This is a genomic window from Rhodococcus sp. USK13, assembly GCF_018343855.1.
Taxonomy (GTDB): Bacteria; Actinomycetota; Actinomycetes; order Mycobacteriales; family Mycobacteriaceae; genus Rhodococcus_F; species Rhodococcus_F oxybenzonivorans.
The window spans coordinates 3219769-3277439 of record NZ_CP069242.1 but is presented as its reverse complement, the minus strand read 5'-3'; the positions used below and the strand labels follow the sequence as shown (position 1 = coordinate 3277439).

General features: G+C 66.4%; 39 protein-coding genes (2 of these 39 only partly in view). 4 read left to right on the top strand and 35 right to left on the bottom strand.

The features are described from left to right. The 8 genes from JQT59_RS17480 to JQT59_RS17445 form a co-directional block, all read right to left on the bottom strand. Positions 1 to 13991, bottom strand: partial view of a non-ribosomal peptide synthase/polyketide synthase gene (locus JQT59_RS17480; protein WP_249354508.1) — the beginning only. 19786 nt of this gene lie to the left of the window's left edge; 13991 of the gene's 33777 nt are visible here — the first part of the coding sequence; its start codon is at positions 13989 to 13991; its stop codon lies beyond the left edge, outside the window. Positions 13992 to 15200: 1209 nt separating this feature from the next. Next, positions 15201 to 17162 carry an acetoacetate--CoA ligase gene (locus JQT59_RS17475; protein ID WP_213577144.1) on the bottom strand — a complete coding sequence of 654 codons (1962 nt, stop codon included), beginning with the start codon at positions 17160 to 17162 and terminating at the stop codon, positions 15201 to 15203. A 47-nt stretch (positions 17163 to 17209) separates the two neighbouring features. Then, positions 17210 to 18364 (bottom strand): acetyl-CoA C-acetyltransferase, encoded by a 1155-nt coding sequence (locus tag JQT59_RS17470; RefSeq protein WP_213577820.1) that lies wholly within the window; start codon positions 18362 to 18364, stop codon positions 17210 to 17212. A gap of 112 nt (positions 18365 to 18476) precedes the next feature. Then, on the bottom strand, positions 18477 to 19292 hold the full coding sequence (locus JQT59_RS17465) for an HpcH/HpaI aldolase/citrate lyase family protein (protein ID WP_213577143.1): 816 nt from the start codon (positions 19290 to 19292) through the stop codon (positions 18477 to 18479). After that, entirely contained in the window at positions 19289 to 19780 is a 492-nt protein-coding gene (locus JQT59_RS17460; RefSeq protein ID WP_109331659.1) for a MaoC family dehydratase, read from the bottom strand. Before JQT59_RS17460 ends, JQT59_RS17465 begins: the two co-directional genes overlap by 4 nt. After that, positions 19777 to 20940: an acyl-CoA dehydrogenase family protein gene (locus JQT59_RS17455; RefSeq protein ID WP_213577142.1), complete on the bottom strand. Its 1164-nt coding sequence runs from the start codon at positions 20938 to 20940 to the stop codon at positions 19777 to 19779. Before JQT59_RS17455 ends, JQT59_RS17460 begins: the two co-directional genes overlap by 4 nt. Beyond that, entirely contained in the window at positions 20937 to 22937 is a 2001-nt protein-coding gene (locus JQT59_RS17450; protein WP_213577818.1) for an acetyl/propionyl/methylcrotonyl-CoA carboxylase subunit alpha, read from the bottom strand. Before JQT59_RS17450 ends, JQT59_RS17455 begins: the two co-directional genes overlap by 4 nt. A 15-nt stretch (positions 22938 to 22952) precedes the next feature. Then, the gene (locus tag JQT59_RS17445; RefSeq protein WP_213577141.1) at positions 22953 to 24542 is read right to left on the bottom strand and encodes a carboxyl transferase domain-containing protein; all 1590 of its coding nucleotides are present in this window, start codon (positions 24540 to 24542) and stop codon (positions 22953 to 22955) included. A gap of 115 nt (positions 24543 to 24657) precedes the next feature. On the opposite strand from JQT59_RS17445, the gene JQT59_RS17440 reads away from it, so the two are divergent. After that, positions 24658 to 25272, top strand: coding sequence for an SACE_7040 family transcriptional regulator (locus JQT59_RS17440; protein ID WP_213577140.1), 615 nt, complete (start codon positions 24658 to 24660; stop codon positions 25270 to 25272). A 69-nt stretch (positions 25273 to 25341) separates the two neighbouring features. On the opposite strand, the gene JQT59_RS17435 is transcribed toward JQT59_RS17440, so the two are convergent. From JQT59_RS17435 to mftA, 20 genes are all read right to left on the bottom strand, one after another. Next, a complete protein-coding gene (locus JQT59_RS17435) occupies positions 25342 to 25611 on the bottom strand; it encodes a GlsB/YeaQ/YmgE family stress response membrane protein (protein WP_159925581.1) in 270 nt (89 codons plus the stop codon). Between the two features lie 132 nt (positions 25612 to 25743). Then, complete coding sequence (locus JQT59_RS17430) at positions 25744 to 27381, bottom strand: AMP-binding protein (RefSeq protein ID WP_213577139.1); 1638 nt, start codon at positions 27379 to 27381, stop codon at positions 25744 to 25746. A gap of 99 nt (positions 27382 to 27480) precedes the next feature. Continuing rightward, positions 27481 to 28821, bottom strand: a complete 1341-nt coding sequence (locus JQT59_RS17425) for an MFS transporter (RefSeq protein ID WP_213577138.1) — start codon at positions 28819 to 28821, stop codon at positions 27481 to 27483. A 123-nt stretch (positions 28822 to 28944) separates the two neighbouring features. Beyond that, positions 28945 to 29490, bottom strand: coding sequence for a hypothetical protein (locus JQT59_RS17420; protein WP_213577137.1), 546 nt, complete (start codon positions 29488 to 29490; stop codon positions 28945 to 28947). Between the two features lie 78 nt (positions 29491 to 29568). Continuing rightward, positions 29569 to 30348 carry an ethanolamine ammonia-lyase subunit EutC gene (gene eutC / locus JQT59_RS17415; RefSeq protein WP_213577136.1) on the bottom strand — a complete coding sequence of 260 codons (780 nt, stop codon included), beginning with the start codon at positions 30346 to 30348 and terminating at the stop codon, positions 29569 to 29571. Then, a complete protein-coding gene (locus JQT59_RS17410; protein ID WP_109331683.1) occupies positions 30345 to 31757 on the bottom strand; it encodes an ethanolamine ammonia-lyase subunit EutB in 1413 nt (470 codons plus the stop codon). The genes eutC and JQT59_RS17410 overlap by 4 nt, the downstream gene beginning before the upstream one ends. Further along, a complete protein-coding gene (gene eat / locus JQT59_RS17405) occupies positions 31754 to 33208 on the bottom strand; it encodes an ethanolamine permease (protein WP_213577135.1) in 1455 nt (484 codons plus the stop codon). Before eat ends, JQT59_RS17410 begins: the two co-directional genes overlap by 4 nt. A gap of 118 nt (positions 33209 to 33326) precedes the next feature. Next, positions 33327 to 33869: a DUF779 domain-containing protein gene (locus JQT59_RS17400; protein ID WP_109331685.1), complete on the bottom strand. Its 543-nt coding sequence runs from the start codon at positions 33867 to 33869 to the stop codon at positions 33327 to 33329. Continuing rightward, positions 33869 to 35392 carry an aldehyde dehydrogenase gene (adh, locus tag JQT59_RS17395; protein WP_213577134.1) on the bottom strand — a complete coding sequence of 508 codons (1524 nt, stop codon included), beginning with the start codon at positions 35390 to 35392 and terminating at the stop codon, positions 33869 to 33871. The genes JQT59_RS17400 and adh overlap by 1 nt, the downstream gene beginning before the upstream one ends. 76 nt (positions 35393 to 35468) lie before the next feature. Beyond that, positions 35469 to 36770, bottom strand: a complete 1302-nt coding sequence (locus tag JQT59_RS17390) for a sigma-54-dependent transcriptional regulator family protein (RefSeq protein WP_213577133.1) — start codon at positions 36768 to 36770, stop codon at positions 35469 to 35471. A 62-nt stretch (positions 36771 to 36832) separates the two neighbouring features. After that, on the bottom strand, positions 36833 to 38308 hold the full coding sequence (mftG, locus tag JQT59_RS17385) for a mycofactocin dehydrogenase MftG (RefSeq protein ID WP_213577132.1): 1476 nt from the start codon (positions 38306 to 38308) through the stop codon (positions 36833 to 36835). After that, a complete protein-coding gene (gene mftF / locus JQT59_RS17380; RefSeq protein WP_213577131.1) occupies positions 38308 to 39705 on the bottom strand; it encodes a mycofactocin biosynthesis glycosyltransferase MftF in 1398 nt (465 codons plus the stop codon). The genes mftG and mftF overlap by 1 nt, the downstream gene beginning before the upstream one ends. A 106-nt stretch (positions 39706 to 39811) precedes the next feature. Next, a complete protein-coding gene (mftE, locus tag JQT59_RS17375; protein ID WP_109331689.1) occupies positions 39812 to 40504 on the bottom strand; it encodes a mycofactocin biosynthesis peptidyl-dipeptidase MftE in 693 nt (230 codons plus the stop codon). A gap of 37 nt (positions 40505 to 40541) precedes the next feature. Further along, complete coding sequence (locus tag JQT59_RS17370) at positions 40542 to 42500, bottom strand: mycofactocin system FadH/OYE family oxidoreductase 2 (RefSeq protein ID WP_213577130.1); 1959 nt, start codon at positions 42498 to 42500, stop codon at positions 40542 to 40544. Then, on the bottom strand, positions 42497 to 43309 hold the full coding sequence (locus JQT59_RS17365) for a mycofactocin-coupled SDR family oxidoreductase (protein WP_213577129.1): 813 nt from the start codon (positions 43307 to 43309) through the stop codon (positions 42497 to 42499). The genes JQT59_RS17370 and JQT59_RS17365 overlap by 4 nt, the downstream gene beginning before the upstream one ends. Continuing rightward, complete coding sequence (locus JQT59_RS17360; protein WP_213577128.1) at positions 43285 to 45255, bottom strand: mycofactocin system FadH/OYE family oxidoreductase 1; 1971 nt, start codon at positions 45253 to 45255, stop codon at positions 43285 to 43287. Before JQT59_RS17360 ends, JQT59_RS17365 begins: the two co-directional genes overlap by 25 nt. Before the next feature lie 14 nt (positions 45256 to 45269). Beyond that, a complete protein-coding gene (gene mftD / locus JQT59_RS17355; protein WP_109335232.1) occupies positions 45270 to 46451 on the bottom strand; it encodes a pre-mycofactocin synthase MftD in 1182 nt (393 codons plus the stop codon). Positions 46452 to 46481: 30 nt separating this feature from the next. Next, positions 46482 to 47702, bottom strand: a complete 1221-nt coding sequence (gene mftC, locus JQT59_RS17350) for a mycofactocin radical SAM maturase (protein ID WP_213577127.1) — start codon at positions 47700 to 47702, stop codon at positions 46482 to 46484. A gap of 36 nt (positions 47703 to 47738) precedes the next feature. Next, on the bottom strand, positions 47739 to 48035 hold the full coding sequence (mftB, locus tag JQT59_RS17345; protein ID WP_109331694.1) for a mycofactocin biosynthesis chaperone MftB: 297 nt from the start codon (positions 48033 to 48035) through the stop codon (positions 47739 to 47741). 1 nt (position 48036) lies between these two features. Further along, a complete protein-coding gene (mftA, locus tag JQT59_RS17340) occupies positions 48037 to 48132 on the bottom strand; it encodes a mycofactocin precursor MftA (RefSeq protein ID WP_005573048.1) in 96 nt (31 codons plus the stop codon). A 133-nt stretch (positions 48133 to 48265) separates the two neighbouring features. Between mftA and mftR the strand changes: the two genes are divergently transcribed. Together mftR and mftM are read left to right on the top strand one after the other, a co-directional pair. Beyond that, the gene (mftR, locus tag JQT59_RS17335; RefSeq protein ID WP_109331699.1) at positions 48266 to 48889 is read left to right on the top strand and encodes a mycofactocin system transcriptional regulator MftR; all 624 of its coding nucleotides are present in this window, start codon (positions 48266 to 48268) and stop codon (positions 48887 to 48889) included. A 38-nt stretch (positions 48890 to 48927) separates the two neighbouring features. Then, positions 48928 to 49752: a mycofactocin oligosaccharide methyltransferase MftM gene (mftM, locus tag JQT59_RS17330; RefSeq protein ID WP_213577126.1), complete on the top strand. Its 825-nt coding sequence runs from the start codon at positions 48928 to 48930 to the stop codon at positions 49750 to 49752. 5 nt (positions 49753 to 49757) lie between these two features. Here the strand turns inward: mftM and JQT59_RS17325 are convergent, their stop codons facing one another. Both JQT59_RS17325 and map read right to left on the bottom strand, forming a co-directional pair. Further along, positions 49758 to 51047, bottom strand: a complete 1290-nt coding sequence (locus tag JQT59_RS17325; protein WP_213577125.1) for a DUF222 domain-containing protein — start codon at positions 51045 to 51047, stop codon at positions 49758 to 49760. A gap of 117 nt (positions 51048 to 51164) precedes the next feature. Next, positions 51165 to 51950 (bottom strand): type I methionyl aminopeptidase, encoded by a 786-nt coding sequence (gene map / locus JQT59_RS17320; RefSeq protein WP_213577124.1) that lies wholly within the window; start codon positions 51948 to 51950, stop codon positions 51165 to 51167. A 96-nt stretch (positions 51951 to 52046) separates the two neighbouring features. Here map and JQT59_RS17315 point away from each other — a divergent pair, with 96 nt between their 5' ends. Further along, entirely contained in the window at positions 52047 to 52289 is a 243-nt protein-coding gene (locus tag JQT59_RS17315; RefSeq protein ID WP_213577123.1) for a helix-turn-helix domain-containing protein, read from the top strand. Here the strand turns inward: JQT59_RS17315 and JQT59_RS17310 are convergent. The 5 genes in view from JQT59_RS17310 to JQT59_RS17290 are tightly spaced (at most 41 nt apart) and all read right to left on the bottom strand, a layout consistent with a single transcriptional unit that may run on beyond the window. Beyond that, positions 52276 to 53940 (bottom strand): ABC transporter permease, encoded by a 1665-nt coding sequence (locus JQT59_RS17310; protein WP_213577122.1) that lies wholly within the window; start codon positions 53938 to 53940, stop codon positions 52276 to 52278. The two genes, JQT59_RS17315 and JQT59_RS17310, sit on opposite strands and share 14 nt — an antisense overlap. Next, complete coding sequence (locus JQT59_RS17305; protein WP_213577121.1) at positions 53937 to 54875, bottom strand: ABC transporter ATP-binding protein; 939 nt, start codon at positions 54873 to 54875, stop codon at positions 53937 to 53939. The genes JQT59_RS17310 and JQT59_RS17305 overlap by 4 nt, the downstream gene beginning before the upstream one ends. Before the next feature lie 41 nt (positions 54876 to 54916). Next, on the bottom strand, positions 54917 to 55603 hold the full coding sequence (locus JQT59_RS17300) for a MadR family response regulator transcription factor (protein WP_213577120.1): 687 nt from the start codon (positions 55601 to 55603) through the stop codon (positions 54917 to 54919). Then, on the bottom strand, positions 55600 to 56961 hold the full coding sequence (locus JQT59_RS17295; protein ID WP_283254078.1) for a MadS family sensor histidine kinase: 1362 nt from the start codon (positions 56959 to 56961) through the stop codon (positions 55600 to 55602). The genes JQT59_RS17300 and JQT59_RS17295 overlap by 4 nt, the downstream gene beginning before the upstream one ends. 5 nt (positions 56962 to 56966) lie before the next feature. Then, positions 56967 to 57671, bottom strand: the 3' portion of a protein-coding gene (locus JQT59_RS17290) for an iron-containing alcohol dehydrogenase (RefSeq protein WP_213577119.1). It continues 483 nt past the right edge of the window; only the last 705 of its 1188 coding nucleotides appear in the window; the start codon falls outside the window, past its right edge; it ends in the stop codon at positions 56967 to 56969.

Sequence of the window (57671 nt, the reverse complement as noted above, 5' to 3'; positions counted from 1 at the left end):
TGCTGGTCCGACCTGCCGACGTAGTCGGCCGTCAGCGCACCGTGTTCGTCCCGCTTCCATCGGACGACGTCGCCGGTGCGGTACATCCGGTCGCCGGGTGCGCCGTAGGGGTTGGCGACGAAACGTTCGGCGGTCAGCGGCGTACGCCGGTGGTATCCACGAGCCAGCCCAAGCCCCGACAGATAGAGCTCACCTGCGATACCCACTGGAACAGGGCGCAGACGATCATCGAGTACGAGCGCACTGGTTCCCCGGATCGGGCCACCGATCGTCACCGGACCGTCAGCGGACATCGGGTCGCTGATGTTGGTCATGATCGTGGTCTCGGTGGGTCCGTAGCCGTTGAACAGCGAACGCCCGGGAGCCCAGCGCGCGGCGAGTTCTGCCGGAACCGCTTCGCCGCCGGCCACCACGAACTGGAAGTCGTCGAGACCCGCCGGGTCGACGGACGCGAGGGCGGAGGGCGTGACGAAACCGTGCGTGATCCGGTTCTCGCGCAGGAACTTCGCGAGCTCGGGACCGCCGTACACGTCCGTCGGGGCGATCACCATAGTGGCACCGGCGCCGACCGCGAGCAGCAGTTCGAGCACCGACGCGTCGAAGCTCGGTGAGGCGAAATGCAAGGTCCGCGACGCGGTGGTCACCTGGTAACGCTCACGCTGTTCGGCAGCGAAGTTCGCCAGACCGCGGTGGCTGACGACGACACCCTTGGGCTGCCCGGTGGTGCCGGAGGTGTAGATGACGTACGCGCTGTTCGCCGGTGTCACCGACGAACGACGGTCCGCGTCGGTGACCGGCGCCGCCGAGTACTGCGCCCAAGCGGTGTCGGCGTCGTCACCGTCGAGGAGCAGCCAGTCGACGCCGGCCGGCAGCCGGTCGAGCTCGGATGCGACGGAAAGCCCCAGCGTCACACCGGAATCGGTGACCATGTGGGCGATACGCTCGTCTGGGTACTTCGGGTCGATCGGCACGTAGGCGCCGCCACTCTTGGCAACGGCCCAGATGCCCACCACGGAAGCGATCGAGCGGGTGATGCCCAGGGCGACGAACGACTCGGCGCCCACCCCTCGCTCGATCAGTGCCCGCGCGATGCGGTTCGAGCGCGCGTCGAGCTCCCGGTAGGTGATCGATTCGCTGCCCGCGACGACGGCGACACCGTCCGGGTTCGCGGCCACGGCACCCGCGAGCAACTCCACGAGCGTCTGCGGCGCCGCTCCCTCGACGCCCCGGACCGGAGCCAGCTCAGCGGCCTCCCGCGGATCGAGGATGGGGATGTCTCCCACGGCAATGTCGGTGTCGGTCGCGACGGACGCGAGGATTCGCAGGAAGCGATCCACGAATCCGCGAACCGTACTCGAGTCGAAAATTTCCGTCGCATACCCGAGCGACCCGGTGATGCCGGTGGCCACTCCCGCGTCGGACCACTGCTCCTGCAGGTCGACGGTGAGGTCGAATTTGCTGAACTCGACGTCGACCGCACCGGGAACGGCTTCCAGTCCCTCGAACTCGAGCGACGGAATTCCGTTGACCTGATGTGTCAGAACCACCTGGAACAGCGGCGTGTAGGCCGTGGATCGGGTCGGCTTCAGGGCGTCGACCAGCTGCTCGAACGGAACGTCCTGGTGGCTGAAAGCTGCAAGATCCTGCTCCCGAACGTGTTCGAGGAGAGCCGTGAACGACGCACCGGGCTCGACCTGCGTGCGCAACACCAGCGTGTTGACGAACATGCCGACGAGGTTGTCGAGCGCCTCCTCGCCGCGGCCGGCAATCGCCGCGCCGATGGCAATGTCGGTGCCCGCACTCACGCGCGCCAGCAGCACGGACAGCGCCGCATGCAACACCATGAACGAGGAGACATTGTGCTCGCGCGCAAGATCACTCAGCCGGCGGTGCAGGTCGGCATCGATGGTGAAATCGACGGCGGCACCCGTCATCGACCGCACTGCCGGCCTCGGCCGATCGGTCGGCAACTCGAGAACGTCGGGCAGACCCGCCAGAGTCTTCGCCCAGAATTCGATCTGCTGCGCCGCAAGCGAGTGCGGGTCGTCTTCGGATCCGAGCAGAGCGCGCTGCCAGATCGCGTAGTCGGCGTACTGGATCGGGAGCTCGGGCCACTGCAGCTCCCCTCCCGACACACGCGCGGCGTAGGCCGCCATCACGTCGCGTGCCAACGGCAGTGTCGACGCGCCGTCGGAGGCGATGTGGTGCATCACCACGACCAGGACGTGATCGTCCGCGGCGATGCGGAAGAGGCGAGCGCGGATCGGGAGTGTGTCGGTGACGTCGAACCCCTGCGAGCCGAACTCGAACAGGCGAGCCGTCAGATCCGACTCGACGACCTCGACCGGATCGAGGCCCAGGTCGACGTCCGATGCGGGAAGTATGACCTGGTGTGCGCCGGCATCGGAGTCGGGGAACACGGTTCGCAGGACCTCGTGGCGCGCCACGACGTCGGACAGAGCCGACGCCATCGCGGTGACGTCGAGATCACCGCGGAACCGTACCGTCAACGGCACGTTGTATGCGGGCGAGGTCGGGTCGAAGCGGTTGAGGAACCACATGCGCTGCTGTGCCAGCGACAACGGAAGTTGCTCGGGCCGCTGCTGCGCGACCAGGGCCGGTCGGGGCGCCCGATCACCGTCCTGCCGCTCGATGAAGTCGGCGAGTTCGGCGACAGTGGGGACTTCGAAGAGATCTCGCATGCCCACGGTGGCGCCGGTCGCCGCCGACAGACGGGACGCGACGCGTGTGGCGCTCAGCGAATTACCGCCGAGATCGAAGAACGACGCGTCGACGCTCACGCGATCGACACCGATCACGTCACCGAAGACCGCGGCGACGACCTCCTCCAGCGGGGTGCGGGGTGCGACGAACTCGGCATTATCGGTGGCGAATTCCGGTTCGGGAAGCGCCTTGCGGTCGATCTTGCCGCTCGCGTTGAGCGGCATCTCATCCACGACGACGAGCGCATCGGGAACCAGGTGCGACGGCAGAAGCGTACGCAGACGCGCGGTCACGTCGTGAGCCGTCACGGAGGCGCCCGCCGCGGCGGTGACATAGCCGACGAGTCGCTGCACTCCGTGACGCTCGGAGACCACGACGATCGACTGCTTGATGTCGTCCATCGCCGTCAGAGCCGACTCGATCTCGCCGAGTTCGACCCGGAGGCCACGAATCTTGATCTGGAAGTCACTGCGCCCGAGGAAGATCAACTCTCCGTCGGCGCGCTCGCGCACGAGGTCGCCGGTGCGGTACAGGCGAGAGCCCGCATCACCGAGGGGATTCGCGACGAAGCGCGAGGCGGTGACATCGGCCATTCCGCCGTAACCGCGCCCGACCACGACACCGCCGATGTACAGCTCGCCGGTCACGCCGGCCGGAACGGGACGCAGACGCTTGTCCAGGACGTAGTACTCGGCACCGGGCAGCGGCGACCCGATGGGGATCGGGGTTTCCTCGGCGTCCGGAGCCGTCAGGTCGAGCTCGTAGGACGCGGTGACGTCCGACGCTTCCGTCGGGCCGTAGGAGTTGACGAGGCGGACGCCTCGTCCGACCAGCTTGGCGTACGCGGCCGGTCGAATCTGCTCACCGCCGAGGACCACGCAGTCCAGCGACGCCATCGTGTCGTCTGCGTCGAGTTCGGCCAGCAATTCGAAGGCGCTGGGCGCCATGTTCACGATGCGGACGTCCGCCATCGCGAGGTGCCGCAGAATGTCGGCAGGGTCGAAGCCCTCGGCCGCCAGATGGACGACGCCGCCGGACATCAACGGAACCCACACGTTCTTCTGTGTCAGGTCGAACAACGGCGAGCTCGCCACGAGAACACCGGTGCCCTCGGCGATGCGCATCTCGTCGCGGTACCAACGGTAAGTGTTGAGCACACCTGCCATCGGCACCATCGTCGGCTTCGGCCGTCCCGTCGAACCCGATGTCGAGATGACGTAGGCGAGACGGGCTCCCGCCTCGTCGCCCGCCCACGGGTCGAACGCGAGATCGCTTCCGTCGCGGGAGTCCAGTGCTCGAACGGTGTCCGGGTCGTCGAGGACCACGGCCGTGTCGAGGACGCGATCGCCCAGCGGCTTCCGTGCGAGTTCGCGCCACGACGACGTGGTGATCGCCGCGCGAGCTCCGCTGGTGTCGACGAGACCCGCGATGCGTTCGAGAGGCCATGCCTGGTCGAGTGGTGAGTAGGCGGCGCCGACCTTCCACACCGCGAGCATGCCGACGACCCAGTCGAGTGAACGAGGCAGGATCAGGGCGACGACGTCGTCGTCGCCGATACCCCGCTCGGCGAGCTCGCGGGCCACCTGGTTGGCGCGTCTGTTCAGCTCGGCGCGCGTGGTCGACACTCCCCCGGCGACCACCACGATCGCCTCGGGGTCGCGTTCGACGCTGTCCTGCCACGCCGTGAGGGGGGACTCCAGCCGGGCCGTCGCCGCGTCCGCCGGGGCCGGCTCCACGACGGCAGGTGCGGCCGCGAACTTTTCGAGGTCCACGTCGCCGACAAGCCGGTACGCGTCGGCGATCACCTTGTCCAGGATCGCTCCGAAACCGTCCTGCCCGTCCTCCGACGGCGGAGCCATCATGATGGTCGGAACCAGACCGGACAGAACGACGGACACGATCGCGTCCGGAGCCATTCCCCGCTCGGCCAACGGCGCAGACATCAACCGGAGGCGTTCATCGAACTCCCGGTACGTCACCTGCATGCCGTCGTGTGCGACGGCTACGGCGTCGGGCGCGACGTCCACCGCGGCTGCCAGCAGCTGCGGTAGTTCGCGGACCGTCATCGTGCGGGCAGGTCGTGCTTGGGTCAACTTTGCTCTCTCGTGTTCGGTGAGAATGTCGATATCGCCTACGGCGACGAGTGGGTTCTCGACGACGGCCTCGAGGATCCGCACGAACCGCTGAGTGATGCGCTCCACACTCTCCCGTTCGAAGAGGTCGGTGGCGAAAGTGAAGCGGCCGCCGAGGCCGGACGGCCGGCCCGCGTCATCAGCCTTCTCGGACATGGTCAGGGTGAGGTCGTATTTGGCGCCCTCGGCCATGTCCTCGATGACCCGTACGGTGAGTCCGGGCAGTTCGAGCGATTCCAGACGATTGTTCTGGAACGCCAACATCACTTGGAAGAGCGGCGAATACGAGGCGGAGCGGCGAATCTGCAGCGCTTCCACCAGTTTCTCGAACGGCACGTCGGAATGCCCGAACGCCGCGAGGTCGTTGTCGCGGATCCGTTCGATCAGCGCTGCGAACGAATCACCCGCGTCGACCCGGGCGCGCAAGACGAGCGTGTTGACGAACATGCCCACCAGATCGTCGAGCATCTGGTCGGTTCGCGCCGCATGGGGAGTGCCGACCGTGATGTCGTCGCTGTTACTCAACCGTGCCAGCAAGGTGGTCAACGCCGCGTGGGTCACCATGAACAGTGACGCTCCGTGGTCTCTGCCGAGCTTCTCGAGCCCGCTGCGCAGTTCGGGCGAGATCACGAAGTCTACGGAATCACCGATCATCGACTGACGGGCAGGCCGCGCGTGATCACGAGGGAGGTCGATCAGCTCCGGTACCCCGGCCAGTGCGTTCTCCCAGTAGGAAATCTGCTCGGCCGCGAGGGACTTGCTGTCGGCAGGATCGCCGAGCACTTCGCGCTGCCACAGGGCGAAGTCGGCGTACTGCACCGGCAGCGGCTGCCAGAGCGGAGCCGCACCTGCTGTCCGGGCGCTGTAGGCGACCATCACGTCCCGCGCCAACGGAGCCAACGAGGCACCGTCTGCGCAGATGTGGTGGACCACCAGGACGAGGAGGAACTCCGTCTCGCCGGTCGCGAACAGGCGAATACGCAGCGGCGGGGCCGCCGTGACGTCGAACCCTTCGGTGGCGAATGCGGTGAGTACCGAGTGAAGCTCGGACTCGGGCACCGGCACGGGCGTCAGATCGACCGGCACCTGGTCTACGTCGACGACCTGCTGGTACGGCCCGTCGGCGGAGTCGGGGAACACGGTCCGCAGTGACTCGTGTCGCGCGAGGACATCCGACACGGCGCTCGACATCGCCTCGATGTCGAGGCTGCCGGACAACCGGACCGCGAGCGGGATGTTGTACGCCGACGACGTCGTGTCGTACCGGTTCATCAGCCACATGCTCTGCTGGGCCATCGACATCGGAACCCGCTCGGGACGCGGCTGTGCGACCAGTGCCGGCCGGTCGGACCCCGAACCCGCGCTGTCGGTGACCAAGACAGCCAGGCGCTCGACCGTCGGCGCCTCAAAGAGCTCGCGCACACCCAGTCGTGTTCCCGCTGCCGCGTTCACTCGCGCGACCGCCTTGGTGGCGAGGAGTGAGTTACCGCCGAGGTCGAAGAACGACTCGGCCACACTGATTTTCGACAGTCCGAGCACCTCGGCGAAAACCCCGGTGACCAATTCTTCTGCCGCCGTGCGGGGTTCGACGACCTCACCCTGCAGCGCGTCGAAATCGGGCTCGGGCAGTGCCCGGCGGTCGAGCTTGCCCGCGGTGGTGAGCGGAATCTCGTCGAGCACCAGAACAGCACTGGGCACCATGTGTGCAGGCAGCGTGCCGGAGACGAATCGGGTGACCTCGGCGGCGTCCACCGCGCTCCCGGCCGACGGCAGCACATAGGACACGAGCGCTGTCGCGCCCGATGGCATGGTGCTGCCCACCGTGGTCGCGAACTCGAGAGCGGGATGCTGAACCAGGGCAGCGTCGATCTCACCGAGTTCGATCCGGAATCCGCGGACCTTCACCTGGAAGTCACTGCGGCCCACATACTCGACGCCGTACCCGGCGCGATGTTCGGGGTCGACGACGAACCGGACCACATCACCGGTTCGGTACATCCGAGAGCCGTTCTCGCCGAACGGGTTCGCGACGAATCGCTCGGCCGTGAGGCTGAAGCGGTCGTGGTAGCCGCGAGCGAGCCCAGGTCCGGCGATGTACAGCTCGCCGTCCACACCGACCGGGACGGGACGCAACTGCCCGTCGAGGACGTACACCGTGACGCCGCAGACCGGCCCACCGATCTCGATCCGCTTGCCGGGCTCGAGTACGTTACTGACGTTGCTCATCACGGTGGCCTCGGTCGGACCGTAACCGTTGTACATCCGGCGGCCGGGAGCCCAGCGCTCCACCAGTTCCGGGGGGCAGGCCTCTCCGCCCACCACTACGACACCGAGTCGGTCCAGCCCAGACGGTTCGACCGACGCCAATGCTGCCGGCGTGACGAACGCGTGCGTCACCTCGTGTTCAGCCAGGAAGCTGCGGAGTTCTTCACCGCCGTACAGGTCTGCCGGCGCCACCACCATCGTGGCCCCGCACCCGAAGGCGAGCAGGAGTTCGAGGACGGACGCGTCGAAACTCGGAGACGCGAAGTGCAGCGTGCGTGCTTCCGGGGTGACCCCGTAATGGGTGCGCTGTTCGGCGGAGAAGTTGGCCAGCCCTGAATGGGTCACGGTGACACCCTTGGGCAGACCGGTGGTGCCGGAGGTGTAGATCACGTAGGCAACATGGAGGGCCCGTAGCGGCGCGGTACGCTCCGAATCTGCCAGCGGTGCCGAAGATTCCCGCGAGGAGAGTGCATCGCACTCGGCGGAGTCGAGGACCAGCCAGTCGAGGTCCTGGGGAAGTCCCTCACGCTGCGCCGCGACGGTCAGGCCCAGCATCGATCCGGAGTCGGCGATCATGTGCTCGACCCGCTCGGCCGGATAGCGCGGATCGACGGGCACGAACGCTGCCCCCGTCTTCGCGACCGCCCAGGTGGCGACCACGGAGTACAGAGAACGCGTCATACCTAGCGCCACAGCAGTTTCGGGACCGACACCGCGCCCGATCAGGACGCGCGCGAGCCGGTTCGACCGCTCGTCGAGTTCGGCGTACGTCAGCGTCGCGCCGTCGGCGATGACTGCGAGATGCTCGGGATCGAGTGCCACCGACGCGGACAGGATGTCGGGCAACAGAAGCTGTTCGGCGTCCTCGGTGCCGGACACCGCGAGGAGCGACGCACGTTCGGTGTCCTCGAGGATGTCGATGCGCGCGACCAGTGTGTCGACGTCGCCGGACACCGCCTCGAGAACACGGACCACCCGCGCCATGATCTCCCGCACCTGGGCGGATTCGAAGACCTCGGGCAGGAACTTCGCGGTCAGATGAAGGCGCGGGTCCGTCATCGCGACGATGGCGAGCGGGTAGTGGGTGGCGTCGTTGGACGTCACGTCGAGAACGCGGAGCCCTTCGATGTCACTGCTCTGCGTGAGTGCCTCACGGTCGAGTGGGTAGGACTCGTAGACCATCAACGTGTCGAACAGCGCGCTCAGACCCAGGCCCTGCTGAATATCGGTCAGTCCGATGTGGTGGTGGTCGAGGAGCTCGGTCTGCTCGTGCTGGATCCGGTCGAGCAGGGTTCGCACGGAGTCGCCGGGGCGCACCCGCACCCGCACGGGAAGGGTGTTGATGAAAAGGCCCAGCATCGATTCGATTCCGGGAACCTGCGGTGGGCGGCCGGAAACGGTGGTGCCGAACAGCACGTCGTCCCGTCCGGTCAGCCTACCCAGCACGATGCCCCAGGCCGCCTGGACCAGGGTGTTCATGGTGACCCCGAGCTCACGCGAGCGTTCGGTCATCGCCGCGAGCAGCTCGTCGGGCAGGTCCACGACGAGTTCGCCCGGGGTGAGCGTCGCAGCGGTGTCCTCGTGCGCCGGCGCGAGAAGGGTGGGTTCTTCGACGCCGGCCAGTGCCTGTGCCCACGCGGCCACGGACTGCTGCGGATCCTGGGTGGCGAGCCACTCGAGGTAGTTCCGGTACGGGCGCGGCTGTGGCAGCGCCAGAGCCTCACCGTCCACTGCGTACAAGGTCAGCAGGTCCTGGATGAGGACCGGCAACGACCAGCCGTCGAGCAGGATGTGATGGTTGGTGACGGCGAAGCGGTACCGATCCGGCGCGGTCTCCACGAGCAGGAAACGCACGAGAGGCGGCGCCGTCATGTCGAACCGGTCCGTCCGGTTCGCGAGCATCAGCGCGTCGACTCGAGCTTCGCGGTCTGCCTCCGGCAGCGATCGCAGATCGACGTGCATCCACGGGACGTCCACATGGTCGACGACGACCTGCATACCGGTGCCGTCCTCGTCCAGGACGAAGGCGGTGCGCAGATTGGGGTGCCGTGCGACGAGGGCTTCCGCGGCCCGGCGCAGGCGATCGACGTCGACCGTTCCACCGAGGTCCATGGCGAGCTGGGTGGTGTAGACGTCGGTGGTGCTACTCGCCAACGCTGCGTGGAACAGCAGGCCCACCTGCAGAGGAGCGAGTGACCACACGTCGGCGAGCGCAGGATAGCTGCTCTCGAGCGCATCGATCCGGGGCTGGTCCAGTGGTACGAGATCGAGATCGGAGGGAGTCCGTCCGCCGGCGTCCGGCCGCCGAGCGTGCTCGACGAGAGCCTCGAGCGCGCGTTTCCACAGCCCGGTGAACTCCTCCACCTCGGCGGTGGTGAGCACACCCTCCGGAAAATCGACTGTGGCGGAAAGCCGTTGCTCCCCTTCGACATCGACGATCATCGCATTGATGTCGAGCGCGAAGTGCACCGGCATCTCGCTGTTGCGGGTGCCGGTGAGTTCCATGGTGTCGGTGTCGGGCATCCAGCCCGCCGCACGCAGGGCCGCCGGGATGTCACCCACCGACACGCGACCGAGGTAGTTGAAGCTGATCTGCGGGCTGGGCAGATCGGCGAGTACCGACCTCGTCTCGGTGTTCAGGTAGCGCAGCAGGCCGAAGCCGATACCGTGCTCGGGCACCTGCGCCAGCTGCTCCTTGACGGTCTTGAGCGCCGTGCCCGCGGCCTTCCCACCGGCGAGCGCGTCCCCCAGATCATCCACTGGTGCCGCCAGGCGAACGGGATACATACTGGTGAACCAGCCCACTGTGCGGGACAGATCTGCTCCCGGCAGGACCGTTTCCTCACGGCCGTGACCCTCGAGGTGCACCAGAGTCGACGACTCGGAGATTCCGCGCTCCGCACGCCACGCAGCAACCGCCAGTGCGAGCGCCGTGAGCAGCCCGTCGTTGACACCACCGTGGAATGCACGCGGCACGTGGGTCAGCAGACCGTCGGTGACGTCGGCGGAGACCTCGAGCCGAACCCGACCGGTGGTGGAGACCACGTCGCGGCCGTCGAGAGCCCGCGAGCCGATCAACGGATCGGAGCCGTCGAGCGTGTTGCGCCAGAAGTCCAGTTCCGCAACTCGCCGTGCACTTTTGGCGTTGTCGGACAGTCCGTGCGCCCAGCGGCGCACAGACGTGCCCACCGCCGGGAGCAGCGGATCGGCCCCTGCCGAAATCTGCGACCACGCGGCCGCGAAGTCGGGCACCAGCACTCGCCACGACACACCGTCCACCGCGAGGTGATGGATGACGACGAGCAGCCGACCGGACTGCGGCTCCGTGTCGGCGCCCTCCCCTTCGGCGCTTGCGGCCTCGGTCCCCTCGGGGGCGTCGCCGCCCGCTGTGAACTCCGCGGGCGCGAACCAGACGAACCGCACCACGCGGCCTGCGGTGGGATCCAGGGTGTCGACGGTTCGTTCGAGGGCGTGTGCCGCCAGCGCCTCGAACGAGTCGCTGCCCGGTCCCTCCGTGAACTCGACCCGGTCGACGAGCTCGTCGACGTCGACGGAGCCGATCGGCGAGATCTGCAGAGTCCAACTATCCGCAGCGTCGTTGCGCCGCAACACGGAACGAAGAGCGTCGTGGCGATCGACGACCGCCGACAGGGTGCGAAGAAGCCTCTGCCTCTCGACCTTCGGCGGGAGCGTGAGGAGAATGGACTGGGAGAAGCTGTGGAAGTCGCCGCCCAGTTCCGTCATCCAGTGCACCACCGGGGTCAGCGGCATCGTGCCGATACCGGCACCCGGCAGTTCCTCGAGAACGTGGACCGTTGCGGAATCGGAGGCCGAGGTGGCCACCTCGGCGAGAGAGGCCACGGTCTTGCGCTCGAAGACGTCGCGGGCCGTGAAGAGGACGCCGGCTTCCTTGGCCCGGGACACCAGCTGGATCGAGACGATGCTGTCGCCGCCGAGCGCGAAGAACGAGTCGCCGACGCTGACGCGCGGAACGCCCAGAACCTCGGCGAAGAGGCCTGCGATCGACTCCTCCATGGCACTGCGGGGAGCGATGTATTCACTGGTTTCCGCCGCGAAGACAGGTTCGGGCAGTGCCTTGCGGTCGAGTTTTCCACTGGCGCCGACCGGCATCTCGGCGATCACCATGACGGAATCGGGAACCATGTAGGACGGTACGGCGCGGCCGACGTGATCGATCAGCGCTGCGACATCCACGTCCGAGCCGGATTCGGGGACGACATACCCGACCAGCCGCTGCCCGAGGGAGCTGTCGTGCACCACCGCAACCGATTGCGCGACATGGGGATACGAGGACATCGCGGCCTCGATCTCGCCCAGCTCGATCCGCAGGCCCCGAACCTTGACCTGGAAGTCGGTGCGGCCGAGGTACTCGATACTGCCGTCCACCCGCCACCTGACCAGGTCACCGGTACGGTACAGCCGGGACCCGGAAACCCCGAAGGGGTTGGCTACGAAGCGTTCTGCCGTGAGGTCGGGCCTGCCCTCGTATCCGCGAGCGGTTTGCGCCCCCGCCAGATAGAGCTCTCCTGCGGATCCGACGGGCGTGGGTCGCAGGTGACCGTCGAGCACGTACGCCTCGGTATTCCACACGGGAGTTCCGATGGATACCGTGTGGACGGCCTCGCGGTCGACTTCTCCTGCGGTGGCGTGCACGGCGAATTCGGTGGGGCCGTACAAGTTGTGCAGCGCCGCGTCGGATCGTGCCCGGAACGCAGCCGCCACTGACGGCGGAAAAGCTTCTCCTGCAACGAGAACCAGCCGAAGAGAGGCCAGTTGGTCCCGGCCGGCCTCGGAGGTGAACACCGAGAGCATCGACGGAACGAACGAGGTGGCCGTGACCTTCTCGCGGGCGATCAGATCGGCGAGGTATGCCGGATCGCGGTGTCCCTCGGGCGCCGCGATCACGACGCGTGAGCCCGAGACGAGTGGTGCGAACAGCTCCCACACCGAGACGTCGAAGGTCGTGGGGGTTTTCTGCAGCACGACATCGTTCGCGTCGAGTTGGTAGCGCTCGGCGATCCAGGCGACCTGGTTCAGCACGGACCCGTGGCCGACCGCCACGCCCTTCGGACGTCCGGTGGACCCGGAGGTGTAGATGACGTAGGCGGGATTGGCGGGCCGAAGGTCCGCCAATCGCTCGGCATCGCGGATCGGGCCGGCATCGATGCTCTCGAGGTCGAGTGCGTCGATCTCGACCACGTCGTGGCCGGGCGGAAGCGCCAACCGGTCCCGGGTCGCCGTCAGGATGCACTGCGGTCGGGCGCTGTCGAGGACGTAGGCGGTGCGCTCGGCTGGATGATCAGGGTCGAGCGGGACGTAGGCAGCACCCGCCTTGATCACCGCGTACATCGCCACCATCGAGTCGAGGGAGCGGCGGATCGCGAGGGCAACCTTCGTCTCCGGTCCCACTCCACGCCCGATCAGCAGCCGGGCCAGACGGTTGACGCGCGCGTCGAACTCCCGATACGTCCACTCCTGCCCCTCGAACACCAGCGCCGTCGCGTCGGGGGTTCGGGCGACCTGGGCGTCGAAGAGGTCGACGATCGTTCCGGCCGGCGGTGTGACGACCTCACCGTTCCAGCCCGACACCACCTGCTCACGTTCCTCGGAACTCATCGGGGCCAGATCCGACACGGGCGCGTCGTCGCCGGCCCCGAGGAACCGCTCGAAGAAGTCGAAGAATCGGCTGTGGTGCCGGTTCAACTCGTCCGCGGAATACAGATTGGGGTTCGCCTCGAAGTCGATGTGGATCTTGTGGCCCGCGACGCCCTGGTAGATATTCAGGGAAAGATCTTCGACCGGGCCCGTCGTGAGCACATTCTGATGTCCGGTGACGGTGCCCAGCTTGATCTCGCTGTGGAACATCATGATGTTGATGGACGGGCCGAAGAAACCACGCTGCCCCTGGGGCGCGCCGGCGTCGCGGCGGATGTCCTCGTGCCGATAACGCTGACGGCGCAGAGCGCCCGTCAGCTCGATCTGCACACTCTTGACCAGCTCCGGAACCGTCATCTCCGGAGTGATCTGAAGGCGGAGCGGCACGATGTTCGACACCATTCCGCCGGAGCGGCGCAACGTGGCGGTGGTGCGTGCCGAGACGGGGAGACTGAGCACGACGTCCGTGCGGTCGGTCATGTGGGCGAGGTAGGCGGCGAATGCGGCCACCACGACGGGAGCGGAGCTTGCGTTCGTCCCGTCCAGTGCCTCGTCCAGCAAGGTAGCGGTCGATTCGGGCAGCGCCTCGGAGGAGAGCCGCGCGAACTTGCCCACCTTCGCGGCGCGACCGGCGAGGCTCGGCGCTTCCGGCAGGTGCGCGGTGCGTTCGGCCCAGTATTCCCTGTCTTTCGCGAACCGTTCGGAGCTGCGGTAACGCTGCTCGTCTTCGACGATCCGGACGAGGTCTTCCGCGCGCGGTGCAGGCGGCTCGGTGGACTCGACCAGCGCCGTGTAGATCTCTGCAATCCGGGCGATGAGCGCCATCGCCCCGAACCCGTCGAGCGCGATGTGGTGAATGCGGCAGAACCAGAAGTAGTGATTCTCACCGACGTGCAGAAGGTAGACCACGACCAGACGGTCTTCGAGAAGGTCGACGGGGGCGCTGTAATTGGCGCGCATCCACTTCTGGGCAGCGTCGACGGAGTCGTCCTCGCCGCGGAGGTCGACATACGTGATGGCGTCATCCAGCGTCTTGTCGACGTACTGGTGCGGCACACCGTCGATCTCGACGAGGCGGAGGAAGCCCGAGCCGAATTCCCGGCCGGAACGGATGGTGGCTTCGGTCAGAAGGTCGAGGTCGATGTCTCCGCGGAGTTCGATGTACTGAGCGATGGTGAGGGGAATGTCGCCCATCGCATGTTGCGCGAACCAGATCCCTCGCTGCGCAGCTGACAGCGGAAAGGCTCCGATGGGAGCACCGTTACTACCCGCTGCATGTCCCGACCCCAAGGGTTACTCCGTTCTCGAACGCGTGGCTTGCCGCCGCCTGTGTGACTGGTGATTGGTAGCTCTGAACGCCACTACATGCACGTGCCTCGGTCCGAGGCCACTCGCGAATCGGGAACGGGACGGCCCACCTTGGGCTGATCGACGAGTTCCACCACAGTGGAGATCGATGCAGTGCGCCCTGGGGCGCTCTGGCATCCCGGATCATTCGCGGTGAGCGGGTTCATTCCTGGCTCCGTTCCTTCATCGATCCAACAAGCGGCCACCCAATCGGTGCTCGTCACCCTCGGAGTCGACAGACGAGTCTACGGCGGAAATGGACGTCCGATCTTTCGCCACACTCATGCCTGCACCCTCCTCTCACTCGGTGACCATCTCGGTTCGTCCTGTGTCGAAATAACGCCGGGGTATACATCGGTCACATACCCACCACTGTTACCTGCCGAGCTGTGACGTTCCCGACCGTCGATACTTCCAGAATCAGTCGAAATTCGGATCGGCGACGCGCACATGTTCAACAGCGAGAACCACATTCCGGGCGTCGCGTACACATGCGAGGCGAAAAACGTACCGCGGGTCGGAATTCCGCCGGATGGACAAATGTCGCGTCCACATTCATCGCCCCCTTCTCGAACAATTCCACTTCGCGCGGTACCAACCGACCGGCTGATCGGCCGCGGGGGCGGACGTCGCACCACCACCGCTTGTTTACCAACCATCGTGTCTACCAAAGCCCCGCGCAGGTCTCAAAGCGGAACACTCGCGGCGAAGGCGAGGCGGGAATGAAATCGAGACCCGCTCAAAGGTGACGCGCACACGTCTCCGGCAGCGACATCCTACGCGCTCGAAACTGAACTTCAGGGCGGAATTCGCCCTGACCTGCATGGGCGCGGTCAGTAGAGCCACCCGGGCGCGGGATGTGCCACCGTATCGCCCGCGGCGGTGATCACAGTTGGCTGGCGATGAGACGGGATGCAGCGCGCTTGGCGTCCTATTTGTCGCATCCTGGCGCGGGCGGTCGCTGCACCGATAGGGAGATATCTCACACCCCACGCCACGCACCACGCCCGAACCGCCTCTTGTTACCGTTCAGTAACAAAAGCAAGCCTTACCTGGTCAGCCGCCCTGAGCCGCCGTGCGGCCATGCCGGGCGAACCAGTCGAGCAGTGCTGGATCATCGACGGCGCTGCGGTCGACTGAACGAGCCGCGTCCGCGCCTTGGAAGATTTTCTTGAGTGGCACCTCGAGCTTCTTGCCGGTGCGAGTGTGAGGAATGCCGGGCGCGAGGATGATGTCGTCCGGCACATGCCGGGGCGAGGCCTGCTCACGGATCGCACCCCGAATTCGGTCTTGCAACGCGTCGTCGAGCTCCACCCCGTCGACGAGGACCACGAAGAGCGGCATCCAATATCCGCCGTCCGGCAGGTCCACCCCGACCACCAGTGCTTCTGCGACCTCGGGCAGCTTCTCCACCACCTGGTAGATGTCCGCGCTCCCCATACGGATCCCGTTGCGATTGAGTGTGGAATCGGACCTTCCGTGCATCAGCACGGTCCCGCGTTCGGTGATCGTGATCCAGTCACCGTGCCGCCACACACCGGGAAACACGCCGAAGTAGGCGTCGTGGTAGCGCTTCCCGTCCGGGTCGTTCCAGAACGACACCGGCATCGACGGCATCGGGGCCGTGACCACCAGTTCACCGACCTCGCCGCGCACGGGCTTGCCCGACTCGTCGAAGGCGTCGACGGCGACACCCAGACAGGGAGCCGACAATTCACCGGGCCAGACCGGAACAGTCCGCGCACCACCGATGAAGGCCGAGACCACGTCGGTCCCACCGGTGATCGACATGACGGGAATGTTCCGACCGACGTTGTGCGCCAACCACAATGACGACGCGGCAGGCAACGTGGACCCGGTGCTGCCGACCGCGCGGAGCGCAGTCAGGTCGTGGTCGCGGGCGGGCACCACCCCGGCCTTGTCGCAGGCGAGTACGTACCCGGGACTCGTCCCCACCACCGTCACACCGAGACGTGAGGTCAACGCCCACAACGCATCCGTCGTGGGCCACCCGGGGCTCCCGTCGTAACACACGATCGTGGCCCCCACGAGCAGGCCCGCGGTTTGGAAGTTCCACATCATCCAACTGGGACTGGTGTACCAGAAGAGGATGTCGTCTCGGCCGACGTCGAGATGAAGCGCGAGCGACTTGAGGTGTTCGAGAAGCACTCCGCCGTGGCCGTGCACGATTCCCTTCGGAAGTCCGGTGGTTCCCGAAGAGAACACCACCCACAGGGGGTGGTCGAACGGGACGGCCACCGGTTCGAGTGCGGCCTCCCGGCCCGTGGCCTCAGCCCACGTGGTGGCGTCGCCGACCTCCGGTTCCCGTCGAAGATGGGGCACGATGACGGTCAGGGCCAGAGAGGGCAGCCCGGCCTGCAGGTGGCGTACGGCATCGACGCGGTCGTGTTCCTTCCCGCCGAACCGATACCCGTCCGCGGTGATCAGCGCCTTCGGGTCGAGCTGTCCGAGCCGATCGAGGGCAGCCGGCGCGGAATAGTCCTGCCCGCACGCGGCCCAGAGCGCCCCCACCGAAACGGTCGCAAGGAACGCGATCACTGCCTCGGGAACGTTGGGTAGGTATCCGACGACGCGATCGCCGACACCGACGCCGTGATCCCGCAGTGTGGCCGCGAGCGCCGCGACCTGCGAGCGCAACTCGTCCCAACCGACAGCGACGTCGGCCCCATCCTCACCGACGTACCGGATGGCGGGCCTGTCGGAGCGGGCATTGCGGAAGACCTGATCGACGTAATTGAGAGTGGCGCCGGGAAACCACACGGCTCCCGGCATGGAGGACTCGGCCAAGGCCTGACCCGGATCGGTCGCAGAGCGGATGTCGAAGTAGTCCCACACGGCTTGCCAGAACGCGTCGGGATCAGCCACCGACCAACGCCACAACGCCCGGTAGTCGTCTACCGGAACGTTGTGGCGCCGTGCAATGAAAGCACCGAAGTCGGTGATCACCGCGTTGCGCAGATCAGCCTCGGTCGGTACCCACTGCGGATCGGCTGTCATGGTTCCATCTTCCCCGACAGCCGGAGTGCTCCGCGTTCTTTTGGTACCTAGCTGGTGGGAACGCGCACGATCAGGGCGTCACCCTGACCACCGCCGCCGCACAGCGCCGCCACACCCACACCGCCGCCGCGGCGTTGCAGCTCGAGGGCCAGATGCAGGGTGATCCGCGCCCCGGACATGCCCAGCGGATGCCCCACAGCGATCGCGCCGCCATTGACGTTGACCTTCGCCGGATCCAGCCCCAGCTCACGGGTCGAGACGATCCCGACAGCCGCGAAGGCCTCGTTGATCTCGACGAGATCGAGATCCTTCGGGTCGATGCTCTCCTTCGCGCACGCCTTCGCGATCGCCCGGGCCGGCTGCGACTGCAACGTCGAGTCGGGTCCGGCGACCACCCCGTGTGACCCGATCTCGGCCAGCCACTCGAGACCGAGCTCCTCGGCCTTGGCCTTGCTCATCACGACCACTGCCGCCGCACCGTCGGAGATTTGCGACGCGGACCCGGCCGTGATCGTTCCGTCCTTCGCGAAGGCCGGACGCAACCGTCCCAGCGTCTCCACCGTCGTATCGGCACGCACTCCCTCGTCCTGGCCGAACACGATCGGTTCACCCCTACGCTGGGGAATGGACACCGGCACCACTTCGTCGTCGAACAACCCGTCCTTCCAGGCCCGGGCCGCGTTCTGGTGCGACGCCGCCGCGAACGCATCCTGCTCCTCGCGGCTGGTCTGCCGACCGGGTTCCGTATTCTGCGACTCCGTCAGACTTCCCATGGCCTGATCGGTGAAAATGTCGTGCAACCCGTCGAACGCCATGTGATCACGCATCGTCACATCGCCGTACTTGAACCCCTCCCGCGACTTCTCCAGCAGATGCGGCGCCCGCGACATCGACTCCTGCCCACCGGCAACGACCACCTCGAACTCCCCCGCCCGGATCAACTGATCCGCCAAAGCAATCGCATCGATCCCCGACAAACACACCTTGTTCACCGTCAACGCCGGCACATCCATCGGAATCCCCGCCGCGACCGCCGCCTGCCGCGCCGGCATCTGCCCCGCCCCCGCCGTCAGGACCTGACCCATGATCACGTACTCAACCTGATCCGGCGCCACCCCCGCCTTCTCCAGCGCACCCTTGATCGCGATCCCACCCAGATCCGAACCCGAGAAATCCTTCAACGAACCCATCAACCGACCCATCGGCGTACGGGCCCCGGCAACAATCACCGACGTAGTTCTTTCAGGCACTGCAGTTCTCCATTCCTGTGTTGTAACCGTGTGTACTCGTCAACCATCCGCGGCTGAAGAGTATTCACGGGGTCGTGCCGGATCTCCTCAGGATCGCCTCTGCGTGACGCAGGACGGGTGCGTCCACCATCTTGCCCTCGAAGGCGAAAACTCCACGTTGCTCGTCGACGGCGGCCAGAACTCTCGTGGCCCAGTCGACGTCGTCGTCGGAGGGTGCATACGCCTCGCGGATCACCGCGACCTGGCTGGGATGGATGGCGACCTTGACATCGAACCCGACCGCTACGGCGTCGTGCGCCTCGGCGCGAAGACCCTCGAGGTCCTTGATGTCCAGGTAGACGGAATCCAGGGCGAGGCGATGGAAGCCCTTCGCCGCCAGCAACGTGGACGACCGTACCTGCCGGGCCACATCGCGGTACGTGCCGTCCTCGCGGCGGCTGGAGTTGCCGCCCATCGCGGCCACCAGATCTTCGGCACCCCACATGACCCCGATGGTGCTCGCCGCCAGCGCGATCTCGCCGACGGCGAGCGCCCCGAGCGGCGACTCGACGAGGGCGATCACCTCGCGTGGCGCCAGCGACAACACCTGATCGGCGGTCTCACATTTGGCCAGCATCAGTCGGGTATAGCGAGTGCCGTCGAGGGCGAGGAGGTCGAGTTCGTGGTCGTCGGTGCCGACTGGGTTGACACGGACCACTGTTCGCTCCGGATCGAGCGGGGTGTCGATCAGGGCGACCCGCGCCGCTTCCTTGTCTGCGGGCGCCACCCCGTCCTCGAGGTCGAGGATCACGACGTCGGCTGCCGCCGCCGCCTTCGCGTAACGCTCCGGGCGGTCGGCCGGGCAGAACAGCCAGGCCGGTCCGGGCAGTGCCCAGCTCACGACGGCTTCTTCTGGACGAGGGTCTTGCGCACGGCGATCGCCACCACGTCGCCGTTCTGGTTGCGCCCGGTGTGCTCGAGCGTGACGATGCCCTCCCCCGGTCGGCTCTTCGACTCCCGCTTGTCGGCGATGCGTGTCTCCGCGTACAGCGTGTCGCCGTGGAACAGCGGTTTCGGGAAACTGATCTCCGAGAATCCCAGATTCGCGACGATGGTCCCCTGCGTGAGTTGCGCCACCGACAACCCGACCAGCGTCGAGAGGGTGAACATCGAGTTGACGAGGCGCTCACCGAACTGGGTGCCCTCGCTGTAAGCGGCATCGAGGTGCAGGGCCTGGGTGTTCATCGTCTGGGTGGTGAAGAGGACGTTGTCGGCCTCGGTGACGGTGCGGCCGGGGCGATGCTCGTAGACCGCTCCGAGTTCGAACTCCTCGAACCACAGCCCACGCTGGACGATCCGGTTCGGCTCCTCGGCTCCTGCTGCGCTCACAGTCCGGCCTCCCGCGCGATGAGCATCAACTGCACCTCGGTGGTGCCCTCGCCGATCTCGAGAATCTTGCTGTCTCGGTAATGCCGTGCCACCACGTACTCGTTCATGAAGCCGTAGCCACCGTGGATCTGAGTGGCGTCCCGCGCGTTGTCCATGGCGGCCTCGGACGCAACGAGCTTGGCGATCGCGGCCTGTTTCTTGAACGGTCTGCCCGACAACATCAGTGCGGCGGCGTCGTAGTAGGCGGTGCGGGCGGTGTGGGCGCGTGCCTCCATGCGCGCGATCTTGAACGCGATGGCCTGGTTGTGCCCGATGGGTCGCCCGAATGCCTCACGCTCCTTCGCGTACTTGACCGACTCGTCGACACACCCCTGCGCCGCACCGACACTCAGTGCGGCGATAGCGATGCGGCCCTCGTCGAGGATGCGGAGGAAGTTCGCGTATCCGCGACCCCGCTCGCCGAGCAGGTTCTCCTCGGGGACGCGAACGTCCGAGAACGTGAGGGGGTGGGTGTCGGAGGCGTTCCAGCCCACCTTGTTGTATGCAGGTTCGGCGGTGAAACCGGGGGTGGAGGTGGGGACGAGGATCGTAGAAATCTCCTTCTTGCCTCCGTCCTTCACGCCGGTCACCGCGGTGACGGTGACGAGCCGGGTGATGTCGGTGCCCGAGTTGGTGATGAACTGCTTGTTGCCGTTGATGATCCACTCACCGCTGTCGAACTTGGCGGTGGTCTTGGTGCCACCCGCGTCGCTTCCGGCGCCCGGTTCGGTGAGACCGAAAGCAGCGAGGCTCTTTCCGCTCGTCAGCTGCGGCAGCCACTCCTGCTTCTGCGCTTCGTTGCCGAAGCGGTAGATCGGCATCGCGCCGAGGGACACGCCGGCCTCGAGGGTGATGGCAACGCTCTGGTCCACCTTGCCCAGCTCCTCGAGGGCGAGGCACAACGCGAAGTAGTCGCCGCCCATTCCGCCGTATTCCTCGGGGAACGGGAGGCCGAACAGACCCATGTCGGCCATGCCCGACACCACCTCGTACGGGAAGGTGTGGTTGGCGTCGTGCTCTGCCGCGACCGGTGCCACCACGTTCTTCGCGAAATCGGCGACGGTCTTGGCCAGCTGCTGGTATTCGTCGGGAAGCTGGCCGGTGGCGAGATATTCGGTCATGACTCGTTCTCTTTCGTGTCGTTGTGCGGGGTGACTCGTGCGAGCAGTTGGTCGACCATCACCTGGTCTCCGGGTGCGACGAGGATGTCGACGACGCCGTCGACGGGTGCGGTGAGCGAGTGCTCCATCTTCATCGCCTCGACGACGACGAGGCTCTGGCCGGCGGTGACGTGGGCGCCCGTGTCGGCGCCGACGGCGATGACGGATCCGGGCATGGGGCTGGTGATCTCGGCCTCGCCGGCATGTACGTCACCTGTGCGGACGCTGAGTTCCTCGACTTCCCGGAGCATCGTCGTGCCCTCGGATCCGGCGAGCCAGATGTGCCCGTCGGTCTGGGCGACCCGGTAGGTTTCACGTCTGCCGTCGATCACGACGGACAGGGTGGTTCCGTCGAGGGCCGCCGTCAGGGACAGGGTGTCGCCGTCCTCGACCTGCGCGGTGGCGTCGGCCGGATTGCCCGTGATGCGCACGTGGTCGGTACGCGTCGGCGATGCCAGCCGAATACTGGTGGGCGCGGGAACCCCGACCCGCCAGCCGCTGGGAACGTCCCACGGATCGGCCTGTGAACGCTCCGGCCAGCGCTGCAACCAGCGGAAAGCGGCCGCGGCGATGAGGGCGGCGTCGGTGGCCTCCGCGGCGACGAAGTCCTCGAGCCGGCGGTCGAGCAGACCGGTGTCGAGGTTGCCCGCCACCACGTCGGGATCGGCGAGCAGGAAGCGCGCGAACTCGATGTTGGTCACCACACCGAGGACACCGGTGCCTGCCAGCGCCCGGTCCAGCTTCCGCAACGCACCGGCGCGGTCGTCGGCGTGCGCGATCACCTTCGCCAGCATGGGGTCGTAGTCGCTGCCCACCACTGTGCCCGCGCGAAGACCCGAGTCGACGCGGATGCCCGGGCCGTCCGGTTCGACGACGTCGGCGACGAGACCACCGGTCGGCAAGAAGCCCCGGCTGGGATCCTCGGCATACACGCGGGCTTCGATGGCATGTCCGGTGAGGGTGATCTCGCCCTGGGTGAAGCCGAGCGGTTCCCCGGCGGCCACCCGTACCTGCCACTCGACCAGGTCGAGTCCCGTCACGAGCTCGGTGACCGGGTGTTCGACCTGAAGCCGGGTGTTCATCTCCATGAAGAAGAACTCGTCCGGCTTGTCGGCGGAGACGATGAATTCGACCGTTCCCGCTCCGGAGTAGTCGACGCTGCGCGCCGTGTTGCACGCGGCCTCGCCGATCCGGGCCCGGGTCTGCTCGTCGAGCAGGGGCGAGGGCGCTTCCTCGATGACCTTCTGGTGGCGACGCTGCAAACTGCACTCACGCTCACCGAGATGCACCACGTTGCCATGCCGGTCGGCCAGGATCTGCACCTCGATGTGCCGGGGCCGCAACACGAATCGCTCGAGGAACAGGGTGTCGTCCCCGAACGCGGACGCCGCCTCGCGGCGTGCACTGAGCAGCGCGTCGGCCAACGCGCCCGGCTCCTCGACCAGGCGCATCCCCTTGCCGCCACCACCCGCCGACGGCTTGACCAGGACCGGGTAGCCGATCTCGCCTGCGGCCGCGATCAGTTCGTCGTCGGACAGGCCGGGCCGGGCGATGCCCGGTACGACGGGCACGTCGAACTCCGCGACGGCGTTCTTGGCGGTGATCTTGTCGCCCATCACCTCGATGGCGTGAGCGGAGGGACCGAGGAAGGCGATGCCGGCGTCTGCGCAGGCACCGGCGAACTTCGCGTTCTCCGACAGGAACCCGTAACCGGGGTGGATGGCCTGCGCTCCGGTGGCCTGGGCTGCCGCGATCACCTTCTCGATCACGAGGTAGCTTTCCCGGGCGGCGGCCGGGCCGAGCAGGACCGCGGTGTCGGCCTCGCGGACGTGCCGCGCGTCCCGATCGGCTTCGCTGTATACCGCGACGGAGCGGATTCCCATGGTCCTCAGGGTGCGGATTACCCGCACGGCGATCTCGCCGCGGTTGGCGACGAGGACGGTATCTATCCGTGTCATGTCAGTCATGTCCGTTCACATCCGGAAAACGCCGTAGGAGACCGGTTCGAGCGGTGCATTCGCGCACACCGAAAGAGCCAGCCCGAGAACAGTTCTGGTATCGGCGGGATCGATGATGCCGTCGTCCCACAGGCGGGCGGTCGAGTAGTACGGGTTGCCCTGCGCCTCGTACTGCTCGCGGATCGGCGCCTTGAACGCCTCTTCGTCCTCCGCCGACCACGGGTTGCCCGCACTGTCCAACTGCTCACTGCGCACCGTCGAGAGCACCGACGCCGCCTGCTCCCCGCCCATCACCGAGATCCGCGCGTTCGGCCACATCCACAGGAACCGCGGCGAGTACGCCCGCCCGCACATCGAGTAGTTGCCCGCACCGTAGGAGCCGCCGATCACGACGGTGAGTTTGGGAACCCGGGCGCACGCCACCGCGGTCACCATCTTCGCGCCGTGCTTCGCGATACCGCCCGCCTCGTAGTCGCGCCCGACCATGAAGCCCGCGATGTTCTGCAGGAACAGCAACGGAATCCGCCGTTTGTCGCACAGTTCGATGAAATGCGCGCCCTTCATCGCCGACTCGGCGAACAACACCCCGTTGTTCGCGACGATGCCGACCGGGTGGCCCTCGATGTGCGCGAAACCGGTGACCAGCGTCTTGCCGTACTCCGCCTTGAACTCCTGGAAGGTTCCGCCGTCGACAATGCGGTCGATGACCTCGTGAACGTCGTACGGGGTGCGCGGGTCGGTCGGGACCACGTCGTACAACTCGGTCTGCGGCGCCGACGCGGGGACGGCGCCGATCACGTCCCACGGACGCTCGGCGCGCGGGCCGAGCGTGGCGACGATATTGCGCACAATCCGCAGCGCGTCCTGATCGTCCTCGGCGAGGTGATCGGTGACACCGGAGACCTTCGAGTGCAGATCTCCGCCGCCGAGTTCCTCCGCCGTGACGACCTCACCGGTCGCGGCCTTCACCAACGGCGGACCGCCCAGGAAGATCGTGCCCTGGTTCCGGACGATGACCGCCTCGTCGCTCATCGCCGGCACATAAGCGCCGCCCGCGGTGCAGGAGCCGAGGACCGCCGCGATCTGCGGGATGCCCTGCGCGCTCATCGTCGCCTGGTTGTAGAAGATCCGGCCGAAGTGCTCGCGATCGGGAAATACTTCGTCCTGCCGGGGCAGGAACGCGCCACCGGAGTCGACGAGATAAATGCACGGCAGCTGATTCTGCAGTGCGATCTCCTGCGCCCGCAGGTGCTTCTTCACCGTCATCGGGTAGTACGTGCCGCCCTTGACCGTGGCGTCGTTGGCCACGATCACACATTCACGGCCGGACACCCGGCCGATACCCGCGATCACGCCCGCTCCGGGGCATTCGTCGTCGTACAACCCGTTGGCCGCGAGCGGGGCGATCTCGAGGAAAGGACTCCCCGGGTCGAGCAGGGTGTCCACTCGATCGCGGGGCAGCAACTTGCCCCGGCTCACGTGCCGCTCCCGCGACTTCTCACTACCGCCCAGAGCCGCAACGGCCAGCCTCGACCGCAGCTCGTCCACCAACTTGGTGTGCTCTACCCGGTAGCCCTCTCTCGTGGTGGTTCCGCCCAGTGCCATCCTGCCGCCTTCTCGTCTTGACGCCCGTGCCGAGTGAGTTAATACTCGATAACTGAATTCAAGATAACTGTGATTAACTGAGTTGTCCAGACCGCAACCCGAAAGGAGCGAGGCGATGACCACACACGTCGACGAAACCGGAGCGCCGGCAGCACCGATCACGCGTCGCGAACAGATGAAGGCGGATCGCCGCCGGCAACTTCTCGACGCCGCCGCTCGCCTCATCGCCGAACGGGGATTTCTCGGCGTCCGGCTCGAAGACCTCGGATCCGCCGCCGGGATCAGCGGTCCCGCCGTCTACCGCCACTTCCCCAACAAAGACGCCGTATTGGTCGAACTACTCGTCGGCATCAGTACGCGACTCCTCGAGGGCGGTTCCCTCGTCGCGGCGGAGGCATCCTCCCCCGAGGCGGCACTCGACGGCCTCATCGACTTCCACCTCGACTTCGCACTCGGCGAATCCGAACTGATTCGCATTCAGGACCGCGACCTCGAAAGCCTTCCCGCCGAGGCACGGCGTGAGGTCCGGCAGAAGCAGCGACGCTACGTCGAACTGTGGGTGCAGGTGCTGCTCCGGGTGGACCCGTCGCTCGACGAAACGGATGCCCGTACCAAGGCCCATGCAACGTTCGGGTTGATCAACTCCACACCGCACAGCGCCGATCCCGCGACTCCGGCGCGCACTCGAAAGGTTCTGCGCGAGATGGCACTCACCTGCCTGCGTCCGTGATTTCGGAGACCGAGGCGCACGGCAAGGGCCCCGCCCTGGATTGGACGGGGCCCGTGCACAGCCGGGTATCTACACTCTCCGCTTACTGGTCATGGACGTGTACGCCAAGGTCAGCACAGCTGCCGCAGCGATACTGATAATCCACCGTATCCAGTCGATTCCGCCGGTATCACCCTTGTCGCTGATCGCGCCCCACACCCAATATCCGATGAGGGCGCCTGCAATGCCGAGGACGATGGTGATGAGCCACCCCATCGCCTGCTTCCCTGGGATGACCAGACGCGCGAGCACGCCGATGACCGCACCGAAGATGATGGTGCCGATGATGTCTCCAACCATTACCCTCTCCTCTCCACACGCGAGTGCGAGCGGAAGGCCACCGCTCCTTCGCAGATTAGCCAGCGTGGCCGCGGTTCAACCGTGGTTGGACAAATCGTTGCCGAATGGTTCATCTCCGGGACACGAAGAGGCTTATGACCCGCCGATCAACGCCATCGACTGTTCACGCATCTCCACCTTGCGCACCTTGCCGGTCACCGTCATGGGAAATTCGTCGACGATGTGCACATATCTGGGGATCTTGTAGTGGGCGAGCTTGCCGGTGCAGAATGCCCGGACCGCGGCTTCGTCGAGCGGCTGCGCACCGTCCCGCATGCGGATCCACGCCATCAGTTCCTCGCCGTACTTGGCGTCGGGAACACCGATGACCTGGGCGTCGAGAATGTCGGGGTGGGTGTAGAGGAACTCCTCGATCTCGCGGGGATAGACGTTCTCCCCGCCCCTGATCACCATGTCCTTGATCCGGCCCGTGATCGCCACGTACCCGTCGGCATCCATCACGCCGATGTCACCTGTGTGCATCCACCGCGCCGTGTCGATGGCCTCGGCCGTCTTTTCCGGGTTGTTCCAGTACCCGAGCATCACCGAGTATCCGCGGGTGCAGAGTTCACCCGGCTCGCCGCGGGGAACAGTCAATCCTGTTGCAGGGTTGATGATCTTGACCTCGAGATGGGGTCCGACCCGGCCGACGGTCGACACCCGCTGGTCGATGGTGTCGTCGGAGCGGGTCTGCAGCGACACCGGTGACGTCTCGGTCATGCCGTAGCAGATGGACACCTCGACCATTCCCATCTGCTCGATCACCTGCTTCATCACTTCTACCGGGCACGGTGATCCCGCCATGATGCCGGTGCGCAGGGTGGACAGGTCGAACCGGTCGAAGTCCGGGTCGGCGAGTTCGGCGATGAACATCGTCGGCACCCCGTACAGCGACGTGCATTTCTCTGCCTCGACGGCTCGCAAGGTGGCCCTCGGGTCGAAGGAAGGCCCGGGAATCACCATGGCAGCGCCGTGACTCGTGCAGGCGAGATTGCCCATCACCATGCCGAAGCAGTGGTAGAACGGCACGGGAATGCACACCCGGTCGTTCTCGGTGTAATGACACAGTTCGCCGACGAAGAATCCGTTGTTCAGGATGTTGTGATGACTGAGGGTGGCCCCCTTGGGGAAACCGGTTGTTCCCGAGGTGTATTGGATATTGATCGGGTCGTCCGACGACGACCCGGCCTGCGCTGCCTCGAGCCGCGACGGGTCGTCGGCGAGGACCGCCGCCCCGTCCGTCATCAGCGCGCTCCAATCGGGACTGCCGAGGAGAACGACCATGTCGAGATCGGGGCACTCCGGGCGCACTTCCTCGATCATGGCGCCGTAATCGGACGTCTTGAACTCAGGAGCAGACACCAGGAGGCGGATGCCTGCCTGTCCCAGCACGTACTTCAGTTCGTGCGCCCGGTAGGCGGGGTTGATGTTGACCAGGACCGCACCGATCTTCGCTGTGGCGTACTGGATGAGCGTCCACTCCGGGCAGTTCGGCGCCCAGATGCCCACCCGGTCACCTTTGACGATGCCGCGGGTGAGCAGCGCCGCCGCGAGCGTGTTCACGTCCTGCGCCAGTTCGGTGTACGTCCACCGGCGACCCGAGTGAACATCGACCAGGGCGTCGCGACGACCGTGCGCGGCCACAGTTCGATCGAAGTTGTCTCCGATGGTGTCCCCCAACATCGGGGCGTCGCCGAGCCCGGACGTGTAGCTGGGAAGTGGCGTTGTCATAGCTTTCCTCTCCAGGCGTCGCGGCGGACACCTACGGGACGGGCAGGCACACGAGGCCGTTCCGTTCTCGAATTTACTCCCGGTCGACGTGACGCCCGGTCAGAGAGCTTCGTCCTTCCTCTCGACGAGCGCCTTCGTGCACACCAGGCTCACCACGGCCAGCCCGGCGAGCATGACACCGATCGCTGCACTTCCGTATGCCGACGCGAGCGGTGCTGCGATCAGGGGCGGTACTGCGCCGCCGAGCACACCCGCGAGGTTGTAGCCGAGGCCTGCCCCGGTGTACCGGTAGCGGGTCTGGAACATTTCGGGGAGCAGCGCCCCGCAGGGGCCGTACGCGACTCCGAAGATCGCGAGCGTCACCATCACACCGACCGCGAAGGCGACGGGTGAACCGGTGTCGAGCAGGGGGAACAGTGCCAGCGCCCACACCACGGCCAGCGCACAGGAGATCATGATGACCCGGCGGCGACCGATCCGGTCCGAGTACAGCGCGGACACGATGATGGTGAGCCCGAAGACCACCGCCGAGACGATGCCGACGGTCAGAACGAAGGGACGACTGAATCCGAGCGTCGCGGTGCCGTAGCTGGTGAGAAAGGCTGTGCCCATGTAGAAGAAGGCGAAGAGCGTGGCGAGGGCACCGGCGGAGAGAAGGATTTCCTTGGTCTGGTAGCGCCACGCATCCATGAGCGGGAGCGTCCGGGGTGCAACATCGGCCCGGTCGGCCTCCTGCACGGCGCGGAACACCGGTGTCTCCTCGATCGCGAGGCGCATGTAGAGACCGATACCGACCAGGACGGCGCTGAAGAGGAACGGTATCCGCCAGCCGTAGTCGAGGAAGGTGGAGTTCGTGTCACCGAAGACGGCGCCGGTGACGAGGAAGGTGGCACTCGAGAGGATGAACGCGACGGCAGGGCCCAGCTGGGGGAACATCGCATAGAGTCCGCGTTTGCCCGGTGGGGCGTACTCGGCGGTGAGCAGTGTTGCGCCTGCCCATTCACCGCCGACCGCGAATCCCTGACCGAATCGCAAGAGCACCAAGAGAATCGGGGCCGCGACACCGATTGTGGCGGCACCGGGAAGCAGTCCGATCAGGAACGTGGAGACGCCCATCAGGATCAAGGTGGAAACGAGGGTCTTCTTACGACCGATTCTGTCCCCGTAGTGACCGAAGAGCATGGCTCCTACCGGTCTGGCGACGAAGGCCACCGCGAACGTCGCGAACGACGCCACGGTTCCGGCGGTGGAGCCCAGGGCTGGGAAGAACACCTTGGGGAAAACCAGCGCCGCAGCGGTTCCGTAGATGAAGAAGTCGTAGAACTCGATCGTCGTCCCGATGCCACTGGCGACGGCCACCTTCCGAACGCTGGTGCCGCCCTTGTGCACCGGCGCGGGAGTGTGGGGCACTCCCGCACTCGATGTGGAGACTGTGCTCACTCGATTCCTCCGTGGTCCGTGTGGATGTCCCGACTTCCGGGACAAGAGGAAAGGTAGTGACCTGGCTCACGTCGTCACCACCCCCGAATGGGGGGTGGTGACTTCCGCCTGCCTGGGAGGGCTTCAGACCGGCGTACCCGCAGCTCCCAGCAGCTCCCTGCGCAGTTCCGTCCACACCGTCGCATAGGAGTCGATGACCGGCTCGGCTATCCACTTCTTGTCTCCGGCAGCTACTTTCGCGAGTGCGTCCGCAAACAGGTCCTGGTAGCGGGACAACCGAGGGACGAACGCCGACAGGTCGTCGAACACCACGGAGGCGCGGCGATCGAGGTCGGCAAGCTGATCGGCGTCCGCGGTGTCGATCAGTGCGACGAACTCCTCGTGGAACGGCACGAAGCTCTCGTACACCTCCGCGATCGAATCCTCGTCGATGGACACCCGCTCGGCGTCGAGCTGGTCCTCGAGTTCGGCCAGTCCCGCCTCGGTCAGAGCGATCCGGCCACTCGATACTTCCTCCGCCTTGCCCTGGCTCAGCAGGGCGTCGTAGGCAGCCTGCGCGGACGCCGCGGCCACTCCCAGGTGTTCGGCGAGCACATCGGCACTGACCTGCTCTTTCAGACGCACAGCCTGCAGTAGGGCCAACTCGTCCACATTGCCAGCGAAGGCCATAGGTCTTCTCCTCGTCATACCCGTGCAGGGTCGTTACGGGCAGGCCCGGGCGGACCTGCGACCCTCTAGGTAACACGACTACAGTTCGAGGATCTCCGAGGGGGCTGCCAGCGCATCCGCGCGGGAGGTGTCCTTCAAATCCACACCGGATCTGCCGAGCTTCCTGGCACCGCCGACGAGCGACGCCACGACGCGCGCCGCGACCTCGTACCCGAGCCCTCCGGGGGGATGGATGTTGGATACACAGTTCCGGTCTGCGTCGGTGCGTCCGGGCCGGGGAAGGTGGGTCAAGTAGACGCCCACACTGTCGGCCACCGACAAGCCGGGCCGTTCCCCGATGAGCAGTACGAGCGTCTGCACGCCCATCGCCTCGGCGATGTGATCACCGAGCGCCACCCGGGCCTGAGTGGCGATGACGGGCGGTGCAAGAGCGTAGGTGCCACCGAGCTGCGCGACCAGAGCCGACAGGAGTGGAACCCCGTGATCGGCCAGCGCTCGGGGTGAGAGACCGTCGGCGAGCACGAATCCGACCTCGGCGGTACCCCTCGGAATCGAGGACAGGTCGGCGGGGGACCTGCCGAGGTCCGGTCGTCTCAGGTACTCGCCACGGTCGCTCGCCTGACTGGCGACGACTACCGGCCGTCCCAGACCGACCGTCTCGACCTGGTCCGCCAGCGCTGCCGCGTCGAGCGGCTGGTGCACCGCATCGCGCGCCGCGGCGTGCGCCGAGCGGAACTCGAGCACCCGCCGAGTGGGCAGCGCATCACCGGCCCGGCCCAGCCCGATGCGGGCCTGCGTCGTGGCGCGCAGTTCGGTCCAGAAGTCCTGCGCTGCAGGTTCGTGCGCACTGTGGTTCACGATGCCACCGTCAGCGCCCGCAGCGGTGAGGCCGCCGCATCCACCGGCAGAATCCTGCCGTCGCCGTCGACCATTCCGAGACGGCGCAACCAGTCCTCGAACTCGGGTGCAGGCCGGAGCCCGAGGACCTGACGAGCGTAGAGGGCGTCATGGAACGACAGGCTCTGGTAGCCGAGCATCACGTCGTCCGCACCGGGCACCGCGATGACGAACGCTGCGCCCGCGACACCGAGCAGGGTGAGCAGCGTGTCCATGTCGTCCTGATCGGCCTCGGCGTGGTTGGTGTAGCAGACGTCGACGCCCATGGGCAGTCCCAGCAATTTTCCGCAGAAGTGGTCCTCGAGCCCGGCCCTGATGATCTGTTTTCCGTCGTACAGATATTCCGGCCCGATGAACCCGACCACGGTGTTGACGAGAAGCGGCTCGAGGTCGCGCGCCACGGCATACGCCCGGGCCTCGAGGGTCTGCTGGTCGACGGCCCGGCCGCCCGTACCGAGGTGCGCGCCCGCACTGAGCGCCGAGCCCTGCCCGGTCTCGAGGTACATGACGTTGTCGCCGACGGTGCCGCGCCGCAGCGAGCGGCCCGCTTCGTTGGCTTGCCGCAGAAGCGCGATATCCACACCGAAACTCGAGTTGGCGCCCTGGGTTCCGGCGATGGACTGAAACACGAGGTCGACGGGAACGCCTGATTCGATCAGTCCCATGGTGGTGGTGACGTGAGACAGGACGCACGACTGCGCGGGGATGTCGAATCGCTGACGGATGTCGTCCAGCAGATGAAGGAGCTCCGAGGTGGCGTGCGGGGAATCCGTCGCCGGATTGATACCGATCACCGCGTCTCCGCATCCGAGAAGCAGACCGTCGAGTGTTGCGGCCGCGATCCCGCGCGGGTCGTCGGTGGGATGGTTGGGTTGCAACCGGGTGCCCAGCGTGCCGGGCCGGCCGAGCGTGGTTCGGAACCCGGCGGTGACGTGCACGGCCCGGGCCACAGCGATGAGATCCTGGTTGCGCATGATCTTGCTGACCGCGGCCACCATTTCCGGAGTCAGTCCCGGGCCGACTCGCCGCAGGATCTCGGCCGCATTCTTGCCCGCTGCCACCTCGAGCAGCCAGTCCCGGAATCCGCCGACGGTGAGATGGGAGATCTCACCGAAGGCCACCCGATCGTGCGAGTCGATGATGAGCCGGCTCACCTCGTCGTCCTCGTAGGGCACGACGAGTTCGTCGAGGAAGGTGGTGAGGGAAACGTCGGCGAGGGCCCACTGCGCCGCCGCACGTTCGGCGTCCGAAGACGCGGCGCAGCCGGCGAGCTCGTCCCCGCTGCGAAGCGGGGTGGCCTTGGCCAGGAGGTCGACGAGCCCGTCGAACGTATATCCGACACCGGCTATCGAGTGCGTGTACATGGTCATCCCAGCTCTTCCTCTGCCTCCGCAAGAGCAGCAAACTCCTCGTCGGGGGAATTGGCAACCAGGTGATGGCGGCTGTACAGGCCGAAGTAGGCCATGAACCCGGCAAAGGCGATCAGCGTCCACAGTGCGGCGACCGGGTCGACGAGGAATGTGGCGATCACCGCAGCGGCCGCGATCACGAGCGCGAAGGAGGTGGTGGCAATTCCGCCCGGGGTGCGGTACGGGCGCGTCATGTCGGGTTCGCGGCGGCGGAGCACGATGTGACTGATCATCATCAGCACGTAGCTGACGGCTGCGCCGAACACCGCCATGTTGAGCAACATGGCACCTTCGCCGGTGAGGGAGAGTGCGAAACCGATGACGCCCGGGACGATGAGCGCGAGGGTAGGAGCCTTGCGGGAATTAGTAACCGACAGATTTTTCGGCAGGTACCCGGCACGCGACAACGCGAAGGTCTGCCGCGAGTACGCGTACATGATCGAGAAGAAGCTTGCGACCAGCCCGGCCAGGCCGATGTAGTTGACCACCTTGGCGGCGGTTCCGTCACCGAGGGCCTCGACGAGTGGATTGCCCGAAGTCGCCAGACCCTCGGCGCCCATCGCTCCCGTGGCGAGGAACAGCACCGCCGCCGCAGTGACGAGCAGGACGAGCATGCTGATGATGATTCCGCGCGGTACGTTCTTTTCCGGCTCACGCGCTTCTTCCGCGGCCAGCGGAACACCCTCTACCGCAAGGAAGAACCAGATTGCGAATGGTACAGCAGCCCAGATGCCGAACAGGCCGAACGGCAGGAAGCTCGACGCTCCCACCGCGTCGGTGGGAGCGATGTCCGTCAGATTGCCCGCATCGAACAGCCCGATCGCCGAGATCACGAAGATGACGAGCCCGACGAGGGCAATCGCGGTGATCACGAACATGGCCTTGAGAGCCTCGCCCGCACCCGTCAGGTGGATGCCGATGAAGATGGCGTACACGGCGAGGTACACCCACCAGCCGTCGGTGATCCCGAAGAGCTCGAGCGATTCGACGTAGCTGCCGATGAAGGTGGCAATCGCAGCGGGCGCAATCGCATACTCGATGAGAATGGCCGTGCCGGTGGCGAATCCACCCCACGGACCCAGTGCGCGCCGAGCGAAGGTGTAGCCACCTCCCGCCGCCGGGAGCGCCGACGACAGCTCCGCCATACCGAGGACCATCGCCAGGTACATGCCCGCGATGATCACACCGGCGATCAGCAGACCACCGAATCCACCCTCGGCGAGCCCGTTGTTCCACCCCGCATAGTCACCGGAGATCACATAGCTGACTCCGAGGCCGGCGAGAAGCACCCACCCTGCCGATCCTTTTCGGAGCGTGCGCTTTTCGAGATAACTGCTGTCCTCGGAGTGATAGTCCACACCATCGTGGTGGTCACCGGTTCCGGAATTCTTGGATGGTTCAACGAGTGACATTCCGTCCCCTACATCGATATGAATGCTGCCGCGGCGCAAGTGCCGAGGCGAACGGTAAGCGTGCTGTGTACACGTCGTGTCAGCGTGGCGTGTCCACGACGTAAAAACCGGAGCCGCGTCACGTGCCCGGGCGGGCGCCGGGCACGGGGCAGGCGTCGACCGCCTCCGCGACCACCTGCGGCTCGGCGGACGGGGCGGGCCGCCAGCCCTGCTCCCACCGCTCACCGACGATGACGTCTTCGGCTGCGAGGCTGGTGTTCTCCTCGGGTGTGAAGGCGCGGGCCCGGCTGAGGAACCGCATCCCTTCCGGGCTTTCGACGCTGAAGCCCGACCCACGACCCGGCACGACGTCGAGTACGAGCTGCGTATGCTTCCACGCCTCGAACTGCGAGCCGGAAATCCACACCGGAACCGCGTCGACGCCCTCGGGGCGCGTCGGCAACGTCTCACCGACGCCGAGACGGAGGTCCAGGACGCCGAGCAGCACGTCCCGGTCCCCCACGATGAATTCGCCGTCCGGGTAACACATCGGCGCGGAGCCGTCGCAGCATCCGCCGGACTGATGCATCATCAGCGCGCCGTGGATACCGCCGAGGCGGCGGAGAAGCTCCACCGCCCCGGCGGTTGCCTTCAGGCGCGCGGGCGCCCGAACCGCGTCCATCAGAAGAAGCCCTGAGCCTTCGCGGCATAGCTGACCAGCAGGTTCTTGGTCTGCTGGTAGTGCTCGAGCATCATCAGGTGGTTCTCACGGCCGATGCCGGACTGCTTGTAGCCACCGAATGCGGCGTGCGCCGGGTACTGGTGGTACGTGTTGGTCCATACCCGGCCGGCCTGGATGTCACGGCCCGCGCGGTAGGCGACCCCGCCGTCACGCGACCACACACCGGCGCCCAGGCCGTACAGGGTGTCGTTGGCGATCTCGATGGCCTGCTCGTAATCCTTGAACGAGGTGACCGACACGACGGGCCCGAAGATCTCCTCCTGGAAGATCCGCATCTTGTTCTGGCCGGTGAAGATGGTCGGCTGAACGTAGTATCCGCCCGACAGATCGCCGCCGAGCTCCGCGCGCTCGCCACCGGTGATGACCTTGGCGCCCTCACCCTTGCCGATCTCGATGTAGGACAGGATCTTCTCGAGCTGATCATTGGACGCCTGCGCGCCGATCATCGTGTCGGTGTCGAGCGGGTCACCCTGACGCACGGCCTTGGTGCGAATGGCGGCCATCGCCAGGAACTCGTCGAAGATGTCTTCCTGGATCAGCGAGCGCGACGGGCAGGTGCACACCTCGCCCTGGTTGAGGGCGAACATCGTGAATCCCTCGAGTGCCTTGTCCTGGTAATCGTCGTTGGAGGACAACACATCCGAGAAGAAGATGTTGGGGCTCTTGCCACCCAGCTCGAGGGTGACCGGAATCAGGTTCTGCGAGGCGTACTGCATGATGAGCCGGCCCGTGGTGGTCTCGCCCGTGAACGCGATCTTCCTGATCCGGGGGCTCGACGCCAACGGCTTGCCCGCTTCGACACCGAAGCCATTGACGATGTTCACCACACCGGCGGGCAGAAGGTCACCGATGATGGAGATCAGGTGCAGGATCGACGCCGGAGTCTGCTCGGCAGGCTTGAGCACTACCGCGTTTCCGGCGGCCAGTGCCGGCGCCAGCTTCCACACGGCCATCAGGATGGGGAAGTTCCAGGGAATGATCTGGCCGACCACACCGAGCGGCTCGTGGAAGTGATAGGCGACGGTGTCGTTGTCGATCTCCGACAGCGCCCCCTCCTGCGCCCGAATGGCCCCGGCGAAGTAGCGGAAGTGATCCACGGCCAACGGAATGTCCGCGTTCAGGGTCTCGCGGATCGGCTTGCCGTTGTCCCAGGACTCGGCGAGCGCGATGGATTCGAGGTTCTCCTCGATACGGTCGGCGATCTTGTTCAGGACGATCGCCCGCTCGGCCACGGAGGTCTTGCCCCAAGCCGGTGCCGCGGCGTGCGCGGCGTCGAGCGCGAGCTCGATGTCCTCGGACGTCGACCGGGCGACCTCGCAGAACGGCTGGCCGGTGACGGGTGTCGGATTCTCGAAGTACTGGCCCTTGACGGGCGCAACCCACTGGCCGCCGATCCAGTTGTCGTAACGCGATTGGAAGGACATGACGGCGTCGGGCGAACCCGGGCGGGCATACACGGTCATCGATAACTCCCTGGTGTCGTGAAGCTCAGTTGCTTTTCGGATGTGACTCACAACACTAGGGAACGTACCGTTGCAACTACGTTGCGTACTGCTGATCGAACAGATCGACCCGAGACTTGACCTGCGAGTACAGGGGCGAACGCGGATCGAGTCCCGCGAGATAGGCCTCCCACGCGGCCACGTCTGCTCGGCCGTGCACCGACGTGGTCCACCGCGCCAGCAAACGCTGGTCACCCTCACGGAGCAACGCGGCCTGCACCCGCGCACGCAGTTCGTCCCGGATGTCCTCGACGCCGGGTGCGTCGGATCCGGGCAGCACCGGACCGGAATAGATGTCCAGGGCAGCGGCGAGCTCGCCCCGGTCGAGGGCACTGCGCACCTGCTGCACATCCGACACCAGGTCGGCGAGCAACCGATACGGGCGAGAGCCGATACCCGCCGTCCCGAAAACTTTTCGGAGCCGGGACATCTCGGCCCTGATCGTGACCGAGTCCAGATCACTCTCGTCGAGGAGGACGGCGAGACGGTCCGAACTGAGCCCCTCGGGATGCTCGGCGAGGAGCAGGAGGATTTCTGCGTGGCGCTGCGACAGCGGAGTACGCCGGCCTTCGCGGACGAGGCTGGGCCGACCCGAGCCCAGTACCTGCAACCGGGTGACGGTGTCGACGAGGGGCTGCGGCGAACGCAGCAGGTTCAGCCGTAGTTCGGCTTCTGCCGCGGCAACGGTGGCCCGAATCAGCGAGAGCACCTCGGGGACGGCTACCCGCGGACCACCGGTGATGTCGATGGCCCCGACGATCAGCCCGGTAGCAGGATCGTGGACCGGGGCAGCCGAGCAACTCCACTCGTGGACCGAACGGCTGAAATGCTCGGCACCGAAGATCTGCACGCAGTGATCGAGGGCCAGAGCCGTTCCCGGTGCATTGGTGCCGACGGTGTCTTCACTCCAGTCGGCACCCTCGACGAAGTTCATGTCCAGCGCACGATCCTTGGCCGAGGAATCGCCTTCGACCCACAGCAGCTGCCCCTTCTCGTCGGTGATGGCGACGAGAAGACCGGTGTCGGCCGCGTCCTCGACGAGCAGTTTGCGCACGACCGGGCGGATCAGCGCCATCGGATGCGAGGCCCGGTACTCGGCCAGCTCCGAGGCGGCAAGATGATCTGCCCGGGCTGCGCCGTCCGGATTGACGCCCTTACGGGTGCTCCGCATCCACGAATCGAGGATGACGGAGCGGACGGCATTCTGCTCCGTGTCGGGGACGGACCGGTCGACGAACAATTGGTGCGCCGACGATACCCGTCGTGCGAGCACTGCGACATCGTCGCCGGGTCGTACGGCGACCCACGGGTTGCCCCCGGTGGGCGGTTGCTTCTGCATCGGATCCTCCACGGCGTCTCTACTACTGTAACGCGGGCCACACTTCCGGCGGGCGAGGGCTGTCACCCCGAGAGGAAGGTACTGACCCGTTCGGCCACCATCACCGCGGTGGCGTGCGGGCCACGACTCGGCACCACCGGGAACACCGACGTGTCGGCAATGGTGAGTCCGTCGATTCCACGGACGTTGCAGCGCTCGTCGACCACCGCGCCGGCGTCGTCCGAATTCCCCATTCGGCAACTGCCACAGAGGTGCTGCGACGTCCCCAGGTGGGCTCGCACCGCGTTGTCCGACACTTCCTCTGATACCGGCTCCACCAGCGAGTGGAAGGCCGGCGATCGGAGGAGTTCCACACCGAGAGCGACGCCGTCCCGGAGCGCCCGGCGATCGGAGTCCGTTTCCGCGTAGCGATACTCTATCCGCGGACGAACGCGGCGGTGCGGGGACGCCAGGCGAATTCGACCCCGGCTCTCCGGAGTCATTACACCTATTCCCAGCCGGGGAACGGGCTGACCGGACCCGGGTACGAGGACATCGAAAGATGCCGTGTACGGACGAATTTCGATCTGTCCGACGTTGAGCACGGCCTCGAGCACCGGACTGGTGGCGTCGCGGCGCAGTGGAGCCCGGACCCGATAGGGCAGACCCACTTCGGGGTGGTCGCTGAAGTCGCTCCCGACACCCGGTGCATCCGTCACCGGACGAATGCCGTTGTCCCGCAGATGTTCAGCCGGCCCGATTCCCGAGTGCATCAGCAGCACAGGCGTCTCGACGGCGCCTGCCGCGAGAACCACCCGATCCGCCCGGACCACCCGTCGAGCGCCGCCGCTGTCGACCTCGACGCCGACCGCCCTGGTGCCGGAGAAAAGAATGCGAACGACGTGCGAGTCGACGTCGACCGTGAGATTGGGGCGATCGAGCGCGGGCAGCAGATAGGCCGACGCCGTACTGACCCGCCGGCCGCCGCCGACATTGAGCGGCACGGGTCCGATTCCCTCGCCGTCGCGCCCGTTCTTGTCCGCTTCCTCCGCGAACCCCAGATCGAGGGCGGCGAGGTGGAAGGCTGCACTCACCGCACTCAGCCGATCGGCCGGTTGCCTGCGCACGGGCACAGGACCCGCTGCGCCATGCAATGGGCCCTCGAAATCCACGTCTGTCTCCAGCGCGCGGAAGAAGGGCAGCACGTGGTCGTACGACCAGGACGGCGGCCACCGATCGAAGTCCGGCGCCGTCCCGCGGATGAAATATGCACCGTTGACGGCGCCCGAACCTCCGAGGACATGACCGCGCACCATGGCCGAAGGTATGCCGGGCGTCAGTTCGATTCCGTAGGTGTCGCCGTAGGGACTGCGCGGGCCGACCGGCAACGTGCGGTAGTCGAGCACGGAAGAACACTCGGCCGCCGATCGATACCCGGGACCGGACTCGAGCAGGACGACGGTTCGGCCAGGATCCTCGCTGAGCCGCGCGGCGACGACACAACCACTCGAACCACCGCCGACGACTACCACGTCGGCAGCTCGGACGGGACCGGCCACTACGATTTCAGCCGAGGCTTCACGGCGTCGAAATGACGGGCAGTGATCACGCCCTTCCACAGTCCGGCACCGTAGGCGATGTCGTCGATCCGTTTGAACGCAGTGTGCCGCACGGGACCCAGTCCGCCGGGTTCACGGTGGGTAACCCAGTCGGCGACCCCCTCCGCGATCGCGATGGCGAGGGCGATCCGGCGGATCCGTCTCGACAGCACCACCGCCAGGAGCGTGATCGGCCAGTAGTGCCGGCACATCGCGGAGGCGAGCTGCCAGGCACCGCCCGCAAACCCTCGAGCTGCGAGAATCGCGGCGATGCGGGTGGGCTGATCGAGCCCGGTGAACATGCGGCGAAGACGCACCACCATCATCGCCAGGGTGGCGACGGCTCCGAGCAGACCGAGCCGAGTGCAGGTGGCCGCTGCGATGCACGCGAAAAACGTCCACGGAGACATGGACAGCGGCGGAACCATCCCCGCGTGCCGCGAGGCGAGCGGCGCCGCACCCGTCCCGTAGAACAACTTGCGGTCGAACCACTTGCCGAAGGTGACCCGGTGATCATGCGCCACATGGGCCACAGGCTCGTACCGCAGCCGCCAGCCGGATTCCTGCAGGCGCCAGCACAGGTCTACGTCCTCGGCGACGTGCATGGACTCGTCGAATCCACCGAACTCGTCCACCACCTCACGGCGGGCGATCATCGCCGCGCTGGGCACATACGACACGGGCCCACCGGATTGGACCGCCGATTCCTTGCGCCCCAGATCCAGTGAGGATCGGCCGTGCTCGTATCGCGCCAGCGTGCTCGCTTCGGGGTCGAGAGCGACGATCCGCGGGGCCACGAGCGCGACCGCAGGGTCGCTGAAATGGCCGAGCATCACTTCGATCCATCCCGTTCGAGGCAGCACGTCGGAGTCCAGAAAGGCAACGAAGGGGGTTGCCGCGGAACGGAGACCGGTGTTTCTTGCCGCGGCGGGACCCCTGGCGGTGTCGTGGCGGAGAACGGTGACGCGTCCGCACCCGTTCTGCAACGCGGGAGAGACCACCGGAACGTCGGAACCGTCGTCCACCACGATCACTTCCAGGCCCCGCAGCGACGCGAGGAGGCGGTGGAGCCCGCCCGGATTGTTCTTCACCGGAATGACCACGGTGACGTCCTGAGGTGAGGGAGTGCTCATCGGCCGCGGATTGGCGACGCCGGAATCGAGGAGTCTGCGGGCGACCACCGCCGACTGCGGATCGACGACCTCCAGGAATCCGTCGCCGATCATGGCCGCAGCGGTAGGCGCGAGTTTCAACATGCGTGTCGGTGAACCGCCGATGAGGACTCGGCCGCCGGAATATGCGCGCACCTTCGGATCGATCCGGATTCCGAATCCGTCGGGAAGTCGAGCTTGGCGCATCAGTCGATGGTATGCGGGTCGGACAGCACGGGCAGGTCATACCGGATATCGGGAACACCGAAGGTACGACGATGCGTCCTCAGCCACCCGAGGACTCCCGCGTGGGTCATGTGAGCCTCCCATCGGGGCCCGGCTCCCACCGGGCCAGTGCCTTGGACACGTCTTCGACGAGTGCGCCGAACAAGTGCGCCCCCTCCGCGGCCGTGGCGCCCGTCGGATCACCGAGCACGCCGTTGGCCGACACGGCGACCATACCGCCTTCGCGCAGTCTTGGCATCAAGCTTGCGAGAGGTTCGACATTGCCGGGTTCGGCGCTGGACAAACGTACCCGGTCGGGTGAAAGGTGTAGCAACAGGGACGTTTCCGTACGGCCGGCGTGCGCATCTGCACCCGGCACGGCGCAGGGTACCCAGGCGACATCCCGGCCCTCGTACCGGAGCAAGGCAACAGCCTTGACCAACGCGGGACCGTTGCCGCCGTGACCGTTGACGAACAGCACCCGACCCGCCCAGCGGCACGCCGACCTCCCGTACTCCACCAGCACCGTGTCGAGCGCATCCGCGCCGAGCGACACCGTTCCCGGGAACGCCTCGTGCTCGCCGCTGGCTCCGTAGGCAATCGCGGGCGCCGCCAGCACGCCGGGCAAGGCCCCCGTCACTGCTGCGGCGATTGCCGTGTCGGTGTCGAGCGGAAGGTGCGGGCCGTGCTGCTCCAGGGAGCCGACGGGGACGGCGACAGTCGCCCCGCCGCGGTCCAAATCCGTCCACACTGCGTCCTCGAGGGGCCCGGAAGCGGTCATGGCCCGATGCTATGCGAGGCGGATGTAGGCGCTGCCATCAGAGCGACAACGCGACCCGTTCACCCTCGATGACGGCGGAGTGCGCGCGCCGCGGGGCGAGGACGTCGCCGATGCGATGCACGTCGAAGCCCGCGGTAGTCAACGGGGCCCAGAGGTCGTCGTCGGGTTCTTGATGGACGGAAACCACCACCCAATCGACGGTGAGTCTGCTGACCCGCCCGGTCGGGTGATGCAGCAACGCAACGGCGACCTGTGATCGCTCGCCGGGATCACTGTCGGTCGGCACCACCTCGGTCAACTGGGTGATGCCCTTGCGGTGCGCCCGCTGGTTCCAGCCTTCGAGGTCCAGCGTGATGCCGAGGTCCTGACCGACGATCATTCCCGGTGTACAGATCGTGACCTCACACCCGCCGTCCGCAAGGAACTCCGCCACCGACGTTCCCTGGTGGAACCCCAGGTCGTCGACAACCAGCACCGTCCCCTGCGGCCCGGCCCGTCCTTCGAGGACGTCGCGCACATCCACGATCCGATCGGATCGGCCGGCCCAGTGGGGGCGCACCGGACGAGCTCCCGTTGCCAGCACCACCACGTCCGGGGAGCACCCGGCCACGGCCTCTGCCGTCGCCGATGTGCCGGTGCGCAGATCCACACCGACACGGCGGCACTCCTTCTCCAAATTCGTGACCAGGCTCAGTAATTCACGGCGGCCGGGCACCACTGCGGCAGTACGAACCTGTCCCCCGAGTTCCCGCGCTCGCTCGTACAGCGTCACGGTGTGACCACGCAGCGCGGCCGTCGCGGCTGCCTGTAATCCCGCCGGGCCGCCACCGACCACAACAACACGGCGACCGCGGACCCGCGGTTCGGGCAGGGCCACGGATTCCTTGCCCGCACGCGGGTTGACGACGCAACCGAGCCACCGGCCGAGGCCCATCCGGCCGACGCATTCCTGATTGCACGACAGGCACGTCCGAATGCCGGCCGTGCCCCCTGCCAGCGCCTTCGCGGCGAAGTCGGGATCGGCGACCTGTCCGCGCACCACACCGATCAGGTCGCAATGGCCCTCTGCCAAAGCCCGGTCAGCCTGAGCTGGATCCGTGAACCGTCCGACTCCGACCACGGGAAGACCCACCCGTTGCCGGATGGCGTTCGGAATGAACAGTGCATAGCCGCGGGGCACCGCCATCGACGCTTCGATCATGTGCAGGGTTTCGGTGGCCATCCCGATCGAGGTGTTGATGTAGTCGACCTGTCCACTGGCATCGACGAAGGCCGCCACCTCCACGGCCTCGCCGAGCTCGACGCCTCCCTCGAACCGATCGTCACCGGCGAGCCGCACCCCGAGTGCATGGTCCGGTCCGATCGCCTTGCGGACCGCGGCCACGACCTCGAGGAGGAACCGTGCGCGGTTGCGGAGCGAACCCCCGTAGCGGTCGGTGCGCTGGTTGGTCGCCGGCGCCAGGAAGCTACGGACGAGCGACGAATGGGAGCACTGCAGTTCGATGCCGTCGAAGCCGCCGCGGATGCACTGCTCGGCGACGAGTGCGTACCCGTCGATCAGCGTCCGGATCTCCCCGCTGTCCATCTCCTTCGGTACTTCACGGAACAACGGGTCGGGTACGGCACTCGGCGCCCACAGCGGCCGCCGGGAATACAGGCTCGACCCCTGACCACCGTTATGGTTGAGCTGAGCGAGAATCGGTACGCCGTACTCGTGCACGGCGTCGGTGATCCGCCGATATCCGGGCACCACCTCGGGGCGGTAACCCGCGATTACCTTCTCGTACGGCCAGTCACCGGGATGGGTGGCATGTTCCTCGGAGATGATCAGCCCGGCACCGCCCCTCGCGCGCGCCGCGTAATAAGCGGCGTGTTGCTCGGTCGGGAGTCCGTCGACGGCGTATCCCGTGAGGTGCGCCGAGAAGACCACCCGATTGCGCACGGTGAGCGGTCCGAGGCGCAACGGGGTGAAGAGGTGACGGTAGGCGGTGTTCACACCTTGGTGTTGCCCATGTCGAGAGCGACCTGACTTCCGGTGACCGTGCGGGAACCGTCACCGGCCAGCCATAGCACCGCATCGGTGATGTCGTCGGTCCCGGCCAGTGGATGCTCGGTGAGGATCGTTCCGAAGCTCGACAGATAATGGGGGTGTTTCTCGAGTATCACCAGACTGCCGGGGTCGGTGCCCATCGGGGTCTTGACACCGTACGGGTGAATCGAGTTGACCCGGATCTTGTACTCGCCGAGCTCTTTTGCCGCCGTCTGCGTCAGGCCGACCAGACCGAACTTGGAAGCTGCATAATTGGCCTGACCCGGCAAGGGTTTGATACCGGCGACCGAGCTCACGACGATGATGGACCCACCCCGCCCGCCCTCGATCAAAGCCGGCACTGCCGCCTTCAATGTCTTCCACGCACCCGTGAGATTGACATCGATCAGCGTCTCCCACTGCTCGTCGGGCATCTCCCAGAATCGGCTCCAGTTACAGATGCCCGCATTCGCGATCACGATGTCGAGCCGCCCGAACTGTTCGACGCCCCGATCCACCACAGCCCGCAGCGCGGGGCTGTCCCGGACGTCGGCCTGCTCGGCGAGGATCTTGCCACCTTCGGACTCCACCAGTCGCACCGTTTCGGCCAGATCGTCGGGCGTCGCCGGTTCATAGGTGTTGTACGTCGATACCGGTCCGCAGATGTCGACGGCGATGATCGCCGCGCCCTCACGGGCCAGCCGCACAGCGTGCGTCCGCCCCTGCCCTCGGGCGGCCCCGGTGATGAACGCTACCTTGCCGTCGAACTGTCCCATGACATCGTCCTATCTCTCGTTGACGCGGGTAACCGAAGGGCATGTGCCTCGAGGCGGCCTTCGCGGATCGCTTCGAGAAGTGTTCGGGGAGCGACGCAGTCACCGACCCGAACCGCGCCGGAGCGCAGAGTGTTGTCGGGTAACCGGGGGGAGCAGTCGATGACGGCGGCACACGGCACCAGAGTTTCCGCGCCGGTGTACCGGTTCCGGATCCGCGCACCCGAGTGTCCCGCCGACACGATCCGACTCGACAGGTGACGGGCGACACCCGCCCGTTGCAGACGCCCGTTGGCATCGAACAGGTCGCCGCTCGGGCCCAGACGCGATCCGGCCACCGGGTCGGGAGTCACCACACCGACCTCGCGCCCCGACGCCGCGAGCCATTCCGCGAGGGCGACCGCGATCGGGCCTCCGATCGGATCGAAGACCAGGACCGGACCCTCGTGCAGGGCGGCGCCGCTCAACACGTCGACGGCGTCGACGCACTGGGTGGTCCCGTCGACGGGAAATGGCGCTGGGCGGGGCCGGCTACCGGTGGCCACCACCACGGTCACCCCGTTCTTGTGGGCGGCATCGACGTCCGCGTCGGACACAGTGACACCGAGGCGGAAATCGACACCCAAGGACCGGCACTCGGCTTCGAGCCAGTCCGTCAGAGGTTGCAGGTGCGGTGCATCGACGGCGGCTATCCTCACCAGACCACCGAGGCGGTCTGCCGCCTCGGCGACCGTGACACGGTGACCGGACATCGCGAGGACGCGCGCCGCTTCGAGTCCCGCCGGCCCGCCGCCCACCACGAGCGTCGTCTCCGCATCCGCGGATATGCACGGATACGGTTGCGGTTCCGGCGGGTCGACGACCTCGTGGCCGGCGGTCGGATTGCCGACACAGGTGACGAGAGGATTGCGAGGGTCACGCACCCGGCAGGTCTGATTGCACAGGATGCAGGGGCGCGGCGCGGAACCGCTCCGGATCTTGGCGACCAGATCGGGGTCCGCGATCTGCGCTCGCGTCATCTCGATCACGTCCGCGACACCGTCATCGAGCGCCCGCCGAGCGCGTACGGGGTCGATCACGCTGCCCTGCAGCGCGACTGGAACGCCGCCGGCCACCGCCCGCCGAACAGACAAGCACGTATCCGTGTTGAATCCGGCCGGAGTGTGAAAATCGGGACGGTACGCCGTGACCGACAGTGCTCCGCCGCGGACCACGACCACGAGATCGAGCGCACCGGCCAGGGTTTTCGCCTGCTCTGCGGCGACGGAGGGTGTGATACCACCCCACGACGTCCGCTCGTCGCACGAAAGGCGCAGCGACACTACTCGACCCGGGCCCAGTTCCTGCCGGACAGCGGCAATCACCTCGCGGGTAAGCCTGAGAGGGTCGGCCCCGTACTCGTCGCCGCGTATGTTGGTGAGCCCCGAATGGAATTGACGCAGCAGTCCCCTCGGCCCGGCGTCGAGTTCGACCCCGTCCATGTCCGCCTCGACCACACCGACCGCGGCGGCGCGGAAACCCTCGACGAGTTCCTCGATTTCGGGCCGCTCCATCTGCATGGGCATCTCCCGCGACACCACGTCGGGCACCCGGGACGGTCCCCACAGCACGGACTGTGAATAGGCGCTCGAGCCTTGGAGTCCGGTGTGACCCAGCCCGGCCAGCACCAGAGTGCCGTGTGGGCGGCACGCCGACACGACGTCACGCCAGCCGTCAACGCAGTCGGCAGCGAGTGGCGCGCGCTCATAGGGCCAGTCGGAGGCGTGCACCGACGCGACCTCGGTGACGACGATTCCCGCACCACCTCTCGCCCGCCGCTCGTAGTACGCAACGTGACGCGGGGAAATAGACCGTCGCACACCGAGATTCGTGACATGCGGACCGAAGAGCACCCTGGAGGAGGCATGACGCCCCGCCAGGGTGATCCGGTCGGTCAGCTGCGCAGCCATCTACGCGTGTCGAGTCAGGATTCGGCGCCCAGGACGCGTTGGAATCCGGGCGGGATCACGACGTCGGATGCGCTGAGGTCGTGAATGGACGAGTGCCCCAATCCGAGGAGCGCCGAATCGATGCCGCCGCGCAGGACGTCGAGAACGTTTTCGACACCGGCCTGACCGTTCGCCGAAAGGCCCCACAGGTACGCGCGGCCGATCATGACAGCCTTGGCGCCGAGAGCAAGCGCCTTGACGACGTCGCTGCCACGGCGGACGCCGCCGTCCAGAAGGATCTCGACCTGATCGCCGACCGCGTCGGCGATAGCAGGCAGCGCCCGAATCGGCGCAGGTGTGCCGTCGAGGTTGTTACCACCGTGGTTGGACACCGAGATGGCCGTGACACCGGCGTCGACGGCACGCTTGGCGTCGTCGATGCGCATGACACCCTTCAGCATGAACGGCCCACCCCACTGCTCACGGAGCCACGCAATGTCGTCCCAGGTGGGCAACGGTGTCTGCATCCATTCGCCGTACGCACCGAAGAACGTGGGCGGTTCCTGACCGGGTGCCGCGAGGTTCGGTGTGGTGAGATCCGGGATCTTCCGGGTCTTCGCGAACTCGTAGAGCCACTTCGGACGCGTGATGCCTTCCGGTGCGAACTGGATCATCGCCTTGAGATCCATCTTCTCCGGGATGGCCGGGCTGCCCCAGTCGCGCCCGTAGGAGAACGACCAGTCGGTGGTGATGATCAGCCCCGTGGCGCCGGCCGCACGCGCCCGCTCCATCCGCTGAATCAGCACGTCCCGGGTACCGACCCAGTACATCTGGAAGAAGGTCTGGGGATTCGCCGCGGTGACCTCTTCGACCGACTTGCTCGCGAACGAACTCAAGCCGATCGCCGTCCCCCGGGCCGCCGCAGCACGTGCCACCGCGACCTCGCCGTCGGGATGCACCGCCTGTACACCGGTCGGGGAAATCACGACGGGAAGCGAAATGTTCTGCCCCATCACGGTGGTCGACAGCTCACGCTTGTCCGAGAGACCGACGGCGTGCGGGGCGAACCCCAGCTCACCGAACGCGGTGACATTGTCGTCGACCGTCAGCCCGCGCTCGGAACCGGCGATCAGCGCCGCATACACCGACTTCGGCAAACGCTTCTTCGCGCGACGCTGAGCCTCGGCCACAGTCTCGAAGAACGGATTCTTACCCATGTCGAAAAACCTCTCATACCGACAGACGGTTTACGTCTGTTCCATTCCCGCAAGCGGGTTCTCGTCACAAATCTTGGCGGGCGGACGCACCATCAACGTCAGCGGAACCGGTGCCCGGGGGGTCCGGCGCTGGCCGGTGCGGGAGTGGTCGACGCTGGATTTCGGAATGTCACCGCGCTCACCTGCGAGCGCCGCCTCGCCGTATCCCTGAACACATTCGGGGTCGGGTCCATCCATCGGAAGCCCGGTGAAGAACTTCGCGGCCATACAGCCGCCGCGGCAGGAGTCGTAGTGGGCGCACTTGCTGCACGCTCCCCCGGTCTGCGGAGACCGCAGTTCCTGGAACAGGTCGGAGTGCTGCCACACATGTTGAAAGCCGCCGTCCGCCACGATATTTCCGGCGAGGAACTGCTCGTGAATGGCGAAGGGGCACGCGTAGACGTCGCCGATCGGGTCGATCAGGCAGACTACCCGGCCGGCGCCGCAGAGATTCAGACCCGGTAACGCTTCACCGTAAGCGGATAGATGGAAGAAAGAGTCGCCCGTGAGCACGCCGTCACCATTGGCGACCAGCCAGTTATACAACTCACGCTGCTGCGCCTGGGTGGGGTGCAGCTCGTCCCACACGTCCGCTCCTCGGCCGGACGGGCGCAACCGGGTGATGCGCAGGGTGGCGCCGTACTTGTCCGCCAGGGCCTTGAAGTCGTCGAGCTGGGACACGTTGTGCCGGGTGACCACCACGGAGATCTTGGCGTCCTTGAAACCGGCCTCGGACAGATTCTCCAGCGCCCGCACCGCCATCGCGAACGATCCCGGACCACGAACGGCATCATTGACCTCGGCCGTCGCGCCGTCCAGGGAGATCTGCACGTCGACGTAGTCGCTTGCCGCGAGCCGGGCGGCAACCTTCTTGTCGATCTTCACCCCGTTCGTGGAGAACTTGACTCCCACCTGGTGCGCGGTGGCGTAATCGACGAGCTCCCAGAAGTCGGAGCGCACGGTGGGCTCGCCGCCACCGATGTTGACGTAGAACACCTGCATACGCTGCAGTTCGTCGATGATCGCCTTGCACTGCTCGGTGCTCAGCTCCCGTGGATCACGCCGCCCCGACGAGGACAGGCAGTGCACACACGACAAGTTGCACGCGTAGGTCAGTTCCCACGTGAGGCAGATCGGGGCGTCGAGCCCCAGTTCGAACTGGTCGACGAGTCGGCCGACCGGGGCGGAGGGCCTTTCGAGCATGGAGGTCATGGGCTGGATCCTCTGATACGGGGCGAAGAGAGCTGGTCAGGCGGGGACGATCATGTGCGACTCGGCCAAAGTGCCGAGGGCTCGCGCATACTGCGGAGCGGTGTCGTCCCCGATGCCCTGCGCCCGCAATGCGGACCGGGCGTCGGAGTGGTCGGGAAGGGCCTCCACCACCGCGACGATTGTGCGGTTCTTCAGGAACGACAGCTTGCGTGTCCCGAAGTGGTAGAGCAGCGCCCCGAACGGCTCGGGACGCAGCGCCACCTGCGGATGAAGCTTCCAGCCCACATCGAGATCGATACCGGCTGTACCGGTCGCTGCGGGTGCTTCGGGCATGTCAGTACACGCCGCACATGCCGTCGATCGACACCTCTTCGACGAGAGATTCCTCGACGAGGTCGTTCTCCAGCACGTTGTTGTCACGATCGGACATGATTTCCTCCTACTGTTCGGTGATACGTAGGCGAGTCACTGAGATGCTTCCCGTCATAGAAGGACCCTTCTGTGACTCGCCTCACCACTGTAATGGCATCGAGTGCAGAATGACAGACCGGGAGGGACGAAACATGAAAAGTCGTCGAAAACCAGCCAGTCGGATAGGGCGACGCCCGTCCACAACGCAGGACCGGATCAGTACGGTGGGGATCGAGCTGTTCACCCGGCAAGGGTTCGACGCCACCAGCGTCGACGAGGTCGCCGAGGCATCCGGCATCGCCCGGCGCACCCTGTTTCGCTACTTCCCGTCCAAGAATGCGATCCCGTGGGGCGATTTCGACGCCCACCTCGCCGAGATGCGCGCTCAACTCGCCGCACAGCCCGACGACATACCGATCGCGGATGGCCTCACGGCCGCCCTCCTCGAGTTCAACGCCTTCCCTGCAAGCGAGGAAGTCAATCACCGCAAGCGGATGGGCCTCATTCTGCGGGTACCTGCGCTGCAGGCATATTCGGTGGTGATGTACGAAGGATGGCGCAACGTCATCGCCGAGTACGTGGCCGGCCGACTCGGAGTCTCACCCACCGACCACATTCCGCGCACTGTCGGTTATCTCCTACTGGGCGTTGCAATGTCGGCATACGAGCAGTGGCTCGATGACGATTCGCTCGAACTGAACGAACTACTCGCCAGCGGAATGCAATCGCTTTACGATGGGCTGAGTTCCCTCGGCGAGCCCGACACACGAACCTGATGTTCTCCCGCCACCACCACTAGGCAAGGTTGCCTCGAATGTCCTCCACTCTCGACACCCCCGCTTTCGACTCTCTCGCTCCGTGCGAATCCGGTCTCTGGTCACACGGCCACGTCACGGTAGAGCGCGTCGCCGCCGGACCGCTCACGCTCGCCCGCGACGGCGACCACCTGCGGGTGCGGCATGCCCTGACACCGGAGGATCTGAGCGAGCGGCTCGTGGCCTCGGTCACTGCGTCGATCGAGGACGCCGACTTCGGTCAGGACGAATTCGAGTCGACCATGGTCGGGCTTGTTCGCTCCACCGTCGACGGTGCGCTCGAAGCCTGGACCGTCTACTACCGCAACTCTCTGGCCGAATTGCTGGACGGCACCGCCGACTTCGCACCGATCCACGAGAAGGCGGAGGAACTCGTCCGCGGTTCCGTCCTGGACCTCGGGTCGTGCTTCGGATTCTTGCCCCTGCGACTCGCCCGCGCGGGTCGCTCCGTCACGGCGACCGACATTCTGCCCGGCACCATGACCCTCCTCGACGCCGTTGCACCAGAGCTCGGACTAGACCTGGACACCCTCGTCTGCGACGCCGCGCACGTACCGGTTCCCGACGACAGCTTCGACACCGTCACCGCCATCCACCTCCTCGAACACGTCGACGACAGCATCGGTACCGCGGTGATATCCGAGGCCCTCCGCGTTGCCCGCGACCGGGTTGTCGTCGCTGTCCCCTATGAGGACGAGGCAACCGCGTGCCACGGACATATCCGCACCTTCGACACCCGGTCGCTCACGAAGCTCGGCGACGCGACAGGACGCCCGTTCGAGGTGTTCGAACACCACGGCGGCTGGCTCGTCATCGACTGCTGACCGCCTCACGATGCGCGCAGGTGCGCGGCCGCCGGTAGCGGCGGGGCCGTGGAGCGATAGTGGTGTCCGGTCGGGGTGCCGAGGTCGATGAGGTGGGTGCGGCCGAGATTGCGTAGTGGGCGGGCATTCCATCCCGGTGCTTCCTTCGCGTAGTTGCAGGCCTCGCACAGCCCGGACCCGTTGTCCGCGCTGGTCGCACCCGCGTTGCCGTACGAGCGGATGTGGTCGTGATGGCGGATCGGGGCATCGCACCACGGTGTGCGGCAGGTGCGGTCCCGGAGATCGATCAGCGTCTTCAGGCTCTTCGGGAACGTGCGCGACTGGAATTCCATCGCCGTCAGCGCCCCCGACTGCGGGCACGAATACACCCGCCGCAATGCCGTCTCGGCAACTCCATCGATGGCGTCAGCCACCATGTGTCGTGCTATCCCCGCCGGCACCGGCCCGAACCCCTGCAGGTGGGCTGCCTCGTGGCCGCCGGCCAGCAGCGACTCGTCCGACAGCACCAGGTTCACCGACACCGGCACACCGGACGCCAGTGACGCTCCGGTGCCGCGCGCGAACAACAAATCCACCATCACCTGATTGCGGCTGCGGCCACCACTGTTGCCGGTGGCGATGAGACTGTCGGCGTCCCGGCCCAGTGTGGCCTGCAGGCAGACAGCCTGTTCCACAGGCATCAACACGCTGAGATACGCCATCGAGTCCGGCGCCGGACGGGTGGTGACCCGTCGCTCCGAGGTTGCCTTGCGGTGCCTTCGGACGACCGCCGCGGCATCGAGCTCGACAGCGAGGGCTTTCGCTCGTGCAACCAGACCCCGGTCGCCGACTCCGTCGAGAATGCCTGGGTCCGCGCACAACAGGCGATCGACGATCCCCCGATCATGCGCTGACAGGCAGGCTGTCTCGCGCACGAGCAGGGTGGCCCGCCATTCGTTCAACCGACCCGATCGCAACAGGTCCAGGGTGTGCGGCATTTCATGCACCAACGCCCGCGCGAACCCCAGATGCCGGCCACCTCGGTTCGGAGATTCCCTACGCGCCAATGCAATCTGCGACGCAATCCCCCGGTCCCACTCGGACCGGGGCAGTTGTCGAGCTTTGCGGTCTTGTCGGATACTCGTGGCGACCTCGTCGGTGATCACCGCCTGCACTGCGCAGCCGACCGATTTCAACGTCTCGATCGCATCGAGTAGATCGATGCCCAACCCCGCATCGCCGTCGACAGAAGCCAGACGAAGCCGTGCGGTGAACGCACGCACCTCGTCCAGATCCGGTACAACAATTCCCCCCATAATCAACCTCCCCCAAGGCTGTTCGAAACTTTGTTCGATTCTAGCACCTGCAGGCCACCAGAGCAATAGCCAGGGCGAATCACATTGTCGCGCAGGGTTTCAACAGCCGCCGGACCACTACTCAGGGGCCGCGACGTAATCCCGACACGTCAGCACGAGTGGCGCGCCGTCGGTGACGGCGATGGTGTGTTCGCTGTGCGCGGTACGGGACCCGTCGGCCGATCGGATGGTCCACCCGTCGTCGTCGTAGATGATTTTGTCGGTGCCGGCGGCGAGCCATGGTTCGAGTGCAAGAGTCAAACCCGGCTTCAGCTTCAGACCACGTCCGGCGCGTCCCATGTTGGACACGTGGGGGTCTTCGTGCATGGTGCGCCCGAGTCCGTGGCCACCGAATTCGGTGTTGACCGGGTACCCGTAGTCGGCGGCGACGGCGCCGATCGCAGCAGAGATGTCGCCCAGGTGGTTACCGGGCAGCGCAGCGGCAATCCCCGCCGCCAGGGCACGCTCGGTCGCCTCGATGAGACGCTCGTCCCCCGGCCGCGGAACACCCACGATCACACTCCGCGCCGAATCGGCGACCCACCCGTCGATCGATACCGCGATATCCATGCTCAGCAGGTCTGCGTCACGCAGGACGTAGTCATGCGGAAGCCCGTGCAGCACTGCATCATTGACCGACAAACAGATGACATTGCGGAACGGCCCTCGCCCGAATGACGGCGCGTAATCCCAGTAGCACGACTGGGCACCGCGGTCGGCGATCAGCTGGCGGGCGCGGTGCTCGAGTTCGAGCAGGTTTACCCCCGGCTCGGCCCGGGAGGCGAGGTCGTCGAGCAGCTCGGCGATGAATACACCGGTGACGTGCATCGCTTCGATCTCCCGAGGGGTCTTCAATTCCAGCACAGATCTTCCTCTCCATCCGACCCGATAGCCGGTATTAAAATACCACCATAGTCGATCGTCCGGTATTTTCATACCACCGTCGAGTAGGCTGGTGGCATGGTGCGTCTCCCGCTCACTCCGGCCCAACTCGCGGCAGGTCAGCGCCTGGGGGCGTATCTACGCCGTGCCCGGGGCGATCGCACTCTCGCCGAAGTGGCTCAGGAGGCGGCGATTTCACCGGAGACTCTGCGCAAGATCGAGACCGGCCGGATGCCCACTCCGGCATTCACGACAATTGCAGCTCTGGCCCGAGTCCTCGCCGTACCCCTCGACGACCTCGCGCAGTCTACGAACTGGTGATGTCGCGTCGCCGGAACAGCACCACCCCGACGGCGATCACGACGACGGCGATCGTCGCGAGCAGCACGAGCGGAGCGGCCGTCACCTCCGCCGCGGGAACGGCGGGCACGTGCGTGAACGGTGACAAGTCGCGCACCGCCTGAGGCAGACCGAGCAGTGGTCCGAGGAATCCGAAGATCAGGCAGGCGGCGAGCACGCCCCAGGAGATCCCGGTCGACCAGGCCGGGACACCACCGAACGACAACACCACCACGGCCGCGACCACTGCGATCGCAGGCACGAAGACCAGAGCAGCACCGGTCAGATGCACCACCTTTCCCGGTACGTCGTCGGTCACGAGACCGTACGCGAGCCCGGTTGCCGCCCCGGTCAGTGCCTGCAGGACAACGATTCCCGACACGACCAGGCCTACATGCGCTAGCATCCACCTCGGACGTGAGAGCGCTGTCGCGAGAACCGGTTCGAGTCGTCCCGCCGATTCCTCACCCCGCATTCGGAGTAATGCCTGTACGGCGTAACCCGCAACCGCGATCGCCATCATGCCGAAGATGGCGGCAAAGTAGGCATCGACCATGTCGGTGGTGCCGCCACCGAGCTGCTCCATCATGTCGGCCACCTGCTCGCCCTCGCCGAGAAAGTCGTCGATCTGGTCCGCGATTGCGCCGTACACCACGGCGAGGACGGTGATGCCGAATGCCCACCAGAACAGGATCGTCCGTTGTATCCGCCACGCCGATCCGAGCGGCGTCGGCAACAACCCGGACGCGCGGGCGGGGCCGGGGCGGGTCGGTACGAGGCCCGAGCCGATGTCCCGGCGTTCGGTGAGGGCGAAGCCGACCGAGCCGACCGTGAGTGCGAACAGGACGGGCAACACCAGCACCCACCAGGCATTGTCGTCGTAAGGACGGACCTGTTCGGCCCAGCCGATCGGCGACAGCCAGGTCGGCCAGCTACTCACCACCCGGGTGCCGTTTTCCGTCACCGCCCCTGTCATGTCGCCCACTGCACGAAACAGGAACGCCACACCCAGCGCGGCGCCGGCCAGTCCGTTGGCGGTGCGGGCACTGTCCGTCACCTGCGCGGTCACCGCGGCGACGGCGGCGAACGCGATGCCGGCCCCCGCGACAGCCGCGCCCAGAGCCACAGAACCCGCGAACGGCAGACCCTCCGCGACCAGAACGACGACGTTGATCAGTCCGAGAACCAGATTGGCGCCGACCGCGACAACCAGTGCGGCCGTCAGCAAGGCTCTGCGCCCGACGACGGCGGCCTCGACGAGTTCGGCGCGGCCGGTCTCCTCGTTCTGCCGCGTATGCCGCACGACGAGCAGGGTGGTCATCAGGCCGGCAGCGAGAGACAGCGGCATGACGATCTGGCTGGCGAGCACGGCACCGACGCTGTACCCGGACACCAGACCGTTGGTGGCCAGGGCAACCGGTGACGCCGCAGTGGCCACCGCGAAGCTGCGCAGGTCACCCTCCGTGGGATACAGGCCGAGCACACTCGACGCCGAGAACGCTTGCAGCGCTGCGAGTGCGAATAACCACACCGGCAGCTGGATACGGTCACGGCGTAGCGCGAGCCGCACCAGCCGGGCGGTTCCCGCGTACTGGCCGCGCCCCACCTTCACCGGCGCCGTCACGGCGCTCATCGTGTCTGCGCCCCGGATTCGGCGCGCCGGTGGTTTTCGCCCTCCCGGGCCAGTTCGTCCCCGTAGTGCCGTAGGAACAACTCCTCCAACGTCGGTGGCGTCGACGTCAGCGACGAGATGCCGAACGACAGTAGGTGGCGGAGCACCCCGTCGATCGCACTGGTGTCCACCTCACATCGAGAGTGCAGGCCGTCGACCCGCACGTCGTAGACCCCCTCGATGCTCTCGAGTCCGGTCACCGGCCGCTGCGTCTCGGCCGTGATCGACGTACGCGTGAGATGACGCAGTTCCGCCAATGTGCCGGTCTCGACGGTTCGGCCCTCGCGGATGATGCTCACCCGATCGCACAGCGCCTCGACCTCCGCGAGAATGTGACTCGACAACAGGATCGTCCGCCCCGAGTCGGACATCTCCTCGATGCAGTCCTGGAAGACCGACTCCATCAGCGGATCCAGCCCGGACGTCGGTTCGTCGAGCACGTACAGTTCGACGTCGGACGCGAATGCGGCCACCAGCGCGACCTTCTGCCGGTTGCCCTTCGAGTACGTGCGCGCCTTCTTCGTCGGATCGAGTTCGAACCGCTCGAGCAGTTCTGCACGCCGGGCCTCGTCGAGACCGCCGCGCAACCCCGCGAGGAGATCGATCGCCTCACCCCCGGTGAGATTGGGCCACAGATTCACATCACCCGGAACGTAGGCGAGCCTGCGGTGCAACGACACCGAATCACGCCACGGATCCCCGTCGAGTAGACGCGTGGTACCCGAGTCTGCGCGGAGCAGTCCGAGCAGGACCCTGATGGTGGTCGACTTGCCGGAGCCGTTCGGCCCCAGGAAACCGTGCACCTCACCGGCGCGCACCTCGAGATCCAGGCCGTCCAGCGCGCGGGTGGCGCCGAACGTCTTCACGAGTTTCTCCACCGAAATCGCAGCAGCCATGGTACGGACGGTACGCCGATCGACTACCGGTCACTGCTGTTTCAGATCAGTCCGAGCTTGCCCGCCTCGTACACGGCCTCCGCGCGCCTGCCCACGTCGAGCTTGCGCATGATGTTGCTGACGTGGAACTTCACGGTGGTGGCCGAGATGAAGAGCCGTTCACCGATTTTCGCGTTCGACAACCCGGTGGCCAGCAGTTGCAGGACCTCGAGTTCGCGCTCCGTGAGTCCTTCCCGCGGGGTCGTCTGCCCGTTCAGCGACCGGATCACCGCGGAAGCACTCCGCGAGTCGAATGCGCTTTCTCCACGCGAGACCGCGCGGATGGCGCGCACCAGTTCGGTCGTGTCCACATCCTTCACCACGTATCCCCGGGCGCCGGCTTGCACGGCACGGACCACCAGCTGCTCGTCGAGGAACGTCGTCAGCACCAGAAGTCCCAGTCCTTTGTTCGCGGACGACAACTGCGCACACAGCACGAGCCCCTCGTAATCGGATGCCGCCGACAACTTGAGATCCATCAACACGACGTCGGGTTTCACCTGCCCGACGACGTCGAGTGCCTCCCCGCTCGTGGACGCTTCCCCGACCACCTCGAGATCCGGTTCACGCTCGAGTACGGATCGCAGCCCCTGCCGAAGAATCGCGTGATCGTCGACGAGGACGAGCCGGACCACCGACGTTGCTCGTGCAGACCTCGCCTCGTCCTGCATCGGAGTTCGCATCGTCATCGCTCCACCTCGTTGTCGTTGTCTCCCCCGGAAGGTCTGTCGCCGAGAGGAATTCGCGCAGCCACTCGCACTCCGCCGAGTCGCGCCCTGGCCACTTCGAAGGTTCCACCGAATTCCGCAGCCCGGGCCTGCATGTTCGCCAGACCGCGATGGTGTCCGTCCAGGTCGTTCTTTGCCGCCATCCGCAACATGAGCCGCATCTGCTTCGGATCCCCGTCCCCGTCGTCGGCGACGGACAGGAGTACAGAATCCGCCGAATAGGTCAGGCGCAGAACGGCGCGCGTCGCGTTGGCGTGGACAGCAGCGTTGAACAAGGCCTCGCCGGCAATGCGCAGCAGCGCGTGCTCGCGGTCACACGACAGCTCCGCCGGTGTTCCGCCGACCCGGACGCTGACCTCGAGGTCGTCGGGCATGTGCACCACACCGAGCTGCTCGAGCATTCCGGGCAGCGACGTGCGGTCCGAACTCTTGGAGTGATTGAGCGCGTAGATGGCCGAGCGTAATTGCTCGACCGCGCGACGAGTGAGATCCTTGGCCAGGTCGAGTCTTTCGCGACGTTCGTCGTCGGGCACTCCGCTCCGGCACACCTCGATCTGCATTCCGGCCGACAGTACCGCCTGCGTGACACTGTCGTGGAGCTCACGGGCGATGCGGTGGCGTTCCTCGTCGAGTACCTGATGCCGGTGCGCGGCCCCGAGCTGACGTTGGGTGGACTCGAGTTCGGCGTTGCGGACCGCAAGATCCGACGCGGTCCGCCGCGCCTCCGCGTATGCGTGCTCGGCGTGTTCGAGGAGGCGCTGCCCGCGCTGGTAGAGCGCCGAATTCTGCAGGGCTACCGCGGTCTGGCTCGCCAGGATACTCAGTACCGCACCATCGGTGGTGTCGAGGGTGCGGTGCGGCGCCGTCCACGCAGCAAAGGCTCCCACCACTCCGCCCTCGAGCACGATCGGCACGAACGCATGGTGCGCGTCGATGACGGGCGCCCTGCTGGTGCGGGCGGACCTGATGTCGCCGAGGCACATGACCACCTCGTCCGGCAGCGGGGGTCCCTCGACGTTGTCGACCAGAAACGGGGTGGCGTCCGGTCCGAGAACCAGCCGGCGGGGACCGGCATCGGGCAGCATGCCGTCCGCCAGGGCGAATGCCACCCAGCGCGCGTCGAGGTGAGCGCGCGCCGCCTCGGCCACCGCGCAGATCAACGTCTCGGGCCCCTCGACCGTTCGCACCAGCGCGCGGGAGATGAGCTCGAGCGCATGGACGACGCGCTCGAGACGTTCGGCGGCGCCGCGGTACTGCGGGTAGAACGTCGGTTTACCCGACCGGAGTCCGGTGAGTGTCGAGAGGTCTGGGGCGTTCATCGGGCTCACATCGCAGTCCGGAAAAGTGCCACCATCTGCTGGTGTGTGGCCGTCCGCGGATTGGTGGACATGCAGGCGTCCCGCAGGGCGAACTCCGCGAGCCGCGGAAGGTCGGTTTCACGCACACCCAACTGCCCCAGTCCTCGCGGCACCCCGACCTCGCGCGCCAAACGCTCCACTCGGTCCGCGACCGCGAGGGCCGCTTCCTCTGGGGTTCCGCGATGTTCCTCCAGTCCGAGAGCCGCCGCGATCGCCACGAACGGGGCAGCGTCGCTGGCCGCATTGAACCGAATCACGTGTGGAAGCAGGACACCGTTGATCACGCCGTGCGGCAGGTCGAGCAGACCACCGACCTGATGGCTCATGGCATGCGCCGCACCGAGAATGGCGTTGGTGAAGGCCAGGCCCGCTTCGAGGCTCGCCTGGGCCATGACGGCCCTCGGCTCCATCTCCAGCGGGTCTTCGATGGTGTGGACCAGGGTGTCGGTGACCAGACCGATCGCGCGAAGCGCGTGATGGTCCGTGAGCGGGTTGTGCGCCAGCGAGACGAACGCCTCGATGCCGTGTGTGAGCGCGTCGAGCCCGGTGGCCGCATTGAGCCACTCCGGCATGGTCGTGAGCAGGCGGGGATCGATCACGGTGACGTCGGGAACCAGCGCGCGGCCGATGATCGTGATCTTGGTACCGCGGGCCGTGTCCGTCACGATGCA

Excerpts from the sequence above, each read along its gene's own strand:
- JQT59_RS17475 (WP_213577144.1), bottom strand. The coding sequence starts at position 17,162 with ATGACAGCCGATCCGCAGTGGGTACCGACCGAGGCTGATCTGCGCAAC.
- JQT59_RS17470 (WP_213577820.1), bottom strand. The coding sequence starts at position 18,364 with ATGGGTCGGTTGATGGGTTCGTTGAAGGATTTCTCGGGTTCGGATCTG.
- JQT59_RS17455 (WP_213577142.1), bottom strand. The coding sequence starts at position 20,940 with ATGACCGAATATCTCGCCACCGGCCAGCTTCCCGACGAATACCAGCAG.
- JQT59_RS17450 (WP_213577818.1), bottom strand. The coding sequence starts at position 22,937 with ATGACACGGATAGATACCGTCCTCGTCGCCAACCGCGGCGAGATCGCC.
- JQT59_RS17445 (WP_213577141.1), bottom strand. The coding sequence starts at position 24,542 with ATGGCACTGGGCGGAACCACCACGAGAGAGGGCTACCGGGTAGAGCAC.
- JQT59_RS17440 (WP_213577140.1), top strand. The coding sequence starts at position 24,658 with ATGACCACACACGTCGACGAAACCGGAGCGCCGGCAGCACCGATCACG.
- JQT59_RS17435 (WP_159925581.1), bottom strand. The coding sequence starts at position 25,611 with ATGGTTGGAGACATCATCGGCACCATCATCTTCGGTGCGGTCATCGGC.
- JQT59_RS17430 (WP_213577139.1), bottom strand. The coding sequence starts at position 27,381 with ATGACAACGCCACTTCCCAGCTACACGTCCGGGCTCGGCGACGCCCCG.
- JQT59_RS17420 (WP_213577137.1), bottom strand. The coding sequence starts at position 29,490 with ATGGCCTTCGCTGGCAATGTGGACGAGTTGGCCCTACTGCAGGCTGTG.
- JQT59_RS17410 (WP_109331683.1), bottom strand. The coding sequence starts at position 31,757 with ATGACCATGTACACGCACTCGATAGCCGGTGTCGGATATACGTTCGAC.
- eat (WP_213577135.1), bottom strand. The coding sequence starts at position 33,208 with ATGTCACTCGTTGAACCATCCAAGAATTCCGGAACCGGTGACCACCAC.
- JQT59_RS17400 (WP_109331685.1), bottom strand. The coding sequence starts at position 33,869 with ATGGACGCGGTTCGGGCGCCCGCGCGCCTGAAGGCAACCGCCGGGGCG.
- adh (WP_213577134.1), bottom strand. The coding sequence starts at position 35,392 with ATGACCGTGTATGCCCGCCCGGGTTCGCCCGACGCCGTCATGTCCTTC.
- JQT59_RS17390 (WP_213577133.1), bottom strand. The coding sequence starts at position 36,770 with ATGCAGAAGCAACCGCCCACCGGGGGCAACCCGTGGGTCGCCGTACGA.
- mftF (WP_213577131.1), bottom strand. The coding sequence starts at position 39,705 with ATGCGCCAAGCTCGACTTCCCGACGGATTCGGAATCCGGATCGATCCG.
- mftE (WP_109331689.1), bottom strand. The coding sequence starts at position 40,504 with ATGACCGCTTCCGGGCCCCTCGAGGACGCAGTGTGGACGGATTTGGAC.
- JQT59_RS17365 (WP_213577129.1), bottom strand. The coding sequence starts at position 43,309 with ATGGGACAGTTCGACGGCAAGGTAGCGTTCATCACCGGGGCCGCCCGA.
- JQT59_RS17360 (WP_213577128.1), bottom strand. The coding sequence starts at position 45,255 with ATGGCTGCGCAGCTGACCGACCGGATCACCCTGGCGGGGCGTCATGCC.
- mftD (WP_109335232.1), bottom strand. The coding sequence starts at position 46,451 with ATGGGTAAGAATCCGTTCTTCGAGACTGTGGCCGAGGCTCAGCGTCGC.
- mftC (WP_213577127.1), bottom strand. The coding sequence starts at position 47,702 with ATGACCTCCATGCTCGAAAGGCCCTCCGCCCCGGTCGGCCGACTCGTC.
- mftB (WP_109331694.1), bottom strand. The coding sequence starts at position 48,035 with ATGCCCGAAGCACCCGCAGCGACCGGTACAGCCGGTATCGATCTCGAT.
- mftA (WP_005573048.1), bottom strand. The coding sequence starts at position 48,132 with ATGTCCGATCGTGACAACAACGTGCTGGAGAACGACCTCGTCGAGGAA.
- mftR (WP_109331699.1), top strand. The coding sequence starts at position 48,266 with ATGAAAAGTCGTCGAAAACCAGCCAGTCGGATAGGGCGACGCCCGTCC.
- mftM (WP_213577126.1), top strand. The coding sequence starts at position 48,928 with ATGTCCTCCACTCTCGACACCCCCGCTTTCGACTCTCTCGCTCCGTGC.
- JQT59_RS17325 (WP_213577125.1), bottom strand. The coding sequence starts at position 51,047 with ATGGGGGGAATTGTTGTACCGGATCTGGACGAGGTGCGTGCGTTCACC.
- JQT59_RS17315 (WP_213577123.1), top strand. The coding sequence starts at position 52,047 with ATGGTGCGTCTCCCGCTCACTCCGGCCCAACTCGCGGCAGGTCAGCGC.
- JQT59_RS17310 (WP_213577122.1), bottom strand. The coding sequence starts at position 53,940 with ATGAGCGCCGTGACGGCGCCGGTGAAGGTGGGGCGCGGCCAGTACGCG.
- JQT59_RS17305 (WP_213577121.1), bottom strand. The coding sequence starts at position 54,875 with ATGGCTGCTGCGATTTCGGTGGAGAAACTCGTGAAGACGTTCGGCGCC.
- JQT59_RS17300 (WP_213577120.1), bottom strand. The coding sequence starts at position 55,603 with ATGACGATGCGAACTCCGATGCAGGACGAGGCGAGGTCTGCACGAGCA.
- JQT59_RS17295 (WP_283254078.1), bottom strand. The coding sequence starts at position 56,961 with ATGAACGCCCCAGACCTCTCGACACTCACCGGACTCCGGTCGGGTAAA.